Annotated in this window: 46 protein-coding genes (2 of these 46 cut by a window edge); 36 read left to right on the plus strand and 10 right to left on the minus strand. The window is 60.9% G+C overall.

Annotated elements, in window-relative coordinates; translation table 11 throughout:
• On the minus strand, nt 1-551 hold the start of the coding sequence (locus tag AOA60_RS31615; RefSeq protein WP_099587622.1) for a hypothetical protein. The gene continues 2503 nt to the left of window position 1, outside the view; 551 of the gene's 3054 nt are visible here — the first part of the coding sequence; its start codon is at nt 549-551; its stop codon lies beyond the left edge, outside the window.
• Nucleotides 548-1432 (minus strand): ABC transporter ATP-binding protein, encoded by an 885-nt coding sequence (locus AOA60_RS31620; protein WP_099587623.1) that lies wholly within the window; start codon nt 1430-1432, stop codon nt 548-550. Before AOA60_RS31620 ends, AOA60_RS31615 begins: the two co-directional genes overlap by 4 nt.
• A gap of 295 nt (nt 1433-1727) precedes the next feature.
• Between AOA60_RS31620 and AOA60_RS31625 the strand changes: the two genes are divergently transcribed.
• The 23 genes from AOA60_RS31625 (at nt 1728) to AOA60_RS31735 (ending at nt 35601) form a co-directional block, all read left to right on the plus strand.
• The gene (locus AOA60_RS31625) at nt 1728-8147 is read left to right on the plus strand and encodes a non-ribosomal peptide synthetase (protein ID WP_099587624.1); all 6420 of its coding nucleotides are present in this window, start codon (nt 1728-1730) and stop codon (nt 8145-8147) included.
• 38 nt (nt 8148-8185) lie between these two features.
• Nucleotides 8186-13642, plus strand: a complete 5457-nt coding sequence (locus tag AOA60_RS31630; protein ID WP_099587625.1) for a non-ribosomal peptide synthetase — start codon at nt 8186-8188, stop codon at nt 13640-13642.
• Entirely contained in the window at nt 13639-15372 is a 1734-nt protein-coding gene (locus tag AOA60_RS31635) for an ABC transporter ATP-binding protein (RefSeq protein ID WP_099587626.1), read from the plus strand. The genes AOA60_RS31630 and AOA60_RS31635 overlap by 4 nt, the downstream gene beginning before the upstream one ends.
• Complete coding sequence (locus AOA60_RS31640) at nt 15369-17114, plus strand: ABC transporter ATP-binding protein (RefSeq protein ID WP_099587627.1); 1746 nt, start codon at nt 15369-15371, stop codon at nt 17112-17114. Before AOA60_RS31635 ends, AOA60_RS31640 begins: the two co-directional genes overlap by 4 nt.
• The gene (locus tag AOA60_RS31645) at nt 17108-18211 is read left to right on the plus strand and encodes a saccharopine dehydrogenase NADP-binding domain-containing protein (RefSeq protein WP_099587628.1); all 1104 of its coding nucleotides are present in this window, start codon (nt 17108-17110) and stop codon (nt 18209-18211) included. Before AOA60_RS31640 ends, AOA60_RS31645 begins: the two co-directional genes overlap by 7 nt.
• Nucleotides 18208-19242 (plus strand): class I SAM-dependent methyltransferase, encoded by a 1035-nt coding sequence (locus AOA60_RS31650; RefSeq protein WP_099587629.1) that lies wholly within the window; start codon nt 18208-18210, stop codon nt 19240-19242. The genes AOA60_RS31645 and AOA60_RS31650 overlap by 4 nt, the downstream gene beginning before the upstream one ends.
• Complete coding sequence (locus AOA60_RS31655; protein WP_099587630.1) at nt 19239-20909, plus strand: class I SAM-dependent methyltransferase; 1671 nt, start codon at nt 19239-19241, stop codon at nt 20907-20909. The genes AOA60_RS31650 and AOA60_RS31655 overlap by 4 nt, the downstream gene beginning before the upstream one ends.
• Nucleotides 20906-22075, plus strand: a complete 1170-nt coding sequence (locus AOA60_RS31660; RefSeq protein ID WP_099587631.1) for a cytochrome P450 — start codon at nt 20906-20908, stop codon at nt 22073-22075. Before AOA60_RS31655 ends, AOA60_RS31660 begins: the two co-directional genes overlap by 4 nt.
• The gene (locus AOA60_RS31665; RefSeq protein ID WP_256592915.1) at nt 22018-23217 is read left to right on the plus strand and encodes a Gfo/Idh/MocA family oxidoreductase; all 1200 of its coding nucleotides are present in this window, start codon (nt 22018-22020) and stop codon (nt 23215-23217) included. The genes AOA60_RS31660 and AOA60_RS31665 overlap by 58 nt, the downstream gene beginning before the upstream one ends.
• On the plus strand, nt 23214-23933 hold the full coding sequence (locus AOA60_RS31670) for a VOC family protein (protein WP_099587633.1): 720 nt from the start codon (nt 23214-23216) through the stop codon (nt 23931-23933). The genes AOA60_RS31665 and AOA60_RS31670 overlap by 4 nt, the downstream gene beginning before the upstream one ends.
• Nucleotides 23926-25524: a (2,3-dihydroxybenzoyl)adenylate synthase gene (locus AOA60_RS31675; RefSeq protein WP_099587634.1), complete on the plus strand. Its 1599-nt coding sequence runs from the start codon at nt 23926-23928 to the stop codon at nt 25522-25524. The genes AOA60_RS31670 and AOA60_RS31675 overlap by 8 nt, the downstream gene beginning before the upstream one ends.
• Nucleotides 25521-26279, plus strand: coding sequence for a thioesterase II family protein (locus AOA60_RS31680; protein ID WP_099587635.1), 759 nt, complete (start codon nt 25521-25523; stop codon nt 26277-26279). Before AOA60_RS31675 ends, AOA60_RS31680 begins: the two co-directional genes overlap by 4 nt.
• A complete protein-coding gene (locus AOA60_RS31685; protein ID WP_076953687.1) occupies nt 26276-26584 on the plus strand; it encodes an isochorismate lyase in 309 nt (102 codons plus the stop codon). Before AOA60_RS31680 ends, AOA60_RS31685 begins: the two co-directional genes overlap by 4 nt.
• Nucleotides 26581-27966, plus strand: a complete 1386-nt coding sequence (locus tag AOA60_RS31690; RefSeq protein ID WP_099587636.1) for an isochorismate synthase — start codon at nt 26581-26583, stop codon at nt 27964-27966. Before AOA60_RS31685 ends, AOA60_RS31690 begins: the two co-directional genes overlap by 4 nt.
• 173 nt (nt 27967-28139) lie before the next feature.
• The gene (locus AOA60_RS31695; protein WP_099587637.1) at nt 28140-28475 is read left to right on the plus strand and encodes an RAQPRD family integrative conjugative element protein; all 336 of its coding nucleotides are present in this window, start codon (nt 28140-28142) and stop codon (nt 28473-28475) included.
• Nucleotides 28472-28711 (plus strand): TIGR03758 family integrating conjugative element protein, encoded by a 240-nt coding sequence (locus tag AOA60_RS31700; RefSeq protein WP_099587638.1) that lies wholly within the window; start codon nt 28472-28474, stop codon nt 28709-28711. The genes AOA60_RS31695 and AOA60_RS31700 overlap by 4 nt, the downstream gene beginning before the upstream one ends.
• 17 nt (nt 28712-28728) lie before the next feature.
• Nucleotides 28729-29100: a TIGR03745 family integrating conjugative element membrane protein gene (locus AOA60_RS31705; RefSeq protein WP_046509162.1), complete on the plus strand. Its 372-nt coding sequence runs from the start codon at nt 28729-28731 to the stop codon at nt 29098-29100.
• Nucleotides 29101-29107: 7 nt separating this feature from the next.
• Entirely contained in the window at nt 29108-29521 is a 414-nt protein-coding gene (locus AOA60_RS31710) for a TIGR03750 family conjugal transfer protein (RefSeq protein ID WP_099587639.1), read from the plus strand.
• Nucleotides 29518-30159: a PFL_4703 family integrating conjugative element protein gene (locus AOA60_RS31715; RefSeq protein WP_099587640.1), complete on the plus strand. Its 642-nt coding sequence runs from the start codon at nt 29518-29520 to the stop codon at nt 30157-30159. Before AOA60_RS31710 ends, AOA60_RS31715 begins: the two co-directional genes overlap by 4 nt.
• On the plus strand, nt 30156-30968 hold the full coding sequence (locus tag AOA60_RS31720; RefSeq protein WP_099587641.1) for a TIGR03749 family integrating conjugative element protein: 813 nt from the start codon (nt 30156-30158) through the stop codon (nt 30966-30968). Before AOA60_RS31715 ends, AOA60_RS31720 begins: the two co-directional genes overlap by 4 nt.
• Nucleotides 30958-32475 (plus strand): TIGR03752 family integrating conjugative element protein, encoded by a 1518-nt coding sequence (locus AOA60_RS31725; RefSeq protein WP_099587642.1) that lies wholly within the window; start codon nt 30958-30960, stop codon nt 32473-32475. Before AOA60_RS31720 ends, AOA60_RS31725 begins: the two co-directional genes overlap by 11 nt.
• A complete protein-coding gene (locus tag AOA60_RS31730; RefSeq protein ID WP_099587643.1) occupies nt 32438-32854 on the plus strand; it encodes a TIGR03751 family conjugal transfer lipoprotein in 417 nt (138 codons plus the stop codon). Before AOA60_RS31725 ends, AOA60_RS31730 begins: the two co-directional genes overlap by 38 nt.
• On the plus strand, nt 32854-35601 hold the full coding sequence (locus tag AOA60_RS31735; protein WP_099587644.1) for a conjugative transfer ATPase: 2748 nt from the start codon (nt 32854-32856) through the stop codon (nt 35599-35601). Before AOA60_RS31730 ends, AOA60_RS31735 begins: the two co-directional genes overlap by 1 nt.
• Before the next feature lie 24 nt (nt 35602-35625).
• On the opposite strand, the gene AOA60_RS31740 is transcribed toward AOA60_RS31735, so the two are convergent.
• The 3 genes from AOA60_RS31740 to AOA60_RS31750 form a co-directional block, all read right to left on the minus strand.
• The gene (locus AOA60_RS31740; RefSeq protein WP_099587645.1) at nt 35626-36372 is read right to left on the minus strand and encodes a zeta toxin family protein; all 747 of its coding nucleotides are present in this window, start codon (nt 36370-36372) and stop codon (nt 35626-35628) included.
• Nucleotides 36369-36617: a hypothetical protein gene (locus AOA60_RS31745; protein WP_027603218.1), complete on the minus strand. Its 249-nt coding sequence runs from the start codon at nt 36615-36617 to the stop codon at nt 36369-36371. Before AOA60_RS31745 ends, AOA60_RS31740 begins: the two co-directional genes overlap by 4 nt.
• Nucleotides 36618-36802: 185 nt before the next feature.
• Nucleotides 36803-37147, minus strand: a complete 345-nt coding sequence (locus AOA60_RS31750; protein ID WP_256592916.1) for a LasR-specific antiactivator QslA — start codon at nt 37145-37147, stop codon at nt 36803-36805.
• Nucleotides 37148-37220: 73 nt separating this feature from the next.
• Here AOA60_RS31750 and AOA60_RS31755 point away from each other — a divergent pair, with 73 nt between their 5' ends.
• The 5 genes from AOA60_RS31755 to AOA60_RS31775 all read left to right on the plus strand — a co-directional run bounded on the left by AOA60_RS31755 (nt 37221) and on the right by AOA60_RS31775 (nt 41790).
• Nucleotides 37221-37475 carry a helix-turn-helix domain-containing protein gene (locus AOA60_RS31755; protein WP_099587646.1) on the plus strand — a complete coding sequence of 85 codons (255 nt, stop codon included), beginning with the start codon at nt 37221-37223 and terminating at the stop codon, nt 37473-37475.
• Nucleotides 37476-37590: 115 nt separating this feature from the next.
• Nucleotides 37591-38547, plus strand: coding sequence for a TIGR03756 family integrating conjugative element protein (locus tag AOA60_RS31760; protein WP_099587647.1), 957 nt, complete (start codon nt 37591-37593; stop codon nt 38545-38547).
• Complete coding sequence (locus tag AOA60_RS31765; protein ID WP_099587648.1) at nt 38544-39926, plus strand: integrating conjugative element protein; 1383 nt, start codon at nt 38544-38546, stop codon at nt 39924-39926. Before AOA60_RS31760 ends, AOA60_RS31765 begins: the two co-directional genes overlap by 4 nt.
• Nucleotides 39927-39929: 3 nt before the next feature.
• A complete protein-coding gene (locus AOA60_RS31770) occupies nt 39930-40238 on the plus strand; it encodes a hypothetical protein (protein ID WP_099587649.1) in 309 nt (102 codons plus the stop codon).
• A 10-nt stretch (nt 40239-40248) separates the two neighbouring features.
• Nucleotides 40249-41790, plus strand: coding sequence for a conjugal transfer protein TraG N-terminal domain-containing protein (locus tag AOA60_RS31775; RefSeq protein WP_099587650.1), 1542 nt, complete (start codon nt 40249-40251; stop codon nt 41788-41790).
• On the opposite strand, the gene AOA60_RS31780 is transcribed toward AOA60_RS31775, so the two are convergent.
• Entirely contained in the window at nt 41779-42177 is a 399-nt protein-coding gene (locus AOA60_RS31780; protein ID WP_099587651.1) for a DUF3742 family protein, read from the minus strand. The genes AOA60_RS31775 and AOA60_RS31780 overlap by 12 nt on opposite strands.
• Nucleotides 42178-42627: 450 nt before the next feature.
• On the opposite strand from AOA60_RS31780, the gene AOA60_RS31785 reads away from it, so the two are divergent.
• Both AOA60_RS31785 and AOA60_RS31790 read left to right on the plus strand, forming a co-directional pair.
• A complete protein-coding gene (locus AOA60_RS31785; RefSeq protein WP_099587652.1) occupies nt 42628-42957 on the plus strand; it encodes a hypothetical protein in 330 nt (109 codons plus the stop codon).
• A gap of 133 nt (nt 42958-43090) precedes the next feature.
• Nucleotides 43091-44053 (plus strand): ArdC family protein, encoded by a 963-nt coding sequence (locus AOA60_RS31790; RefSeq protein ID WP_099587653.1) that lies wholly within the window; start codon nt 43091-43093, stop codon nt 44051-44053.
• Between the two features lie 134 nt (nt 44054-44187).
• Here the strand turns inward: AOA60_RS31790 and AOA60_RS31795 are convergent, their stop codons facing one another.
• On the minus strand, nt 44188-44382 hold the full coding sequence (locus AOA60_RS31795; protein WP_099587667.1) for a hypothetical protein: 195 nt from the start codon (nt 44380-44382) through the stop codon (nt 44188-44190).
• A 231-nt stretch (nt 44383-44613) separates the two neighbouring features.
• Between AOA60_RS31795 and mobH the strand changes: the two genes are divergently transcribed.
• Together mobH and AOA60_RS31805 are read left to right on the plus strand one after the other, a co-directional pair.
• Nucleotides 44614-46338, plus strand: coding sequence for a MobH family relaxase (gene mobH / locus AOA60_RS31800; protein WP_099587654.1), 1725 nt, complete (start codon nt 44614-44616; stop codon nt 46336-46338).
• A gap of 400 nt (nt 46339-46738) precedes the next feature.
• Entirely contained in the window at nt 46739-47815 is a 1077-nt protein-coding gene (locus AOA60_RS31805; protein WP_099587655.1) for an RES family NAD+ phosphorylase, read from the plus strand.
• Nucleotides 47816-47994: 179 nt separating this feature from the next.
• Here the strand turns inward: AOA60_RS31805 and AOA60_RS31810 are convergent, their stop codons facing one another.
• The 3 genes from AOA60_RS31810 to AOA60_RS31820 form a co-directional block, all read right to left on the minus strand.
• Nucleotides 47995-49944 carry a UvrD-helicase domain-containing protein gene (locus tag AOA60_RS31810; RefSeq protein ID WP_099587656.1) on the minus strand — a complete coding sequence of 650 codons (1950 nt, stop codon included), beginning with the start codon at nt 49942-49944 and terminating at the stop codon, nt 47995-47997.
• Nucleotides 49941-52250, minus strand: a complete 2310-nt coding sequence (locus tag AOA60_RS31815) for an AAA family ATPase (RefSeq protein ID WP_099587657.1) — start codon at nt 52248-52250, stop codon at nt 49941-49943. Before AOA60_RS31815 ends, AOA60_RS31810 begins: the two co-directional genes overlap by 4 nt.
• A 165-nt stretch (nt 52251-52415) precedes the next feature.
• Nucleotides 52416-53159, minus strand: coding sequence for an abortive infection family protein (locus AOA60_RS31820; RefSeq protein WP_099587658.1), 744 nt, complete (start codon nt 53157-53159; stop codon nt 52416-52418).
• Between the two features lie 384 nt (nt 53160-53543).
• Here AOA60_RS31820 and AOA60_RS31825 point away from each other — a divergent pair, with 384 nt between their 5' ends.
• The 4 genes from AOA60_RS31825 to AOA60_RS31840 all read left to right on the plus strand — a co-directional run.
• A complete protein-coding gene (locus tag AOA60_RS31825; RefSeq protein ID WP_099587659.1) occupies nt 53544-53981 on the plus strand; it encodes a pyrophosphatase in 438 nt (145 codons plus the stop codon).
• 22 nt (nt 53982-54003) lie between these two features.
• Nucleotides 54004-55140 carry a hypothetical protein gene (locus tag AOA60_RS31830; protein ID WP_099587668.1) on the plus strand — a complete coding sequence of 379 codons (1137 nt, stop codon included), beginning with the start codon at nt 54004-54006 and terminating at the stop codon, nt 55138-55140.
• On the plus strand, nt 55140-57365 hold the full coding sequence (locus tag AOA60_RS31835) for a hypothetical protein (RefSeq protein WP_099587660.1): 2226 nt from the start codon (nt 55140-55142) through the stop codon (nt 57363-57365). Before AOA60_RS31830 ends, AOA60_RS31835 begins: the two co-directional genes overlap by 1 nt.
• A 237-nt stretch (nt 57366-57602) precedes the next feature.
• Nucleotides 57603-57671 carry the 5' portion of a DUF5677 domain-containing protein gene (locus AOA60_RS31840; protein WP_256592917.1) on the plus strand. The gene runs 621 nt beyond the window's last position, so only the first 69 of its 690 coding nucleotides appear in the window; the start codon lies at nt 57603-57605; the stop codon falls past the right edge of the window.

The following is a 57671-nucleotide window of genomic DNA, read 5'->3' on the forward strand; positions in this document are numbered from 1 at the left end:
GCCAGGCCACGGCTGCGCAACGCCAGCAGGTAATACAACGCACCGATCCCCGTACTCACCGGCAACAACAAGGCGACCCAGGCAAAGGCCAACGCCGACCACACCGGCGCACCGATACTCGCCGCTGGTACCCAACCGAGCCAGCCCAATACCGGGCTGACCAGAAAGCCAACAATCAACGCACTGGCGAGCAACCCACCCACCAGCGCCGCGCCGATAAAACGCCCCCACAGTAGCGCCGGCAGCGACAGCGGCAAGGCCAGTAGCACCTCTTCCAACTGCGCCTTGCGGTCGCGCAGGGCCGGCTGCGCAAACACCCAGGCCCAGGCAAAAAACAGGAAGAACATGCAACCGCACGACATCAAGTAAATCAGGCTGGGTGCATTGCGGGCAATGTCGCTGGCGCCCATTTTCTGCACATAGTCGGCATTCGTCAGGGACATCAGCAGGTAGCCGGTGAGGCCAAGAAACACCAACAAGGGAATGCCACTGCGCAGCCCGGCGCGGACTTCCACCCAGGCTTCACGCACCAGCAAGGCGAAGGTATTCATGCGTCCACCGCCTCGCCGGCCTGGGCCAGCGCCAGGTAATAGATATCCTCCAGGCGCGGCGCGTGGGGGCTGAAACGCGGGTCTGCCGGACGCTCGCCGTGCACGATCACGCGACTGCCTTGCGGGCTGGCGGCCACATGCAATGCTTCGGGCAACGATTCACCACGGCTGAACGGCGCTTCCCACAAGCAGCCCTGTTCGGCAGCGAGCAAGTCGGCCGGGCGACCTTCGACAATAATCTGCCCGCCGGCCAACACCGCCAGGCGGCTGCACAGGTTCTCGACGTCTTCGACGATATGGGTCGAGAGCAGCACGATGGATTCGGCGGCGACATCCGCCAGCACTCGATGAAAACGGTTGCGTTCGGCCGGGTCGAGGCCCGCCGTGGGCTCATCGACGATCACTAAGCGCGGCGAGCCCACCAGTGCCATGGCGATACCGAACCGACGCAACATGCCGCCCGAATAGGTCGCCAACGCACGGTGGGCCGCCTGCTGCAAGTTGACCTTATCCAGCAGGGCCTCGATCTCCTCGCGGCGCTGGCGGTTGTCGGTACGGCCCTTGAGCCAGGCAAACCGGTCGAGCAAATCCCGCGCACTCACGCCGGGGTACGCGCCCAGTTGCTGCGGCAGGTAACCCAGGCGGCGACGCAGGTGATCGGGGCCGCGCAGAACGTCCACGCCGTCCAGGTGAATGCTGCCGGCGTCCGGCAGCTGAAGGGTCGCCAGGGTGCGCATCAGGCTGCTCTTGCCGGCGCCGTTGGGACCGAGCAAGCCATACATCCCGGGGCCAACACTCAGGTCCACGCCGCGCAGTGCTTCGACGCCATTGTTGTAGCGCTTGCGCAGGCCGCGCACTTGTAAACCCGAATCTACAGACATCCGCAACTCCATGAAGAGGCCCTGCAAGAGGGCGGCGAGCGACGGTAGTCAAGGCCGTGGGCCGGGCTCTACCCGATTCAAGTCATTTTCCAACCGCATCGCGCGGCGTATCGGCGCCATGTCCCGCAACTGCGCCCGTGCAATCGGCACTGGGCAAACGGATACGGGGCAAAAACGATTCGATCCGGGTAGTCGCCAAAATGAGAATGACTAGCATCTCCCCCCATGCATTTGCCTGCCCCCAGCGCCTGGGCCAACCCCGGCCCGGGCCCTAGCGATGAGAAGACGTTGAGCCATGGCCACTCCCAGCACCTCAACCGCAACACTGCTGCGCCAATCCCTGTCCGACGCCCTTGGACTGCCCGCCGACCAGGTGCCCCTGGAGGCCAACCTGATCGAATGGGGCCTGGACTCCGTCACCCTGATCCGTCTTGCCGGCCAATGGCGGCGCCAGGGCCTGGCCGCGCGTTTCGCCGACTTGGTGGCGGACCCGCGCCTATGTAGCTGGCTGGCCCTGCTTGACACCGCCCCCACGGCCCCCGCGCCGGTCAGCACCGCTACCGATGACGGGCTGCCGTTCGAACTGGCGCCGATGCAGCACGCTTACTGGATCGGTCGCGCCCCTGGCCAAGCGCTGGGTGGCGTGGCCGCGCACTTCTATAACGAGTTCGATGGCCACGACGTTGACCCGATACGGTTGGAAGCCGCGGTGCGTGCCCTGCTCGCGCGGCACCCGATGTTGCGGGCGCAGTTTCTCGATGACGGCCGCCAGTTGGTCCTCGCGCACAGCCCGTGGCCGGGGCTCACGGTGCATGACCTGCGCCAGGCCGGCGCCGAACAGGTGCAACAACGGCTGGCAGCCTTGCGCGCCGAGCTATCCCATCGCAAGTTGGCCGTGGAGCAAGGCCAGGTGCTGGATATCCAGCTGTCGTTGTTGCCCGACGGTACCCGCCTGCACCTGAACCTCGACATGCTCGCCGCCGATGCCTTGAGCCTGCGCACCCTGCTCGGCGACCTGGTGCTGTTGTACCGCCAACATCCCCTACCCGCGCTGGACTACACCTTTGCCCGCTACCTGGCTGACCTGCGCCAGGAACAGGCCAGCACCGAGCAGCGGGATCGTCACCAACAGGCGCGCGACTACTGGTTGCAGCGCCTCGATCAATTGCCCGGTGCGCCGAGCCTGCCGATCAAGCCCCAGGGCGATGACCGCCAGGTCTGCCGCCGTCACCATTGGCTGCCGCCGTCAGAACGCCAGGCATTCGAACGCCAGGCGCGGGAGCATGGGCTCACGCCGGCCATGGCGTTGGCAGCGGTGTTCAGTGAAGCTCTTGGTGCTTGGTGCGATACCCCCGAGTTGCTGCTCAACCTACCGCTATTCAACCGCACGCCGCTGCATGCCGACGTTGATCGCCTGGTCGGGGATTTCACTTCGTCGATCCTGCTGGCCTGGGACGGCCGGGTCGCCGGCACGTTTGCCGCACGCGCCACCACCCTGCAACGCCGCTTCCACAGCGATGTCGCACACAGCGCGTTTTCCGGCCTGGAGGTGTTGCGTGAACTGTCCCGCCAACGCGGTAAACAAGTGCTGGCTCCCGTTGTATACACCAGCGCACTGGGCCTGGGTGAGCTGTTCGCCGAGGGCGTACAGGCCAGCTTCGGCCAGCCGGCCTGGATCATTTCCCAAGGCCCGCAGGTGTGGCTCGATGCGCAAGTCACCGAGCTGGACGGCGGCATCCTGGTCAACCTCGATGCGCGTGAAGGGCTGTTCGCCGACGGTGTGCTGGATGGCGTGTTCAAGGCCTATACCGACCTGCTGCAACGCCTGTGTTTTGACCCGGACGCCTGGCATCAGGCGCCGCCTGCGCTGATCCCCGCCGAGCAACTGGCCCTGCGCCCAACCATGCAAGGCCAGCCTGCTGCCCTGCCCGTCAAGCGCCTGCATGAGGCTTTTTTTGCCCAGGCACGCCTGACGCCCACCTTGCCCGCGCTGCTGCAGGGCCACTCTACCGTCATCGGCTATGGCGAGCTGGCCGAGCGGGCCCTGCAAGTTGCAGCGTACCTGGGAGACCAAGGCATCCAGCGCGGCGATGTCGTGGCGCTGCAACTGCCCAAGGGCCCCGAGCAAGTCATCGCGGTACTGGGCATCCTCGCCTGCAGCGCCACGTACCTGCCGATCGGCATCGACCAGCCCGACACACGCTGCCAGAAAATCTGCGAAAGCTCAGATGCGCGGTTGCTGCTCAAGGCCCTGCCACCTGCGGGCCCCGCGCTGGACGCGCCCCGGCCCGGTGCGGTCAGCGACCTGGCCTACATCCTCTATACCTCCGGTTCCACTGGCGAACCCAAGGGCGTGGAAATCAGCCACCTGGCCGCCGCCAACACGGTGGAAGACCTGCAACGACGCCTCCAACTGACCGCCGATGACCGCATCCTCGCGCTCTCTGCGCTGGAGTTCGACCTGTCGGTGTTCGACCTGTTTGCTGCGCTGTCCACCGGCGCGGCGGTGATTGGCATCGAGCCCGAAGCGCAGCGCGATGCCCCGCGCTGGCGTGAACTGGCCTTGCAGCATCGCGCCAGCGTGCTCAACTGCGTGCCGGCGTTGCTGGACATGTTGCTCGGTTGCGCCCCGGCCGACGCGCGCCTGCCGCTGCGTGCGGTGTTGCTCGGCGGTGACAAAGTCGCCCCGGACCTGGCACCACGGTTGTGGGCCCAGGCGCCGGGCTGTCGCTTCATGGCCTTGGGCGGCGCCACCGAAGCGGCGATCCACTCGACGCTGTTCGAAGCCCTACCCGGCCAGCCATTGCCTTGGCACTGCCTGCCTTACGGCAAACCGCTGGACAACGTCAGCCTGCGCATCGTCGACCACCAGGGCCATGACTGCCCGGACTGGGTGGCCGGGGAGCTGTGGATCGGCGGCGCCGGGGTGGCCCAGGGTTATCGCGGCGACCGCGTGCGCAGCGCCGACCGTTTTGTCGACTATCAAGGCCTGCGCTGGTACCGCACAGGCGACCGGGCGCGCTACCACCCCGACGGCACTGTGGAGTTCCTCGGGCGTAGCGACTTTCAGCTCAAACTGCATGGCTACCGCATCGAGGCCGGCGAAGTCGAGCAGGCGCTGCTGGCCTGCCCAGGCGTGGAGCACGCTGTCGTGTTGCTGACCGGCCAGCAATTGGCGGCGGTGGTCCGTCTGGCGCACGGCGCCGCGCAGCCTGTGCAGATCGACCTGCCGGGCCTGACCGAGCGCCTGCCGGCGTATATGATTCCCTCGCTGATCCTCGGCTGCGCGCAGTTGCCCTTGACCGGCAATGGCAAGGTCGACCGCAAGGCCTTGCACGCGTGGCTCGTCCAGCATAGCCCGGTGTCGCAGGCCAACCTGACGGCGCCCTGCGGCGTTATCGAACAACAGGTGGCCCGCGCCTGGCAGCAGTTGCTTGGCTGTGGTGAGGTGTGCCGCGAACACAGCTTCTTTGCCCTGGGCGGCGACTCCCTGAGCGCCACCCGCCTGGTGCGCCTGCTCGCCGAACAAGGGCTGGGCGGTGCACGCATCGCCCAGGTGTTTGCTAAGCCGGTGCTGGCGCAGTTTTGTGTCGACCTGCATCAACAGGCACAGGCCGAACCCGCACACACCGTTGTTGCAGACTTGGCGCAACGCCACGCGCCCTTCCCTATGACTGAGGTGCAGCAGGCCTATTGGCTGGGCCGCGACCCCAGCCTAGTGCTGGGGGGCGTGAGTTGCCACTTCTACCGTGAGTACGACGTCGAGGACCTTGACCTGCCGCGCCTGCAACACGCCTTGCAGCGCTTGATCGAACGCAACGAAATGCTGCGCGCTGTGTTCGATCACAGTGGCCAGGCGCGCATCCTGCAACAAGTGCCGGCCTTCGTGATCGGCCAGGGCCACGCCAGCCTGGAAGAGCTGCGTGAACATTGTGCCCACCGCGTGTTCTCCCCTCACCAATGGCCGCTGTTCGATGTGCAAACGGTGACCCACGGCCGGCACACACGCCTGGCGATCAGCCTGGACAATTTGATCCTCGACGCCCTGAGCATCCTGCGTTTCTACGCCGAACTCGATGCGTTGTACCGCGAGCCCGACATGGCGCTGGCCTCGTTGGATCTGTCGTTTCGCGATTACCAATTGCAGTGCGCCCCGGCACCTGAAGAGCTGCACGCCGCGCAGCGCTTCTGGCAGGAACGCCTGCCCGAATTGCCGCCCCATCCGCAGTTGCCGCTGGCCGCCGATCCCGCCAGCCTGGGCCGACCACGCTTTGAACGCCTGCAAGGGCAGATCGATGCCAGCGCCTGGCAGGCGATCCTGTCCAAGGCCCAGCAACAGGGGCTCACCGCCTCGGCGGTACTGCTCTGCGCTTTTGCCGAAACCCTCGGCCGCTGGAGTGCACGCCCGGACCTGAGCCTCAACCTCACACTGTTCGATCGCCGCCCCGTGCACCCTCAGATCGACCAGGTAATGGGCGACTTCACATCGCTGACCCTGCTGGGGTATGTGCCCGTGGCGGGTGAGCGTTGGGTTGACCGTGCACGGCGTACGCAACAATCCCTGGGCGAGGCGTTGGAGCATCGCTGCCTGGGTTCCGTCAGCCTGCTGCGCCAGTTGGCCCGGGGCAATGGCGAGCAACAGGTGAGCATGCCGGTGGTGTTCACCAGCGCCCTGGGCGTCCCGGATGGCACGGCGGCGCCGGTGGACGGCCCGTTTGCCCACCAAGTGTTCGGCCTGACACAAACCCCGCAAGTGTGGCTCGACCACCAGGTCGTCGAAGCCAACGGTGGTATTGCCCTTAACTGGGACCGTGTGGTCGGCCTGTTCCCCGAAGGCCTGGTTGAAGCGATGTTCGACGCTTACCTGCAGAGCCTCAACTGGTTGGCCGAGCACGCCTGGGACAGCGCGCCACCCGACCTGCTGCCCCAGGCCCAAGCGCAACGGCGTGCCCAACTCAACGCCCCGGGCGACTGCGTGCCGGGCGACCCGACGCTGCACCAAGGTTTCTTTGAACAGGCGCGCCATGCTCCGCAGCGCCCCGCCTTGTTATGGGGTGAACACGGCACGCTGAAATACGGCGAACTGGCCGACCGCGCGCTGCGAATCGCCCACAGTCTGATGGACGCAGGTGTCGCACCCGGCGACCTGGTGGCCGTGTCCCTGGCCAAAGGGCCGCAGCAGGTCGCCTGTGTGCTGGGCATTCTGGCGGCCGGCGCCGCCTATCTGCCGGTGGGTGTCGATCAGCCATTGCAGCGCTGCCAGCGCATCCTGCAACAGGCCGGCGTGACCCTGATACTCGCCGAGCACGACCCGCAACTGCCCGGCGTCAAGCACCTCAAGCCCTCCACCGCGTTGAAGGCCGAACCGCTGGCGGCGCCACAGCCTCTCGCAGCGGGTGAACTGGCCTATGTAATCTACACCTCCGGCTCCACTGGCCAGCCCAAGGGCGTGGAAATCACCCACCGCGCGGCAATGAATACCGTGGCCGAGATCAACCGCTGTTATGGCGTCCAAGCCACCGACCGGGGCCTGGCCCTGTCGGCGCTGGACTTCGACTTGTCGGTGTATGACCTGTTCGGCCTGCTCTCGGTGGGTGCCGCAGTGGTGCTGATCGACGAGGACCAGCGCCGCGATGCCCGCGCCTGGCTCAAGGCATTGCAACAGCACCGCGTGACCCTGTGGAACAGCGTGCCGGCGCTGCTCGACATGCTGCTGGAAGCCAACGCTCAAGACCGCCAGCCCCTGGACCTGAGGGTCGCTCTGCTGTCCGGCGACTGGATAGGCCTTGATCTGCCGCAACGTCTGCAAGAGCAGGCCCACGGTTGCCGCTTTATCGCCCTAGGCGGCGCGACCGAAGCGGCGATCTGGTCAAATCACTTTGAAGTACGCCAGGCAATGTCGGGCTGGCGTTCGATCCCTTACGGCGTGCCGCTGACCAACCAAGCCTACCGGGTAGTCGATGCCCTGGGCCGTGACTGCCCGGACTGGGTCACGGGGGAACTGTGGATCGGCGGTGCCGGCGTCGCGCGTGGTTATCGCCACGCGCCGCAGCTGAATGCCGAGCGCTTTGTCGAGGGCTGGTACCGCACCGGTGACCTCGGCCGCTACCACCCCGATGGCCTGCTGGAGTTCCTCGGGCGCGCCGACAGCCAGGTGAAGGTCCGTGGACATCGCATCGAACTGGGCGAAATCGAAGCCGCCCTGGCGCTTCACCCCTGTGTGAACAACGCCGTGGCGCTGGTTGCCGACCACCGACTGATGGCCGCCGTTACGGCCAGCACCTGCGCCGAGGTGCTCGCACAGCATCTGGAGCAGTGCCTGCCGGCCTACATGCGCCCGGAACAGATCCTGGTGCTGGAACGCCTGCCGTTGAGTAGCAATGGCAAGGTCGACCGCCGTGCGCTGCTCGCCCCTTTGAGCGCCGCTGCCCAGCCAAGGGACGCGATGGATGAGCAACCACTGAGCACCCGTGAACAGGTGATCGCCGAGCTCTGGCAGCACTTGCTCAAGGTGCCGAGCGTCTCGCGCCACGACAACTTTTTCCGCCTGGGCGGGGACAGCCTACTGGCCACGCGTTTTCTCGAAATGCTGCGCAGCCGTCTGGGCGTGGAATTGCCCATGGGCCAGTTGTTCGGCGCCGCCAGCCTGTTGGAAGTGGCGCAGACCCTCGAACGCCTGCCCACCCCGCACACCGTTGAAGAAGGCGTTATCTGATGCCCGCGCAACCACCCTATTATCCAGGAGCTGTCCCCATGCCCGCCGCCAAACTGCTAAGCGAACTCAAGTCCCTGGGCGTCGAACTCTGGCCCCAGGATGGCCAACTGAAATTCCGCGCGCCCCAGGGCCTGCTCGACACCGAACGCCTGGCGCAACTGCGCGAACACAAACAACAGATCCTGCACCTGCTGGAGATACAGGAACGCCCGCTCGTGCAGGCCGATCCGGCGCAGCACCACACGCCCTTCCCCCTCACCGATGTGCAGAATGCCTACCTGCTGGGCCGCCAATCGTCGTTCGGCTACGGCAATGTCGCCTGCCATGGCTACCTGGAACTGAGCTGGCCAACCCTGGACCCGCAGCAGGTGGAACAGGCCTGGAACCGCCTGATCGCCCGCCACGACATGCTGCGAGCGGTGATCGCCAGCGAAGGTTCGCAGCGTGTGCTGCCCGACGTCGACCACTATCCGCTGGCCATCGCCGATCTGCGTGGCGCCACCCGCGAGCAGCACCAGCACGCGGTGCAACAGATTCGCCAGGCCATGGAGCAGAAGCTCTACCCCACCGAGGTCTGGCCGCTGTTCGAACTGCGTATGAGCCGCAGCGACAACGGCGACACGCTGCACTTCTCCATGGACTCCCTGATCGCCGACTGGGCCAGCGCGCAGCTGCTGTTCAATGAGCTGGAGCTGTTGCTGCAGGATCCCCAGGCAACGTTGCCTGCCCTGGACATCACCTTCCGCGACTATCTACTGGCCGAGCGCAGTTTGCTCGAAGGCAGCCGCCACCAACGTGACCGTGACTACTGGCTGGCCCGCATCGACGCATTGCCCGCCGCTCCACAACTGCCGACGCCCCTGAGCGGCGGAGACACCCGCGTGCCCCGTTTCCAACGGCACTCGGCGCAGCTTGAGTCGCAGCCATGGGCCGCCCTGAAAAGCGCTGCCAGCGAACGCGGCCTTACTCCATCCATCGTGGTGCTGGCGGCCTACGTCGCCACGTTACAACGCTGGAGCCAGCAGCCTGCCTTCAGCCTCAACCTGACATTGCTCAACCGCCTGCCACTGCACCCGCAGGTGGATCGCCTGGTGGGCGACTTCACCTCGGTCAGCCTGTTGCAGGTCAACGATCCCGAAGGGCTGGACTTCACCGCCCAGGCACGCCAGTTGGGCAGCCAATTGTTTGCCGACCTGGAGCACCGGTTGTACTCCGGCATCCAGGTCATGCGCGAAATCGGTCGGCACCGCGGCCGTGAAGCGGCGGCCATGCCGGTGGTCTTCACCAGCGCCATCGGCCTGGGGATCGAGGCACCGCCGGCCAGTCAACGCCGTGTTGGCCACGGCATCACCCAGACGCCGCAGGTCCCCCTCGATTGCCAAGTGATGGATGACGCCAACGGCCTGCACATCCATTGGGACGTGCGCCAAGGCGTCTTCCCCAACGGCCTGGTGGACGACATGCAACAGGCCTTTGTCGCCGAACTGCAGTTGCTCGCCCTCGATCCGGCCGCCTGGGAACATCCGGTGCAAGTGCCGCTGCCGGCCTGGCAGCAGCGTGAACGCCTGGCGGCGAATGCCACCGCCGCCCCGCTGCCCACCGGTCGCCTGCACGACGGCCTGCTGGCCATGGCTTGGGAACATCCTCACGCCCTGGCGGTGATCGATGCCAGTGGCAGCCTGACCTACGCCGCCCTTGCCGAACGCGCACTGGCCGTGGCCGCCACCCTGCGTGAGGTCGGGTGCGACGCGCAGGAACCGGTGGCGATCCTGATGCCCAAGGGTCTCGACCAAGTGGTGGCGGCCTACGGCGTGTTGCTCGCCGGCGGGGCCTATCTGCCCCTGGACAGCAACGCTCCGGCCGCACGCCGCGACCGCGTACTGCTAAGCGCCAAGGTGCGGCATGTGCTGGGGCATTCCCTGGCGCAGCCGAACACGCCGTTGCCCGAGACATTGCAATGGCACGCCGTAGACCGGTTGCCCTCGGCGGGCGCGGATTTCGAGCTGATCGAGGGCGGCCCCGATAACCTCGCCTACGTGATCTACACCTCCGGTTCCACCGGCGAACCCAAGGGCGTGATGATCAGCCATCGCGCCGCGCTCAATACCGTGCAAGACATCAACCGACGCTTCGACGTTAACGCCGATGACCGCGTACTGGGCCTGGCGCAGTTGAGCTTCGACCTGTCGGTGTATGACCTGTTCGGGCCCCTCGCCGTGGGCGCGACCCTGGTGCTGCCCGACCCGGCACGTGGCGCCGACCCGTCGCACTGGGCCGAACTGGTGCAGCGTCATCAGGTCACGCTGTGGAACTCAGTGCCGGCACAACTGCACATGCTCGCCGACTACCTGCACGCCGAACCCCGCCCACTGGACAGCCTGCGCCTGGCCTTGCTGTCCGGTGACTGGATCCCGCTGAACCTGCCACCGCAACTCCAGACGTTGTTGCCCGACCTGAAACTAGTAGGCCTGGGCGGCGCCACCGAAGCCTCGATCTGGTCGAACCTGCACCCCATCGGCGCCATCGATCCGGCGTGGCGCAGCATTCCCTACGGCCTGCCGCTGGCCAACCAGGGCTTTAGGGTACTCGACAGCCACTGGCGTGATGCGCCGACCTGGGTGCCGGGCGACCTGTATATCACCGGTGTCGGCCTGGCCCAGGGCTACCTGGGCGATCCGGCATTGAGCGACGCACGTTTCTTTGCTCACCCGCTCGACGGCCAGCGCCTGTACCGCACCGGTGACCGTGGCCGCTATTTGCCGGGGGGTGAACTGGAATTCCTGGGTCGTGAAGACGGCCAAGTGAAAATTCGCGGCCATCGGGTGGAACTCGGTGAGATCGAGGCCGCACTGCTCGCCACCCCTGGCGTGGACACTGCGGTGAGCCTGGTCAGTGGCGACCTGTTGGCGTTCGTCACCGCTGCACGCGCCGAACCCGAGCCGCTGCCAGGCGCGCCGTTGCTCACGGCGGTCAAACGTTATGCCGACAGCCAGGTGGGCAGTTTCGATGCGCAACAGGTGCGCGAGTACCAGGCTGACCTGAGTGCCGCCGCCTTGAGTTCGATGCTGGAGGTGTTGCTCAAGGCCGGACTTTTCAGCGGCGAACGGGCCGAACCGGACGCTGCCACAATCCTGCACACCTTGCAGGCCGAGCCGCGCCACCATTGGCTGGTTCGCCGCTGGTTGGGGGCGCTGTGCGAGGCTGGTCTGTTGCACTACACCCACTCGCACTACCGCCTCGCGCAACCCGCGCCCAACCCGGCGCTGGCGTGGGGCCGGGTGGAACAGGCGGTCGCCTCGGGGCTGTGCAGCCAGGCGCTGCTCGACTACCAGCTCAACCATGTGTGGCAACTGCCGCAACTGCTCAAGGGCGAGGTCAACCCGTTCGACTTGCTGTTCCCCCAAGGCCAACTGGACCTGGCCTTGCAGCTATACGGCGGGGATGCCGTGTCGCGTTACAACATCCACAGCATCGCTGCGCTGATCAACCGCCTGGCCACCCACCATCAAGGCGACGGCCCGCTGCGCATCATCGAAATTGGCGCCGGTACCGGCGCCACCAGCGCGCCGGTCATCGGCTTGCTCGATGGGCTGGAAGTCGACTACCTGTTTACCGACATGACCGCGTTTTTCCTGCCGGCGGCCAAGCAACGCTTTGCTGAACAGGCCTGGGTACGCTATGGCGTGTTGGACATCGACCAGGACATCCGCCCTCAGGGTTTGGCCAGCAACAGCGTGGATATCGTGCTGTGTGCGGGCATGCTCAACAGCGTCAAGGACATCGACAATGCCCTCGGCCAGATCACCGAGTTGCTCAGCCCTGGCGGCTGGCTGGTGTTCAGCGAACCGACCGGCGAATGGCCGCCGATCCTGCTGACACAGGGCTTCATGATGACACCGGCCAATGGCGACCACGACCAGGGCCACAGTGGCCTGCGCGACGCCGATATCTGGCAGGCGCGGATCAAGGCCTTCGGTGGCGAATGCCTGCCTGCCCTGCCCCAGGCCGATCATCCGCTGGCCGCCCTCGGCATGCAGATATTCGCCGCGCGCTTCAAGGCCGGCGTGCAGCGCCTGAGCGTCGATAGCCTGCGCCGCGCCCTGGCCGAGCGCCTGCCGGACTACATGTTGCCAGCGCACCTGCAGGTACTCGACCGCTTGCCGCTGACCGCCAACGGCAAGGTCGACCGCAAGACCTTGGCCGGCTGGCGCGCTGCCGCCGATGCCCAGGCCTCCAGCAGCCAGGAAGCGCCGAGCGATCCACTCACCGCCGAGTTGTGCCGCCTGTGGGCCGACGCCCTGGGGCTGGCGCAGATCGGCGTCGAGGACAGCTTCTATGAAAAAGGCGCCGACTCGCTGATCCTCGCCCGCGTCGCTGGCCAACTGCGTGAGCAACTGCCCCAGGCCCAAAGCCTGAGCTACGACACCTTGCTGCGCCAGATGCTCAACGAGCCGAATGTCGCCGCCCTCGCGCGCCTGCTCAATCAGGGCGAAGCAACGCCGGGCGCGATTGCCGCCAGCGGTGAAGCGCAACGCTCGTCCAGTAGCAACGCGCTGGTGGTGCCATTTGGCGGGGGTGACGTCGGCCCGGTCCGGGTGATGTTCCACGCCGCCCTCGGCACCCTGGATTATTTCCAGCACCTGGGCCACGCCCTCGCCGACCAGCAGGCCGGTCCGGTGATTGGCTTTGCCGTGGCTGACACCGAACAGTACCTGGCGCTGGAGCCCAAAAGCCTGATCGAGCGCGTGGCCGAGGACTACGCCGAGCGCTTGATTGCCGACGGCCATCAACGTTTTCAGCTGATCGGCTACTGCCTCGGCGGGCTGCTGGCCACTGAGGTTGCCCGGCGCTTGCTCGAACGCGGTATGGAAGTGGTCGACCTGAGCCTGATCGACAGCATCCCGATGTTCATCGACACCGACGAGGAGCTGGCCTACGAGGCGATCTTCGTGCCCAACCTGAACCTGGACCCCGTGAAAACCGTGTTCGGCGCGCACATCGAAGACTACGACGTATACCGCGCCATCGACTTGTTGATGGCTCGCGACAACCGCCGGGTGCCGGCCGGGGCCATGGCGGCATTGAGCGGCGATCCGGCGCTGGACGCGCTGGCGCTGGCGGTCCAACAGCAATCGGCGCGCAGCCAGGAGGAGCGCCTGACCGAATACGCACGCCTGGCCTCGGGCCAGGCCGGGGTGCCGATCGGCCCCGAACTGGTACCGACGCTGTTTCGTGTGTGCCGCCACAGCATGCGGGCGGCGCGGTTCGACCCGCCGCCGTTCCTCGGCAACATGACCTACCTGCGCTGCCTGGAGCAGCAATCGTTCGGCATCACCGGCGGCGTCGGGCATTTGGCCGCACCGTTCTGGGAAGACGCCTGCCTGGGCCGTTTCGAGCTGATCGACGTGCCTGGCAACCACTTCAGCGTGATCGAACCGCCCCACGTCCACACCGTTACTGCGCACCTGCTTGAGGCCCTTCGGAAAAACTCATGACCACTGCCTTGGATACCCTGAAACGCCCGGTCAATCGCCTCATCCGTCTTGGTGTGGCGTTCGCCGCCCTCGGCGCATTGGTCAACCTGGTGCCCTTTATCGGCCTCACCGAACTGGGCCGCTTGCTGTTGGCCGGCAGCGCCGACAGCAAGACCCTGTGGCTGTGGGCCGCGCTGGTGGTGATCGCCCTGAGTTTGGGGTGGATGGCCAGTGGCGTGGCGCTGTGGTTGACCCATGTGGCTGACCACCGGCTGCAATCAAGTTTGCGCGAAGCCATGGTACGCAAGCTCGGGCGCGTGCCGTTGGGCTGGTACACCGACACCACCTCCGGCACCGTGCGCAAGGTGGTGCAGGACGACCTCGAAGACCTGCACCACCTGGTCGCCCACCACGCGGTGGAACTCACCGCGGCCATCGTCACGCCGCTGGCGGGCCTGCTGTGGCTGGCGATGCTGAACTGGCGGCTGGCGCTGCTGGCGGTGCTGACACTGCCCATCTACGCGGTGGCATACACCCTGATGATGCGCGGTTTTGGCGCCAAGATGCAGTTGCTGGACAAGAGCATGACCCGGGTCAGCGCGGCAATTGTCGAGTTCGTGCACGGCATTGCCGTGGTCAAGGCGTTCGGCCAGGTCGGCCAGGCGCACCGTAGCTATCAGCAGGCGGTCAACCAGTTCAGCGAGCAGTATGCCGGCTGGGTCAAGCCTCTGCTGCGCCTGGAAGCCTTTTCCTCGATGGCCTTGAGTGTGCCAGTGATCCTGCTAGTAAGCCTGGGGGTGGGTAGCCTGTTGCTGGCGCACGGTTGGATCACACCGCTGGAGCTGTTCGCCGAAACCCTGGTGGCGGTGGTCATTCCGCAGTCGCTGCTGGTGATCAACCAGAGCCTCACGGCCCAGCGTACGGCCCTGGCGGCAGCGGATCGCATCGAAGCGCTGCTGGACGTTGAGGAATTGCCTTCGCCCAAGGCCTGCGTCCAACCCCAGGGCAGCGACATCCGCTTTGAACAGGTGCAGTTCGGCTACGACGCCGAGCACCTGATCCTCAAGGGCGTTGACCTGCACTGCCCGGCCGGCAGCGTGACCGCATTGGTCGGCGCGTCCGGTGCCGGCAAGTCGACCCTGGCCAAGCTGGTGCCGCGCTTTCATGACGTCAACGCCGGCCGCATCTGCGTGGGCGGCGCCGATGTGCGCGAGATCGACCCGCGCCAGTTGTATCAACACGTGGGCTTCGTGTTGCAGGACGCCCAACTGGTGCACGGCACGGTCGCCGACAACCTGCGCCTGGGCCGCCCGGATGCCAGCGATGCAGAGGTCGAGGCGGCAGCGCGCTCCGCGCAGATCCATGCGCGTATCCAGGCCTTGCCCCGGGGTTATCAATCGGTGATCGGCGAAGATGCGATCTTCTCCGGTGGCGAGGCGCAGCGCGTGTCGATCGCCCGCACGCTGCTGGCCGACACGCCAGTGCTGATCCTCGATGAAGCCACCTCCCACGCCGATCCAGAGTCCGAAGCACTGATCCAGGATGCACTGTCTGCCTTGGCGCGTGGCCGCACGGTGCTGGTGATTGCCCATCGCCTCGCGAGCATTAGCGGGGTCGACCAGATCGTCGTCCTCGACCAGGGCCGCGTGCTGGAAAGCGGCCGCCATGAACACCTGCTGAACGCCAATGGCGCCTATGCCCGACTGTGGCGAGCCGGCACCGAAACCCCTGCCGTGGAGATGTCCCTGTGATTCGCAGCCTTGTGACCTTACTGGGCCCGGCCCATGCCCCGCGCCTCTACCGTTACCTGGCGTGGCTGGTGACCAGCGCCGTGTTGCAAGGCCTGGCCGTGGCGCTGCTGGTGCCGATCCTGCACGCGTTGTTCGCCGGCGACCTTCCCACGGCCACCGCCTGGCTGGCGGGCCTGGCGGCCATGGTGGTGCTGACCTGCATCGCCCACTACCAGCAGGCCATGAAGGGCTTCGCCCTGGCCTTGTTGGTGCTGACGACCTTGCATGATCGTCTCGGCCAGCATCTGGTCAGCCTGCCGTTGGGCTGGTTCAACTCGGAAAAGGTCGGGCGCCTGTCACGCAGCGCTACCAGCGGTACGTTGATGGTCACCGGTTTGTTTGCCCATTACCTGGGGCCGGTGGTGTCCGGGGTGGTGGTGCCGGCCACCGTGGCGCTGACGCTGTTCGTGTTCGACTGGCGCTTGGGCCTGACGGCTGTGTTGTGTGCGCCGCTGATCTACTTCACCCATCACTGGTCGGCCGCCGCCATCGGCAGCAACGATGCGCGAGTGGAAGCCGCCGCGACACTGGCCGGCAACCGGGTGGTGGAGTTCGCCCGCTATCAGCAAGTGCTGCGCGCGTTTGGCCGCACCCAGGACGGCTACGCGCCGTTACAGGCGGCCAATCAGGCGCAAAAGCTGGCGGGTGGTTCGATGCTGTCGCAGACCTTTCCCAAGCTGCTCGCGGGTGGTTTGACCGTGCAGTTGGCCTTTGCGCTACTAGTCGGAGTGGGCATTGCACTGGCGGCTCATGGTGAAATCGATGCGATCCAGTTGGTGGCCCTGCTCGCCCTGGCAGCACGATTCGTGGGGCCATTGGCCGAAGCCGCAGCACGCAGCGGCCTGTTGCGCATGGCCGGCAACGACCTGGATCAATTGGTGAGTATCCTGCGTGAGCCGCCGTTGCCCGAACCCGCCGTCAGCCTGCCCCTGTCAGCACCCGGCAGCCTGGCCTTGGAACACGTGAGCTTCGCCTACCCGAGTGGCCCGACGGTGTTGCGCGACCTGACCTTCAGCGCCCCGGCGCATTCGATGACAGCGATTGTCGGCGCGTCGGGCTCGGGTAAGACCACCGTCACCCGCCTGTTGATGCGTTTTTTCGATACCACAGCGGGTAGCGTCAAGGTCGGCGGCGTGGACGTGCGCGAGCTGTCCAACGCGGCGCTGATGGCACAACTGTCGCTGGTGATGCAGGACGTGTACCTGTTCGACGACAGCCTGGAAGCAAATATCCGCGTGGGCAGCCCGGACGCCAGTGCCCGCGAAGTCGCCGAAGCGGCACGGCTGGCCGGCGTCGATGAAATCGTCGCCCGCCTGCCGCAAGGCTGGAACACGCCGGTGGGCGAAGGTGGCGCATCATTGTCCGGCGGTGAGCGCCAGCGCGTGTCCCTGGCGCGCGCCTTGCTCAAGCGTGCGCCCATCGTGCTGCTGGACGAAGCCACCGCCGCGCTCGACCCGCACAACGAAGCCTTCGTACAGGCCGCGATTCAACGCCTGATGCAACACTCGACCGTGCTGGTGATCGCCCATCGTTTGCCGACCATCATGGCCGCCGACCAGATCCTGGTGCTGGATGAGGGGCGTCTGGTGGAGTCGGGCACCCACGCGCAACTGCTCAGCCTCAACGGTCGTTACGCCGGGTTCTGGCATGACCGTCAGCGCGCCGGTGGCTGGCGCCTGAATGCGCAGGCACAGCCATGCTGATCGGGGTGCTGGGCGCCAGTGGCGACGTCGGCCTGGCCAGCGCACAGGCCTTGTTAAGCCTGGGCCTGCAGGACATGCGCCTGGGCGGGCGTGACGCGCACAACGGCGCGCGCTGCCTGGCGCTGCTCCAGCAACAATGGCCCGACGCACGCCTGCAATGGGCGGCCGTGGACTTCAACGACACGCCGGCCCTGGCCAGGTTCGCCCGTGGCTGCGACCTGCTGCTCAACTGCGCCGGCCCCTCCTGGCGCGTGGCGGACCGTGTCGCGCAGGCCGCCTTGAACGCCGATGCGCATTACGTCGACGCCGCGGGCGATATCCACCTCGACCCGGCTTTATGGCGCGGGCGCAGCGCGGTGCTTGGTGCGGGCCTGCAGCCGGGCCTCACCGGCCTGCTGCCACGCTGGCTGGCGCTGCAGGGGTTTACACGGGTGCTGGGGCTGAACAGCTATTTCGGTCTGCGTGATCGCTTCACGGCGATCGCCGCCGACGACTTCCTGCAAGGGGCGGTAGACGGCTCTAGCGAGCCCTTGGCGGCCTGGCACAACGGCCGTTGCAGCCGCGCACTGCGACGCAGGCGCGATGTGCTGCTGCCGTGTTTCCCCGGGCCGGTGCATGTGCTGCCCTATCTGAACCGGGAAGGCGAACGCTTGGCCAGGGACCTGCGCCTGGAAACAGGCCAGTGGTTCAACGTGATGACCGACGGCCATGTACTCAAGGCCCTCGACCAGACGCACAGTCTGCCGCGTGCCGAAGCGGTGCAACGCTTATGTAGGGCCAGCCAGCTGGACCTCAGTGGCCAGCCATCCTTTGTCACGTTGTTGCTGCAACTCGATGGCCTCTGCGACGACCAGGCGTACACCCGCAGCCTGGTCGTCAGCGGCGCGGGCAATGCGCCTCTGACCGGCGCCATGGCGGCAGTCACGGTGGTGAGTGTGCTCGAAGGCGAAATTCGCCCAGGCTGCCATGACGCCGCGTACGCGTTGCCGCCCGCCGCCAGCCTTGAGCGCCTGCAACGCACTCAGGCGATCCGCGCACTGACCGTGCAGGACCACCCACTCGCACACCTGCAACACGCCGAAGAAGGTTGCCTATGAACACCGCCCTTAACGCACTGGAACAACTGAGCCTGGGTGTCATGGCCGACGTGCTCCTGCGTACCCAGGCCTTGCCGATGCAGGTCTGGCGAACCGCCGCACAGCTTAACCAAGCGATCGGCACCGCACCGCGTCACGCCTGGATCGTGCGGCGCTGGCTCGCGGCGTTGTCGCGAGCCGAAGCCGTGCATGTAGACGGCGAGCGGTTGGCCTGGAATGGCACGCCGCCTCAAGCCGCCATCGGCGATTTGCCAGGGTTGTATGCCGAGCTGGGTTTCCCGTCGAACATGGCGCAACTCCATGCCCAGGTCATCGAGTGCCTGCCCGAGTTGCTGCGCGACCGCGTCGCCGTGGCGCCGCTGCTGGTGCTCGCCGGGGATCCGGTAGCGGTACTCGGTGCGTACCAGCACAACCACTTCACCGCCGCGATCAACCAGGCACTCGCGGCCCGTGCGCGGGAAGCCAGCGCCGCCGACGACGTGTTGCAGGTGCTGGAGCTCGGCGGCGGTGCCGGCTGTACCACGCGTGCCGTGCTGGCAGCCCTGGAGAACCGTGAAAAAGCTTATCGCTTCACTGATATCAGCTCACTGTTCACCGGCGCGGCTCAGCGCGCATTCCGCCTGGAGCCCGGTATGCAATTAGGCCTGCTCGACCTGGACCGCGACTTTAGCGAGCAAGGCATCGCGCCCCGTAGCCAGGACCTGGTGATCGCCGGCAACGTGCTGCACAACGCCTGCGACCTGCCGCGCAGCCTGGCGCGAATCCGCGCTTGCCTGCGCGACGGCGGCACCTTGCTGTTCAGCGAATCCATCGCCGACAACCCGGCGATGCTGACCTTCATGCACCTGTTGCTGTCTCCGCCGGCCGGCGCGCCGCTTAGGGCCACCGACGAGGTGTTCATGCCACCCGAAGTCTGGCGCCAGGCCTTGCACGTCGCGGGCTTTGAGTTGCTCGACCTGTGGCCCGCGGCGACCGACCCGCTGGCCGCCGCCGGACAACGTCTGTTCCATGCCACCGGAGTTTCCCGATGAACGTCGACACCCTGCTGATCGACCTGCCCACTGCGCCCTGGCAACTGCCTGGGTTTACCGACCTGGGCGTTCATCAGTTGGCGCCCGCCCGGCTGCTGGCCTTGCTTGAGCGCCAACGCCCGGCTGTGGTGATGATGAGCGCCGAACAGCTAGAGCGCCTGCTGGATTTCCCCGCACTGGCGTTGAGTGATTTGAGCCACCTGCAACAGGTGCTGTTCGTCAGCCACCGCACGGGTGACTGGCAGCTTGCGGAGCGTGCGGCGGCGCAACTCGATTGCCGCGTGCAAGGTTTCACGGAGCAATGGCACGACTTGGCCAGCGTAAAGCTGGCGCATCAACGCTGGCTTGAGCGCGCTTTGGGCCATCCTCAAGTCCATGCCGTTGCCCTGCACGGCCAGACGCTGTTCGTGGTGCCGCATCCTTGCGCGAGCAGGCCGGTGGACGATCACCTGGCCGCGACCGAGGCCGCCCTCGACCAAGCCTTTGAACCTGCACAACTGGTGGAGTCGGTGCGACTCAATGATCGACTGGGTCACGCCGCGCTCCTCTCCATGCTCAATGGGCTTGAGCAGTGTGGGTTGCTGCCGGCACCGCTTAATGACGTGGCCCACAGCCTGGCACTGGCGGGCATTGCCCCTGGTCACCGGCCGTTGATTGCGCGCTGGCTGGATGTGCTGCAGTCCCAAGGCCTGTTGCAACGCGTCGCCGATCGGTTGCAGCCCACCCTCGACGCGAATGCCTGGAGCGATATCGCCCTGGAAGGTATCTGGGCCCAGTTGAGCGTGGAGTGGGCACGCAACACAGGCGGCAGCGGCACCCTCGACTATGCGCGGGAAAATGCGCGGCAGTTGCCGTTGTTGATGCGCGGTGAGTGTGCGGCGGTGCACCTGTTGTTTCCCGAAGGCCGCACCGAGCGCGCGGCGGCGCTGTACCGCGAGAGCCTCGCAGCGCAATACCAGCACCGCGCCGTCGCGCACTGGATCGGCGCCTGGGCCGCACGCCAGCCGGCCGGTGTGTCGCTGCGCGTGCTGGAAGTCGGCGCCGGCACCGGGTCCACCACCCAAGCGGTGTTGCCCGCCTTGGCGAATGCCAGCGTGGATTATCTGTGCACCGACGTGTCGCGCTACTTCAGCGAGCAAGCCGCCGAGCGGCTCAAGGACTGGCCATGGGTACGTCACGGCGTGTTCGATATCGACCGCCCGGCCCTGGCCCAGGGTTATCCCAGCCAGAGCTGGGACCTGATCGTTGCCGGGGGCGTGCTGAATGCCGCCCGCGACACCGAGCGGTCCCTGGCCACCCTGCTTGCCTTGCTCAAGCCGGGCGGCTGGCTGGTGTTCAGCGAACCGACCCAGGAGGAATTCTGGGTGATGGCCTCCCAGGCTTTCATGCTCAACCAGGCCAGCGACGAACGCCAGCTCAGCAGCGCCACCTTCCTCGACCTGTCGCAGTGGCAAAGCGCATTGGCGCGGGCCGGATTCCACGGCAACCGCAGCCTGCCCGCCGCCACACACCCGCTGGCGCGCCTGGGCCATCGCGTATTCGTGGCCCAGGTCCCGGCCCAACGCCTGAGCCGCGCCGCACTGGCGGCCCATCTGGAAGACTCCGAACTGCAGCTTGAGCTGCTCGACCATTTGCCCGACCTCAGCACCGCCAAGGACTTGCCATGACCCCGCTGGCCTACCCATTCAACCGCTTCACCGACCTCAAGCTGGCGCAACCCTATCGCCATGCCCAACAGGCACCGGGGCTGTTGCGCATCCAGATGCCCATCGGCGCCCCCGCCTGGCTTGCCACTCGCTATGACGACGTACGCCTGGTGCTCGGCGACCGGCGCTTCAGCCGCAGCGAAGCGTTTCGCCGCGACGATAGCCCTCGTGCCTTCCCACGCATCGCCGGTGGCATCGTGATGATGGATCCGCCGCAACTCACACGAATCCGCTCGCGCGCCGCCCAGGCTTTCACTCGCCGCCGCGTCGAAGCCCTGCGTCCCCACGCCCGCGACTACGCCCATCAGTTGATCGACCGCATGCTCGCCGCCGGCCCGCCGGCCGATCTGGTCAACGACTACGCCTTGCCGTTGCCCCTGGCGATGATCTGCGAGCTGCTGGGTGTGCCGGTGCAGGACCGTGACCGTTTCAAGGTGTGGAACGACTCCCTGCTGTCGACCCGCCATGAAGACGCGGATCAGACCCAACTTCACCTGGCCGCGTACATCAAAGGCCTGGTGGCCGAACGTCGACGCGCGCCACGCGATGACTTCATGACCGCCCTGACCCAGGCCGACGAAAAAGGCGAGTCCCTCAACGAGGAGCAATTGCTGCTGCTGTGCATTGCGATCCTGGTCGCCGGTTACGAAGGCAGTGCCTCGCAGATACCCAACTTTATCCAGGTGCTGCTGGACAATCCCGCGCAGTGGCAACAGCTCAAGGCCGATCCCGAGCAGATACCGCAGGCGGTCGAAGAGCTGCTGCGCTACATCCCGCTGGCCTCGGCGGCGATGTTTGTGCACTACGCGCTGGAAGACATTCAGGTCGGTGAAACCCTGGTGCGCCAGGGCGACGCGGTGTTCGCCTCGATCGGCGCCGCCAACCATGACCCGGCCCGCTTTGAAAACCCAGAGGCGCTGGACCTGCAACGGGATGCCAGAGGCCATTTCGGCTTCGGCCACGGCCTGCATCACTGCATCGGCTCAGCCCTGGCGCGGGTCGAATTGCAGGAGGCGCTGCACGTCCTGATGGTGCGCCTGCCCAGCCTGCAGCGCTGTGGCGACGTGCAATGGAAAACCGCGACGTTCTTTCGCGGCGCCCACTGCCTGCCGGTGACCTGGTCATGAGCCGCCCGACTGCACGCAAACGCGTGATCGTCGCCGGCACTGCGTTTGGCCGGATCTACCTGCAAGCGCTGGCACGCGCCCAGGCCGACTATGAACTGATGGGCATCCTGTCACGCGGCAATGCCTACTCGCGCGCCTGCGCCGCGCACTATGGCGTACCGTTGTACGAGGCGGTGGAGCACGTGCCGGATGACGTCGACATCGCCTGCGTTGTGGTGCGCTCCGGCGCCACAGGCGGCGCCGGCAGCGAGCTGGCCCAACAGCTGCTGCGACGCGGTATCCACGTGCTGCAGGAACACCCGGTGCACCACCGCGAAATCACGGCGTGCATGCAGGCCGCTCGTCAAGGCCAGGCAGCCTACGCGGTAAACACGCTATACCCGAACATCCTCGCGATCCGGCGCTTTCTCGCCGTGGCCGAGTACCTGCGCGAACAGCAAGGGCTGGCGTACATAGACGCGGTTTGCAACAGCCAGGTGGCCTACCCGCTGCTGGACATTCTCGGGCGCCTGGCCGGTGGCCTACGGCCCTGGGTGTTCGCGGCACCAGCCGCCGGGGTCGGGGCGCAACCCTTCATGCGGCTCAACGCGAGTTTCAACGGTGTGCCGATCAGCCTGCGCATTCAGAACCAGGTGCACCCCCAGGACCCGGACAACCATTCCTTCCTGTTGCATCGCCTCGAAGTGGGCTGCGAAGCCGGCGTGCTGAGCCTGGGCGACACCCATGGCCCGGTACTGTGGAACCCGCGCCTGCATGCCCCACGGGACAACACCGACCGCCTGATCATGGCCGGCCCCGGCAGCGAACGCCTGGCCGGGCCGACGATGGTGGTGCTCGACCCGCAGATTCCAGCGAGCTATCACCAGGTGTTCAACCAGCTCTGGCCCGACGCGGTCAGCCTTGCGCTGGGTGAACTGTGTCGCGACATCGCCGACCCCACACGCCGCCTACGCAGCGGCGTGTGGGCCACCGAGGTGTCCATGGCCTGGCGCGAAATGAACGGCCTGATCGGCATGCCCGAACTGATCGAGCCCAGGGTGCCGCGTGCGCTGTCACTGGCCGAACTCCATGCCCGTGCCGACGCCGTACAACCCCCTTGCGGTGACGACACCGCCCAACTGCTGGGAGCCCTGCCGTTTTGAACACTGCCCAATCCTCTTCCGCCTGCAGCCATGTGCTGCTGTGGGTGCGCGACTTGCATCAGGCCGTGGCGAATTTTCGCGCCGCCGGCTTCGAGGTCACTTACGCCACTGCCGAAGCCAGCGCACAACACGCGCACATCTGGTTCAGCCAGGGGCCGATCATCGAACTGTTGACCACGCCGCGCCATGCCTGGCTGTTCAAGTGGCCCATTGACTGCCTGGCCGGCCGGGGTGCCGGACGGCGCATGTTGCGCTGGGCCGCCCAGGGCGAAGGCTTCTGCGATCTGGCCCTGCTCTGCGAAGATCCGGCCCTGGCGCCTCGCCTCAAGGGTCTGGCGGCTTGCGGGGTCAGCATGGGACGTACGGTGAATTGGCGGCGCACCTGCGCCGATGGCAGTCAGACGCGCTTTCGTTTCGTGTACCCGCGCCATGATCGCTTGCCCTTCCTGGTCACGCCCTACTCACCGTCCCAGCACCCGGCGCACAGGGTCCACCCCAATGGCGCTACCGGGTTGGCCGCGGTTCATTTGGGCGTACACCCCGACGACAGAACCGCCCTCGACCTGCTGGCTGGCGATGATCCGCTGCTGCGCCTGCAACCGGCCACGCACACCGGCGTACAGGCGGTGCAAGTCACCGGCCTTACGCACCCGCTGAATCTGCACGGTGCCCAGTTGCTGGGCTGCCCGACTGCCCAAGGAGATTGCCATGCTTGATGGATGCACAGACTGGCCCGACGACTTTATTCGCCGCTACCGTGAGCAAGGCTACTGGCGCGGCGTGCCCTTGGGCGAACTGCTGCGCGGGCAGGCCCGGCGCACGCCAAACAAGGAGGCGCTGGTAGACGGCTCGCGGCGCTGGAGCTACGCCGAGCTCGACCATCAGGCCGACCGCCTGGCCGCCGGCCTTGCCGAGCGCGGGCTGGTGGCTGGCCAGCGGGTGCTCGTGCAGTTGCCGAATATCGCCGAGTTCTTCAGCCTGACCTTCGCCCTGCTGCGTGTGGGCGTGATCCCGGTGTTTGCGCTGCCGGCCCATCGCGAACATGAACTGGCGCACCTGGCGCACCTCAGCCAGGCAGTCGCCTATGTGATTGTCGATCAGCATCTGGGCTTCGACTATCGCCCGTTGGCGCGCACACTGCGCGAGCAAGTGCCGAGCCTGCAACAGGTGTGGGTGGTCGGTGCCGCCGAGGAATTCGTGCCGCTGGCGCAGTGCGTAGCCAGCCCGCGCGAACTGCCTCCGCCGGATTCACGGGAGGTGGCGGTGCTGCTGTTGTCAGGCGGCACCACCGGCCTGCCCAAAATGATCCCGCGCACCCATGACGACTACGCGTGCAATGCGCGCCTGGCCGCCCAGGCGTGTGGGTTCGATGCCAATACCCGATACCTCGCCGCACTGCCGGTGGCGCACAACTTCCCCCTCGCCTCTCCTGGTGCTTTGGGCGTGTTCAGTGTCGGCGCTACCCTGGTGCTGGCGCCGGAACCGAGCCCGGACACCGCCTTTGAGCTGATCGAACGCGAACGCATCACCCACACCGCCCTGATCCCACCGCTGGTGCTGCTGTGGCTGGAAGTCGCGCAGTGGTCCGATAACGACCTGGGCAGCCTGCAATGGCTGCAGGTCGGCGGCGCCCGGCTCAAGGCCGAGATCGCCGCACGCATCCACCCGGTCCTGGGCTGCGGCCTGCAACAGGTGTACGGCATGGCCGAGGGCTTGCTGTGCTTCACGCCACTGGATGATCCGCAGGCGCGGGTGTTCGACACCCAGGGGCTGCCGCTGACCGCCGACGACGAGATCCGCATTGTCGACGCCGACGACCAGTCGGTGGCCCCTGGTGCCGTCGGTGAATTGCTGGTGCGTGGGCCCTACACCATTCGCGGCTATTACAACGCCGCCGAGCAGAACCAGCGCGCGTTTACCGCCGACGGTTTTTACCGCAGCGGCGACTCGGTGCGACGCCTGCCCGAGGGGCATCTGATCGTCGAGGGACGCAGCAAGGATGTGATCAATCGCGGTGGCGAGAAAATCCCCGTGGAAGAGATCGAAAACCTGCTGCTCGGGCATCCGCTGATTCGCGATGTGGCGCTGGTGGCCCTGGCCGACGAGTTGCTCGGGGAGCGCAGTTGCGCCTGCGTGCTGGCCCACGGCGAGCGGGTCGACCTGGCCTCGATCAACGCCTGGTTGCGGGAACGCGGGCTGGCCGCCTACAAATTGCCGGATCGCTTGCAGGTGCTGCGCGAGTTCCCGCTGACACGCCTCGGCAAGGTTAACCGCAAGGCCCTGGCGGAGCAGGTGCTGGCGCTATGAGCGGCGTTGCATCGCCCTGGCTGCGCGTGCTGCGAGAAAGCGAACAGGCGCGGGCGCGTCTGGTGTGCCTGGCCCATGCCGGGGGCAGCGCGAGTTTCTTTCGCCCGTGGCTGGCACACCTGCCGGGAGATATCGACCTGTTGGCCGTGCAGTATCCGGGGCGTGAAGAGCGTTTCAACGAAGCCCATATCCCGTGCCTGGACAGCCTCGCCGGGCACATTACCGAAGCGCTGCAAACGCTTCCCGCCCGGCCCTTGCTGCTGTTCGGCCACAGCATGGGCGCGGCGCTCGCTTACGCCGTGGGGGTGCGCCTGCAAGCAGCAGGTTCTGGAGCCGCCCATGTGTTTGTCTCGGGCCACGCGCCTCCACATCGACAACCGCCCAGTGACCTGCACCGCCAGGACGACGATGCGCTGGTCGCCGACATCCTGCGCCAGGACGCCGACGCCGCCGGCCTGTGGGCCAACCCGCAACTGCGTGCGTTGTTCTTGCCGACCCTGCGCAGCGACTACCAGGCCATCGAAACCTGGCGGCCTGCGCGCCTCGCACCACTGGCGGCACCACTCGACGTACTGCTGGCCCGAGATGACACGCAAGTCAGCCTCGAACAGGCCCGCGCCTGGGCCGACCTTAGCGACCACACCCCGGATATCCGCCTGTTCGACGGCGACCACTTTTACCTCAGGCATCAGCCGCGACCGGTGATCCGTCACCTGTTGCGTCGCACCGCCGACCATCAGGGAGACTCGGTATGAAAACCCCAGAACACTGCACTGGCCTTTCGGACATTCGTCATGCCATCGACAGCCTCGACCAGCAAATCATCGACGCCCTCGGCCTGCGCATGCAGTACGTCAAGGCCGCCTCCGCGTTCAAGCCTGACCAGGCCAGCATCGCCGCTCCGGAGCGCGTCGCGACGATGTTGCCGCAGCGCCGGCAATGGGCGCAGGCCGCCGGGTTGGACGGTGAATTTATCGAAGGGCTGTTCAACCAGATTATCCACTGGTACATCGCCGAGCAGACCGCCTTCTGGCTACAGAAAAAGAGCAAGGTCGTATGAACGCGGCCGCATTGCTCAAGGTGTTCCAGACCGCGCACCAGCGTGCGGTGGCGTATCAACGGCCAGTCATCGCGGTTTCTTCGCACGCCGCACCGACGCTGGAGGCCGTGGCCCTTTACGAAGCCCACCGGCAGGGTTTTTTCTGGTGCGCGCACTCGCCGGACCTGACGCTGTTCGGTCTTGGCTGCGCCTGGCAGATCGAGGCCAGCGGCGCCCAGCGCATGCTAGAAGTAAACCGCCAATGGTTCGCACTGTGCGCCGACGCGGTGATCGATGGGCCCAAGGCGCCTTTGCTGCTGGGCGGCATGCGCTTCGATGAACAGCGGCCATGCGCGCCACATTGGGCCGCCTTCGCTGACGCCAGTTTTCATCTGGCCCATTGGCTGCTCAGCGAAGACGCCGACGGCCGCTGGCTGCGCTGCCAGCGGGTAGTCGAACCTGGCAGCGACCCGGCGGCATTGATCCGCGACAGCCTCGCGGCCTACGCACAACTGCTCAACCCTCCCGCCTTGGCCGCCACCTCATCCAAAGTACTCGAATGCACCGCGCTGCCTTCACCGCAGTGGCAAGCCAAGGTGGACCAGGCGTTGCAAGCCATCGCCGCTGGCGAGCTGAGCAAGGTGGTGCTGGCGCGGCATGTCGACTATCAACTGGACGCGCCCCTCGACAGCGGTGCGGTGATGCGTCGGCTACACGCCCGTCGCAACGCTGCCCACTTGTTCGCCCTGCATCGTGGCGGGCACTGCTTCATGGGCGCCACGCCCGAGCGGCTGCTCAGTTGCCATGACGCCCGCCTGACCACCCACGCCCTGGCGGGCAGTGCGCGACGCGGCATCAATGCCGACCAGGATCACGCCATAGGCGAACGCTTGCTCGCCGACCCCAAGGAGCAGCACGAACACCAGTTAGTGGTGCAGACCATCACCCAGGCCCTGACCGGCAAGGTCAGCGAACTGCAGGCCGCGCCGCGCCCCGGCTTGCTGAAACTGGCCACGGTGCAGCACTTGAGCACGCCCATCGCTGCGCGGCTCAACACCGGCAAACACCTGCTGGACGGCGTGCAGGCGCTGCATCCCACGCCGGCGGTCGGTGGTTTGCCAAGAACCACAGCCATGAGCTTCATCCGTCGCCACGAAGGCTTTGACCGAGGTTGGTATGCGGGGCCCGTGGGCTGGCTGGACTCAAAAGGTAATGGAGATTTCGTGGTAGCCCTGCGTTCTGCGCTAATCACGCATCAACACTGTCATTTGTTCGCAGGGTGCGGGATCGTTCATGGTTCATGGCCTGCCGATGAGTATGAAGAGACTCAGATCAAACTTGCCAGCATGGAAGAAGCATTACTGCTGTTTCCATGCCGATCAATATCTAGCAGAGAAGTATAGCTACAACTGGATAACGTTCCACTTGAAGACTATGAAAATCTTCTTGGAGCACGTGTCGAACTTAAGTGAATTTTCTACCACCACCTAAACGCGACTGAACGTACTTCAGATTTTCTACTGAATGAATTATCTGCTCACTTGATGCTGCCTCCAAACTCATTCGGAACAGCATCATGTTGACTAAAAACATCCGCAGTTTTTTGCTACTTCCAATAGCATTGACCTATAACAGTAGCTATGCCGTTTCCGCCCCAGAGCAGGTCCAGCTCTGTCTTATCCAGCAGCAACTCGACACCATCGAACGCCTTGTGACACGAGCTAAGACAGCCAACACGGCTGAACCCGATGTCCGTTACCGTTTCGACTATCCCCGCCTGTCTCAGGACATCCAACGTATTCGCCAGGGTGTGCAGGGCTATCTCTCCCCCGCCCGTGCTCAACCTCGCGATCCTGGTGAACTGATCGGCGACTACCGCCTCGACACTCCGCCCGTGGAGTTATCGCCATGAGCTTGACTGACGCTCAGACCGCAGCCTTTCAAAACGCCTCCGGTTTTTCGACACAAAGCAGTTCGGCGCTTTGGATCTCCATGGTTCTGGTTCTGGCTTTGCTTTGGTGCGCCTGGGTGATGTGGACGGCTTACCGGGGTTGGGCCACCGGCAGTGTGCGCTTCGGCGCGCTTGGCGGAAGTACCGCACGCGTGCTGCTCACCTTGTTGGTCCTGATGTTCTTCACCCTGTCCTAACCCAGGAGATCGCCACCATGCTCAAGTGCTTTGCCCCTCTGAAAAACAATCTGCGAGATCGTGCCAGCCAACGCTTGATCGGTCTGCTGCTGGTACTCGGCCCAAGCCTAGCTTTCGCCGAGCTCCCCACCATGGAAGCCCCTTCGCGCGGTGAAGGATCCGGGTTGATCGAAACGATCAAAAACTACGCCTACGACGGCGGTATCCTGCTTGGTCTGCTGATCGCCCTGCTCGCGTTTCTCGGTGTGGCCTGGCATTCACTGACGGTTTATGCCGACGTGCAGAATCAGCGCAAGACCTGGAAGGACCTCGGTGCCGTAGTCGGCATCGGAGCACTGTTGGTGGTGATCATCATCTGGTTTCTGACCAAGGCTGCAGCAATTCTGTGAGGTTGGCATGAACGACACTATCGAACGTCTTGCCGACGGCACCTTGGTCTTTCTGCCGGAGCGACTCAATCGTGATCCCGCCGTATTGCGGGGTTTGACCAATGATGAGATGTGGGTGGCGCTCGGTATCGGCGTTCTCGTCGGCCTGGTGTTGGGTGTTCCTCTGGCGATCGCCACCGCCTCCATTGCCGTGGCGCCTACCAGTATGATCGCAAGCATGGCGGTGGTGTTATTTGCCGGTGGCACACTGCTGCGTCGGGCCAAACGGGCTCGCCCCGAAACCTGGTTGTACCGCAAGCTCGAATGGGTATTGGCTAGCCGTTGGCGGCTGGGTCGCGGACGTTTGATTCTGCACTCCGGTGCCTGGACGGTTCGCCGTTCGCGTCAATTGCGCCCTGCCCTATCTCGGTGGCAACCATGAGCCGATTTCGAAACAAGGTCGATGCCCAGCAGGCTCATATCCTCAGCCTGCGTCTGGCGGTAACGATCCTCGCCATGCTCTGCGCCGGACTCTGGTATGGCTGGCGCTCGGCACCGACCGATTTGACCGTGCATGTTCCCCCGGATCTGCGCTCGGGCAGCACGCGCAAGTGGTGGGATATCCCCTCAGAGAATGTGTATGCCTTTGCCCTGTACATCTTTGGTCAGCTCAACCGCTGGCCCTCGGATGGCGAGCAGGATTATCGTCGCGCCATCTATGGCTTGCAGTCTTATCTGACACCCTCCTGCAAGACCTTCCTCGATGGCGATTACGAATACCGCAAGGCCGCCGGCGAACTGCGCCAGCGGGTGCGTGGCGTCTACGAAATTCTGGGCCGCGGTTACAGCGAAGATCCGGAACTCAGGGTCAAGCAACTCGATCGCGACAGCTGGCTGGTCACCCTCGACCTCAACGCCGACGAATATTATGCCGCCGAACCGGTGAAACGGGTGTTGGTGCGTTATCCATTGCGCGTGGTGCGTTTTGATCTGGATCCCGAGCGCAATAAGTGGGGGCTGGCACTGGACTGTTATCAGGGCACGCCGCAAAAAATTGCTCCGCCTGGAGGTGAGCCATGACGCGGATTTCTACCCTGGGGCTCACCATCGCACTGATGCTATGGGGAGTTGCAGCGCAGGCCGTCGAGCTGATGCACTGGGAACGCCTTCCCCTTGCGGTCCCGCTGGTTATCAATCAGGAGCGAGTGGTCTTTGTCGATGAGGCTGTTCGCGTCGGTGTGCCCTCAACCCTGACGGGCAAGTTGCGCGTGCAATCAACCGGCGGCACGCTGTACCTGCGAGCGTCGGAAGCCATTGCTCCGACCCGCCTGCAACTGCAATCGGTCTCGACGGGCGAGATTATCCTGCTAGATATCGCAGCCACCCCCGGCGATCAGCCTCTGGAGCCCGTGCGTATTCTCAAGAATGCCCAGGTGCAAGCTACCGAGGCTAAATCCAGCACCGCCCCTGTTCCAGAACGTACGCCGATCCCGGTCGCTTTGACGCGCTACGCCGCGCAAAGCCTGTACGCGCCGCTGCGCACCGTAGAATCCCTGCCCGGCGTACGCCGCGTCCCGCTCAAGCTGCTCACCGCACTGCCGACCCTGCTGCCGACTGAAAACGTGTCCAGCACACCCATCGCCGCCTGGCGACTTGGTGACTACTGGGTGACGGCGGTGAGGTTGCGTAATCGTGGTTCAGACACGGTGCAACTCGATTCTCGTCGACTGCAGGCGAAGCTGTTCGCCGCGACCTTCCAGCATGCTTTCCTCGGGCCTGTCGGCAGTGCTGAAGACACCACGATTGCCTACCTCGTCACTCACGGTGCCGGCCTCGAGCAAGCCGTGCTGCTCCCGTCCGTTGCGCGAGGTACTGACGATGAAAGCTAACGCCTTGCTCAGATGGCTAGTACCGGCTGTGCTGCTAGGCGTGGTGTTTATCATTCTGAAAACCTGGGTCGCGGGTGGCAGCACACCTTCTCCAGAGCACCCAATTGATCAGGGCAATATTCAATTATCCGCCGAGCAAGCAAAGTCGCTCGGTATTGCGGGGGATACCCCACGCGACACGGTTGCCACCCTGGTCGGCCAGGTGAAGGCCATGCGCAGCGACATGCTCGGCCTGAAAAAACATAACGATTCACTGCAGGCGGAGAACAACCGTCTGCGCGAGCGGGAAAACAGCGTTGATTCGCGCATCCAGACCGCGCTTGGCAGCGTGACCCAGCAGGTCGACGAAGGCCGCCGACAAGCTAACGAGGCCCGGCTCAAAGCGGAACAAGACAGTCGCCAGGCCCGTGGTCTGCTGACGCAATTGCAGGAACAGCTGTCGGGGCTGACCGGCAAGGGCAAGGACATTCCGATCGGATTGGGGCTTGAGCCGGGCGACGGGGCGCAGTTCGAAGGACAGCATTCTGCCAACGATGCGCTGCAGTGGATTGAGCCCTCGGATGCTCCGTCCACCGACGCCCGGGGCATAACCAAAACCGCGTCCGCCCTGAGTCTGCCGACTGCCTTCAACTCACTGGAGGGTTTGAAGGAAAATGCCATCGACCGCAGCCAGAAGCAGCTAGGCGCGGTCACCAACAATAAGCGCGACCTGGCGCGATCCGTCGATCGTGCCGAAGGCGCGAAACCGGTTTACACCATTCCTGAAAACGCAACATTGATGGGTTCGGTCGCCATGACTGCGCTGATCGGTCGAGTCCCGGTGGACGGCACCGTGAATGATCCTTACCCCTTCAAGGTGTTGGTCGGTCCCGAGAATCTGACGGCCAACGGCATCGACCTGCCAGACGTCGCGGGCGCCGTGATGAGTGGCACGGCATCCGGTGACTGGACCCTGTCTTGCGTACGCGGACAGATCGAGTCGATCACCTTTGTGTTTACCGATGGCACCATCCGCACGGTGCCTCAGCCGAAGACGGTAGCCAGCCGCAATGCCTCCACCCCCCAGAGCTCGAACACAGACAAGATTCGTGGCGGACTCGGTTATCTGTCCGATCCGTATGGCATTCCTTGCATTGCCGGTGAGCGCCGCTCAAACGCTCAGCAGTACCTCGGCAGCCAAAGTCTGATCACGGCAGCTGGCGCCGGTGTCGCCTCCTTGCTCGGGGATGGGCAGAACAACAGCAGCGTGATCAGTTCGGGCGGCAGTACGCTCGGAATCACCAGCAGCAGTGGTAATAGCGCGCTGAATTCAATTCTCAGTGGCGGGGTCAGCGACATCCGTGAGTGGATCAACAAACTCTACGGCGAAGCCTTTGCTGCCGTATACGTGCCGCCGGCCGCCCAAGTCGCGCTGCACCTCGACCATGAGATCACCATCGACTACGAGCCCAAGGGCCGGAGCGTTCGCCATGAAAAAGACCACGTCTCTCTGCCTGACCTGGATTAGCGTGTTTTCCTTGGTCCTGACGGGGTGTTCCACCGATAAGGAGACGCTGCTGCCCCATGGCGAGCAAACCATGCTGGACATCTGGACCAACGCCGGTTCGCAAGGCACTCAGCAGCAACTGCTGGATGCTCGGCAGCAGTTACGCCGCCCGTTAGCCCCAGCAGATTTCTCGGTCTCCCTCCAAGAGCCGTATACGCGTACAGCGGCGAACGAGATTCACAATCTGTTCCCTCGCCTGCCCAATCCCGATCTGGTGCTGTACGTGTACCCGCACCTGAGTGGTACCGAGCAGGCACCGATCCCAGGTTACTCGACAGTCTTTCCGTTCTACCAACGGGTGCAGTACGCATTGCCCGGTGAACGTCAGGAAGACTTGTAGTGCATACCGGCGATTCGGGCAGCCGCACTTCTGCGTGGAAAGCCTGGCGGCACCCATTGCGCCCTCGTGCCACCTTGGCCGATGAAGCTGCACTGTATGCACACAACCCCAGCTTCACCGATCATCTGCCTTGGGTCGAATACTTCGACACCGAGCAGTGTTTTCTACTGGATGACAATCGCTCGGTGGGGGCGGTGTTCGAGTTGCTGCCTATCGGCACTGAAGGGCGCGAACCCGATTGGCTTGTGACAGCCCGCGATGCCCTCGAAGACGCCCTGCAGGATAGCTTTGACGAACTGGACCAAGCGCCTTGGGTGGCGCAGTTTTTCTGCCAGGACGATAACGACTTCACCCCCTACCTGACGCGTCTCACCGATTATATTCAAGACAGCGCGCGAGGCACGGTCTTCACCGAAACGTTTTTGGAACTCAGTCGTCGTCATCTGAAGGCCATCGCCAAGCCGGGAGGTCTGTTCGAGGACAAGGCCGTCACGCGCCTACCCTGGCGCAGCAATAATCGACGGGTGCGCCTGGTGATCTATCGCTGGCTTGAGGATGGCATTGAGGAGATGGGACTTACCCCGGTGCAATCCCTACAACAGGCTTGCGAACGTATCGTGGCTTCGTTGCAGGCATGCGGGGTGCAATCGGTGCGAGTCGATGGCCACGGTCTGTATGCTTGGTTGTTGCCCTGGTTCAATCCGGCGCCCAGACTCACGGATGAAGCGCCCGAGGATTTCTACCAATGCGTGGCCTATCCGGAGTCAAGTGATGGCGTGTCACTGGAGTTACCCTTCGATCACGACTTCGCCGAGCGGCTGTTTTTCAACGAACCGCGTTCGGATGTGCAACAGGGACTTTGGTACTTCGATGGACAACCCCATCGGGTCATGGTGGTGGACAAACTGCGGCGGCCTCCCTTGATTGGTCAACTCACTGGTGAAACTCGCAAGGGCGACGCAGTGAATGCGCTGTTCGACCAGTTACCCGAAGGCACGGTGATGAGTCTGACCCTGGTGGTCAAACCCCAAGATGTGCTCGAGGAGCAGCTGAACCGTCTGGCGCGCAAAGCCATCGGTGAAAACCTGGCCTCGACCCAGACCCGCCAGGATGTTGAAGAGGCTCGCGCGATCATCGGCCGTCAGCACAAGCTATACCGGGGCACCCTGGCATTTTACGTGCGCGGTCACGATGAACAGCAATTGCACCAGCGATCGGTCAGCCTGGCCAACGCGCTGTTGGGCGCGGGGCTGCAACCGGTACGTGAGGGTGATGAAGTCGCCGCGTGCAACAGTTACCTGCGTTGGCTGCCGATGACTTACAACCCGGCCCGTGACACGCGCAGCTGGTACACGCGTCTGATGTTCGCCCAACACTTGGCAAACCTCGTCCCCATCTGGGGTCGCAGCACCGGCACCGGCCACCCGGGCATTACGCTGTTCAATCGTGGTGGCTCGCCGTTAAGCTTTGATCCGTTGTCACGCCTAGACCGGGCCATGAACGGTCATCTGCTGTTGTTCGGCCCCACCGGCGCCGGTAAGTCGGCCACCCTTGTCACCTTGCTGATGCAGGTCATGGCGGTGTACCGCCCTCGCCTGTTTATCGTTGAGGCCGGTAACTCATTCGGTTTGCAGGGCGACTACTTCGCAACGCAAGGCCTATCAGTCAATAAGGTCCAATTGAAACCTGGCGCCTCGGTCAGCCTCGCGCCTTTCGCCGATGCCTGGCGCCTGGTCGAGCAGCCGGATCAGGTGGCGAGTCTATCGATCGATGAGTGGGACGATGAGATGGTAACCAGTCGCGAAGACCAGCGCGATGTTCTCGGCGAATTGGAAATCACCGCCCGCCTGATGATCACCGGTGGCGAAGCCAAGGAAGAAGCGCGCCTGAGTCGAGCCGATCGCAGCTTGATCCGCGAGTGCATCCTAGATGCGGCACAGACCTGTGTCGCAGCGGAGCGCCAGGTACTGACTCGCGACGTGCGCGACGCGTTGCTGCGCGTCGCCACCGACCCGCACTTGCCAGAGAAACGTCGCGAGCGTGCCCAGGAAATGGGCGAATCCATGGACCTGTTTTGCCAGGGTTTCGAGGGTGAACTGTTCGATCGTGAAGGCACGCCTTGGCCCGAAAGCGATGTGACCATCGTCGACCTGGCCACCTATGCTCGTGAAGGCTACGAAGCACAAATGTCCATCAGCTACATCAGCCTGATGAACACCGTGAACAACCTTGCTGAGCGCGACCAGTATCTGGGCCGACCGATCATCATGGTCTCCGACGAGGGCCATATCATCACCAAAAATCCACTGCTGGCGCCATTCGTGGTCAAGGGGACCAAGATGTGGCGCAAGCTCGGAGCCTGGTTCTGGCTGGCGACGCAAAACCTTGCCGACTTTCCCACTGCCGCGCAGACCATGCTCAACATGATCGAATGGTGGATTTGCTTGAACATGCCGCCTGCGGAAATCGAAGAAATCGCACGGTTCAAGAAACTCACGCCGGCACAGAAGGCCTTGCTGCTCTCCGCCAGTAAGGAGCCGGGGAAATACACTGAGGGGGTTGTGCTATCGAAGAAGCTCGAGACGCTGTTTCGGGCCGTGCCGCCCAGTCTTTATCTCGCCCTGGCCATGACGGAGCCCGAGGAAAAAGCCGAGCGCTGGACACTGATGCAGAGCACCGGCTGCTCGGAACTGGAGGCGGCTTACCGGGTAGCTGAACGGATCGATAGGATGCGAGGAATTAAGTGAAACGGAGCTGATCCTTGGTTTCGATCAACCCGGCAGCAAATCCTTGAAAACCTTCTCCACGTAGGCTTGCATGAACCAGTCAGAGATCTCATCAGCACTGAATTCAAGGTCAGTCCCGTCTGTTACTTCAGCGAGCAGCACCAGATCAGCGCCGGAGTTATCAAAGATATAAGCCCGGTTCGAAGCTGCGATGGCTGCCGGCAATAGGTTCAGGCAACGACCGTAGCGCTGCACAATTTTTTCCGTGGGGACTGGGTGCCCACCTGCCGCGACACGGTTCTTGACCCTGTTGATATTAATGTCAGGATCTTCAGTGGCGACAAAGTAGAGGTAGGTTCGATATCCCGACGCTTTTGCCTTAAGCATAAAAGCGACTTTGTCCTCGCTAGACATCACCGTTTCGAAGGTGAAAGACAACTGGGCTTCAAGGAGCTTGTGCCGCATGAAATCAGAGAGCACGGAAGCAAAATAGGAGTTCATTGCCACGGTCTGAAAATTCAGGCCGTTGCTGCTGAAGTCTATTTTGGCCGCCTCTTCATCAAGCTGGGCCGACCGGATCAGGCGATGCGCCTTGATAAAACCGAGAACCTCATCACCTTTGGTTTCCAGCTGAAAATCGCTGAATTCCAGACGCCCGCCCTCTTTGGCAGCCTTTTCGATTTCATCCGGGTTGATATAGATACCGATCAGGTGGGAATGGACGGCACTCTTCATCGTGCTTTTGCCGGAACCGTTAGGACCGGCAAACATCCTCAGCCGAGGGACAGTCATGAGCAGCGGTGCACCTTGATAATCCCGCCCAAGGTCACTTTATGCTTGGGCTTGGCCACTCGAATAACCTTGTGCTTACCATCAGCAGTCGTCTCAACGAGCATGCCGTCCATGACTTCCATCACGCTGCGTCCGGCCGCCAGCGCGTTGATATAGGCCGTATTGATCGCACCTTCAGCCATGGCTGGGATTTTACCCTCCAGTCGGCTCACCAGATCGTCACTCAACACTTGGTCGGCTTTCATATCGCGCTCCACGTTCTCAGAGCGTGCAGAATCTGCACTTATCAGAATCCTAGCTAGGTAAATCTGTTTATCACAGACCAACGCCACTTCTGTCAGATCTCCATTCTAGAGGAATGGAGCCTGGAACCATACCTTCCAGTAAATTTTCCCGTGTAGGCCATATCGTCAGGGTTGGAGCCGCACGGCTACGGTGAAAAGCCTTGAAGCCGTTGCTGAATTCTCAATAAAAATCCTGCTTCGAAAGCATCCTGAGATTCTCCTGCCGGACAAGTCTTCCGTGCCTGCGTCAGTTCCCACCACAGCGGTACGTTACCGGGTGTATTAAGCCAGGCCTGGGCGCATTGCACGCCACGTTCGATCATAGGCGCAAACTCGATGCCCCACGGCGTCAAAAGACTCGGGCAGCCGTCCGCCGCCGGAATTGAAACGTAATTTTCGTCCATAGACACCTTAGCTTTCGATTTAATTATTAATGCTGGGTCTGTCCCAAGCAGCATAGAAACAAAATTGGCACTTCGCTTAAGCTTCAAAAAAGCGCCCGAATCAGAGCCATGTAGACTATATCCCGTGGATTGAGAGTCCCTCAAGGCGCAGTTTGCGCGCATGACTCAAGACTTCGAACAGCTCCGTCTGCAACTCGCGGATAATATCCGCTCGATGCGACGCGTGAAGAACCTTACCCAGGAGCAATTGGCGCTCATGGCCGAGGTGGATCGTACCTACGTGAGCCAAATCGAGCGAGGGGTAGGCAACCCGTCGTTATTGGTCCTCTGCAAACTCGCCAACATTTTCGAGATCAAAACGGATCAGCTGCTCATCGAGTCTGACGCGCTTGCTCGTACGCTGAGCGCTGAATGACTCTCTGCTGATTCAGAAGATCGCTGTAAACCGACTATCCTGCGTTCGACTTTCTCACTGACACCGCTCTCTCGATCATTGAACCTGTCCAGGCCATACACCCAGAGCCTGGATCATGTCTGCTGCCTGCCTGCATATTTCGCCCCAGAAGTTACATCCTTTGGTGCTGAGCATTCTGCTGGCATCCGGGTCAAGCGTGGCGCTGGATACTAGCAGCATTACCGCCTCCATGCTTTCTCTAGATTGCATCGAGTACAGGATCGTCGGCGTCTGCTTCTGGTTGCTCTGCACCCCCTTCGGCTGCACGGTTAAAACCTCAACCAAGGTTCGTCATTTCATTCCTGAACTGGTGGTCTCCAGCTATGCCACCACCGGTAGCAATCCGTGGACCGAGATGGCCGCGCTCTCCTCTCCCACCAGCGGTGCGGAAGGCGGTGGTAACCTGATCACGCCGAACACCCAGCGCGATAACCTGCCTCGTTTCAAAAATGTTGATGCCATCGGTCACCCCGGCGGCTGGGCCGCCACGCAACTGGCCTCGCAATCCGGCTACGCCTGCGCCAGCGGCGCCACTGCGTTCATGCCCTATTACCTGAGCACTTTGGACTCACTGGCCTGGCGTCATGGCATCCCGGAAAGCCTTTACCCCGAGTCGCTTGTGCCCGGGATCCGTGAAATCGGTCGTCAGCTCGCGGGCAACATGTGGGGCAACGTCTATCCCAGGCAAGGATTTTTGGTGCAACCCGACGACTTCAAAGCCGCTGCGGTGATGGCGCAGCGAGCGGGTGACGTCATTACCCGCAACTGGCAACCGCACGTGTATGTCCCACTCACACCCGTACCACGCGATGGTTATTGGCCGCCTGGCCCAATCGTTGAAAACGACGCTTCGACCCACAAATGGCAATTGCTCTCTCCCGTGGTTCAACCCACATGTGCCATCTTCCCCAGCGATCCGGTGCAGAGTGCGGATGGAGGCTACGCCTGGTCGCTGTGGCGTCCTTATAGCTGCTGCAAGCGTGAGGGACAGACCTTCCTGTTCAGCATCGACTTCGAAGGTGGTGCTTCATGAGGCGGCTTCTTGCAGGACCATGGTTGGGCCCGATGAGTTTGTTGCTCTGCGGACTGCTCGCCGTGGCCACGCATGCCCACGCCGCCGAGGACGATTACCGTCTAGGCACTCAAGGCGAAGTGCTCGACGACCGGGTGATGTACACCATCGGTGGCGGCTCGGCAGCGGGCTCGCCGAGCTCGCTCTATCGCCCCAACGGGCTCGGTGTCGGCGGATCCTGGCAAGCGAACATGATGTGCGGAAACATGAGCCTCACCAACACCCTGCAAAACCAGTTGAACGGCGTCACCGAAGGGTTCCAGCAGATCATGGGCAGCATTGTGCAGAACGCGACCCAAGCAGTGATGTCGCTGCCGGCGTTGATCATCCAGCGTGCCAACCCGGGTCTCTATGAGTTGTTGAGCAACGGAGTGATGCAGGGGCGTATCGACTTCGACCGTTCTAAGCTGACCTGCCAGGCCATGGCTGAGAAGATGGCGGACAAGGTCGGTCAAGCCGGCTGGGGCGCATTGGCCAAGAACCAGGAGATGCAGGGCAACCTCGAACAAACCGGCGGTGATGCGGTGGCCGCGGTGAAAAACACCGAGGCCCGTAACGGCAATAATGGGGTGTCATGGGTCGGCGGGCAGAAGGCTGGAGGTAGCGGACAAACACCCATTCGGGCAACCTCCGATGTGGTGCGCGCGGGCTACAACCTGCTGCATAACCGGTCCGTGGATGACAGCGCCTCGATCAGTAGCAGTGATTGCCTGGGCGGCGCTATTTGCCAAGCATGGACCTCACCCCAAGAGGAATCCGAATGGGCTGTTCGAGTGTTGGGCGAGACCGAAGTCGCGACCTGCGACACTTGCGAGACTCTGCGGGCTACCGCTGGCAGCGGACTGACGCCGCTGATCCAGGAGGCCTACAGTGAACACCTCAAGACCCTGCAAGGTCTGTTGTCCGGCTCATTGTCGCCTACCCCTGACAATCTGAACAACGCCTCCAGCCCGATGCTGCCAGTGACCCGAGGCGTGATCGAAGCCTTGCGCGACGATCCCGATCAGGATCTGTTGGCGCGAAGCTTGGCCAGCGAGACGGCCCTGTCCAGCGTGCTCAATAAGGCGCTCCTGCTACTGCGCACCCTGCTGGCAGGCAGCCACGAACCGAACATCGCTTCAGCCGAGCCGGCCCAGACAGCCTTGACGAAAAACATCGACACCCTGGAGCGCGAAATACGTCTGCTACAAATCGAGCTGCAGGTCCGGCAGATGCTCGCAACCAATACCGCCAGCCTTGTACTGGATCGACATGCCGGAGGTGCCGATGCGTCGCGCACCGTCGAGCAAGGCGACCCTGAACCTGGCCGACTCAACGACGCTGACGCCAGGCGCAAGTGAGCCATGAAACGCTCACTGCTATTCACTTTGCTTTCAAGTCTCTGGGTTGCAGCAGTGATGATCCTGACCGCCGCACTGGTCGCCTGGATCGGCCGCACTGCGCTGGGCAGTTTCGAGGTCTGGCAGCAAACCTTGGAATCGATACGGCCTTATCTGCGGTGGTGGCGCGCCCTGCTCTACGGCGTCCTCTTTGCGCTCTGGTGGGACCTGCAAAGGCGCTACCGACATCGACCGCAGGACCGACTGCGCGTGAAACGCGCCGGGACATTAGGGCTCTTACTCTTTACCTGCGTCGAGCTCACTCGATTGTGAGGTCACCACCATGCTCATGAGCACCAACAGCTACCTGGAGTTTTACCTCTCCCTGCTGGCATGGATCATCAACAACGGTATCTGGAACGTCCTATCCGATACTGGGCTGTTCGCCGCGCCCTTTGGTGCAATCATCTTGCAAGAATGGTTGTCGGCCCGTCAGCAAGGCGCGGATGAAGGCAACAAAGGATTGCTCTCTGTACCGCGGATAGAGAACCGGCTGTGGCTGGCCTACATCGTCGTCTTGTTCGGCTGCGCGCCGGTCTTTCCATTGAGCCTCACGTCAATGACGTTCGATGATGCAGCGAGCCAGCGCTGCGGTATCAGTGTGGCTAAGCCAGCAGAAACCGCCTGGGGGATCACCTTCAATACCATCGGCGAACGCTCCGCCAACGTGCCAATTTGGTGGTTTCTGGTGCACGCCTTGAGCAAAGGGGTGACGGCGGCGGCAACCGCCTCCATTCCTTGCGCACCGGATATCCGGCAGATGCGCATGGAGATCGACAGTTCGCGCATCGACAGTCAGGTTCTGCTGCAGGAAGTCGCCGATTTTACTCGCGACTGCTACGGCTATTCCCGTTCACGGCTGTTCACCAATCGCCCGCAGTTGGACAAGGCACAAAGTCATGAGGCGTCCTGGATCGGCTCAAGCTATTTTCTCGATACGCCTGGTTATTACGACACGGATCGCTCACGGACACCGCGAGTCAGCTGGCCCTATGATGAAACCCGCGATATTTCCTTGCCACGGTTGGAGAATGGCGCGGGCTACCCCACTTGCAAACAGTGGTGGAGCGACAGTGGTGTCGGGTTGCGAGCGCGCTTGATCGAGCAAGTCGATCCTTCGCTACTGACTCAGTTGAAAGGCTGGTTGACTGATCGCTCAAGCAACGAGATTGAGAATGCCACGCTTCGCGAACTGGTCAGCCCGCGCCAGCAATCAATGTCCATGTCGCCCGGACAGGTGTACCAGGACTATGGCTCCAGTGCTCGCGGCGGGTCGATCAATCAGGGGCTTAATAACCTGGCCACCAACACTGGGCTGGCCCTCGGCTCCTTCAGCAACTTCCCGGCGATGAATGCGCTACGCGCCGCCCTGCCCATGGTGCAGGCTTTCCTGATCATGGGTGTCATCATCAGCTTGCCGCTGATCCTACTGGTCAGTACTTACCAGCTAAAGACCGTCATGACGGTGACGTTCGCGCTGTTCACGTTGCACATGCTGACCTTCTGGTGGGAGCTGGCCCGCTGGGTCGACTCCAGCATGCTCGATACCTTGTACAACCAAGTATCGGCATCCAATCAGGCGCTGCTGTCGCTGCCGACATCCGGATTTATGGATGGGACCGTGACGGCGCAGGTGATTGAGTATGTGATGGGGGCAATGTTCATCGTACTGCCTATGCTGTTCCTTGGAGCTATGAGCTGGACAGCATATGCAGTAGGAAACGGGATTCAAGGCATGTTGGCGAACGGCAGCAAAGCCGCAAGTGACTCAGCAAGCAAAGGCACGGATCAAATAGTGGGGGCGGCTAGCCGCTCAATTAGATGATTTGCTGTCGCCGATGTAATGCCCGTTGTCGTCAAAATCACCGATGTAGAGGTCGGCACCAAGGTAGTCTGGACCGGGTGCCGCCTCTTTAATATCCGCATCAATGGCAGTCTTGGATACCAGAAGTCCAATGACAGCAATCATCGTCACCACAGAAGCGACCAACCAGAAACCGATAAAAAGCAACCCAAGGATGAATGCCAGCTTCGTAATTAGAATGGTCCCGCGAACCAATAGCCCACCAGCAGGCATACCTGTCGCGACTGCACGTTTAGCCACACGAGATTCAAATCCTTTCAACCTGCGATAAACACGTTTTACCGACATACCGCATGCATATGCCCAGCGGTGTGCGCGGGAGAGTTGAACTGGCTGCTGAGCCGGCATGATTGCGCCCTCTTCTGAGCGTATTCCTTTGGAAATCGAGATTACAGCCTACTACTGAAAATCGCCCATGCTTAACCGTTTATCAGCTTGCTCGGTCGAAAAACTCTTCACTGGAAGACAGAAGACGCAGCTCGTGAACCAGCGCCTCTATGGCCGTTGACCCATGCATATCATTCAGCTACATAGAGGATACGGATCGCTGTTATCGACAGCACCTTCCCAGGTAGCCAGCGCCTTCAAAGCTACGTCACTCCGGTGATGGTTCCCCCAAGTGCGATTAGCGTTCGGTAGCTCGCACGATCATCGTTTTTACGGTGATGAACGCCTACTGCTCTTCCGAGCGCCTTTCGAGCTCGGCTCGTCCCAAACCCTTTTCTTTTTTTCAACCCACCGCGGGGAAATTCCTTCCCTATGGGACAGGTTTCTTCGCGCTATCAACGGAGGCACACCATGTCCGACTCACTCACAAGCGAAGCACTGACCACTCCGCGCTTGCCCGTTGTGTTCACTCCAGACGCGTGGCAACACGCAGTATTGCTCGATGGTTCAAATCATTCTGAAAAACTGCAGCTCGATAGGCTGAGCAACATCGTACGCGCAGCCTTCAAAGCACACCTGGCCGATCCAAACGCACCCTACGTGGTGTTTGAGGTAGCCAAGTTCGTCTCAGCGAGTGATGCAGATCATGAACCATTGCTGCGACTAAGCCTCAGCCAGCTTCAGGCAGCAGACCAAACTAACGCCCTACTGATAGCGCTTGCGGAAGAGCAGCAACGCTGACCGCAAATGGCCAGACTCTGCCACTGATCCACACTTAGACTGCGCGCAGTCCTGCATCCAATCCAACCAACACCCACCGGGGAACCCTCCCCGACGGGAAAGGCGTTCCTCCGTTTTCTCCGAGGAAAATGCCATGCGCAATATCTACCAAGACGTGACTGACAAGATCGTTAACGCGTTAGACCAAGGCGTAGCGCCCTGGATCAAACCCTGGTCTTCAAGTGGCTCAGCTGACGTCGGTCATCACCAACCCTACCCCATCAACGCCATCACCCAGCGTCCCTATTCGGGCATCAATTTACCGTTGCTCTGGGCCGAGGCCAGATTGCAGGGGTTCACTCAAGATCGCTGGCTGACCTTCAATCAAACCAAAAAAGCTGGCGGGCACATTCGTAAGGGTGAGCACAGCACCCTGGCAGTGCTCTACAAGCCGATGGAGCGCGAGGAACAGAACGAATCAGGCCTACCCGTACTTGATGAAAACGGTCAGCCCAAGGTCGCTCACTTTGGCATTCTCAGGACGCATTTTCTGTTCAACATCGAGCAAACGGAGGGACTCGAAACACTCAACGAAACCTCGCTCGAGACGGAACCGAGCGATCCCTTCTTCCCCAACGCCGCTGCAGAAAGTTTGTTGCTAAGTTCAGGCGCTAATATCATTCATCGATTTGCCGACGAAGCCTTTTACCACCCGATCAGGGATCTCATCCAACTGCCGGCAAAATCGCAATTCCACGATCAAGGTGGATACTACGCCACCGCACTTCACGAGCTGACGCACTGGACCGGACACCACTCTCGATTGCAGCGCGAAGGCGTGTCCTCTCCGTCTCCCTTTGGCTCGCAAGCCTATGCATTTGAAGAGTTGATCGCCGAAATGGGCGCCGCTTTTTTATGTGCCTACGCCGGTATACGGGGAGAGCTTCGGCACGAGGGCTATATCGACTCCTGGCTCGGCCTGCTCAAGGCTGACAACCGCGCGATTTTCCGCGCCAGTGGCCAGGCCCGATGCGCTTCGGAGTATGTGCTCAACCTGGAGCAGCAACGGAAGCAGACGGTAATGGATGACTCGCGATGCATGAACGATGGAGCTTGATCGTCACCTCGCCGCTGCAAACGCTTCATAGGGTCCTACACGAGTTGGACCCTTTTTCTATGCCCAGAAAAATCCCTACACCGCGGAACTCTGACGCAAAGAATATGAGGTAATCCCGTAACAGCAGCACGCCGTTACGTATCCAGATTCTCCGCCAGGTAATCCACCAGCTCGAGTGGACTTCGGCTGTCGATCACCTTGTAGATCAGACCACGTTTGCTACGCGGTAGCTTCTTGACCACGCTCTTCGCCGAAGCCCTGACGGCTTCGTCTGTTCCATGGATACGTGCCGCGAGCAGCAGTATGAGCGTGGCGTCAGTGAGGTTCATGGCAAGACCCGATAAAATTCGCACCGCAGTGTACCGACACTTTCCTTTTTCGTACCAGCATGCGCATCCAATAAAACGGCACCATGACAAATCGATATTCCGATTGCCGCATAAAGGGAAACGCGTCAAAAGGACCGGTAAGGGTGGGAAGGGAATGGGGAGCCAAGGGTAAGAGCCCTATCCGAAAAGGCTAAAAGGCCACTGATTCTGCCAGTTCCCGGGAGGACCATGATGCTCAGTCTGTTTCGGCACAAAAGGCAAAAGCCTCCTCCGTCACCCACCGTAAACGTCGCCGATGGGTACCTGCCCATCGAATCGTCCCAGAGTTTGTTAGCAGCCGAGCATCGCCGCCAGTTGCTTGATCGCATTTGGCAGTACACCGCCCTCTCCCATCCGCAATTCAGCCAGCTCTATTTAAATCCAATCCATCGCTACGCCGAACTGGTCCAACAACTCCCGGCCAGCGAGACGCACCATCATGCTAATCTCGGCGGCATGCTCGACCATGGGTTGGAGCTGGTTGCTTGCAGTTTGAAATTGCGTCAGTCGTATCTGCTTCCCACCGGCGCCGCACCCGAAGACCAAGCCGCCCAGACCGACGCTTGGTCTGCTGGCATCGCTTACGGCGCCCTGCTGCATGACATCGGCAAGATCGCCGTGGACCTGCTGGTCGAACGCCAGGATGGCCGTGTCTGGCATCCTTGGCAGGGATCCCTGGATCAGCCCTACCGTTTCCGCTACCTCAAGGGTCGCGACTACCACCTGCATGGCGCGGCCGCAGGCTTGCTCTACAACCAGATTCTCGACCGCTCAATCCTCGATTGGCTCAGTGGATTTCCATCGCTCTGGGCCAACCTGCTGTATGTTCTAGCAGGTCAGTATGAGCGTGCCGGCGTGCTCGGTGAGTTGGTGATGCAGGCAGACCGTGTTTCCACCGCACAGAACATCGGCGGAAACCCGAGCAAGGCGCTGCAAGCGCCGATTCATTCGCTGCAACATCACTTGATCAGCGGACTGCGTCATTTGGTTCAGCACGAGCTGAAACTCAACCAGCCGGGTGCCTCGGGATGGCTGACGCAGGACTCACTGTGGCTGGTCAGCAAGACAGTCACGGACAAGCTACGAGCCTATCTGTTGTCGCAGTCGATTGAGGGCATTCCCTCGTCCAACCTTGCGGTGTTCGACGAGCTGCAGTCACATGGATTGGTTGAGTCCACGCCGGAAGGCAAAGCCATCTGGACCGCGCTTGTGGCACAAGGAAACTGGCAGCAGAGTTTCACCTTTCTGCGCCTTCAACCGGCACTGATTTGGGGGAACGAAGACCGGCCTGAGGCTTTCAGCGGAACGGTGAGCATTGCGGCCCATGACCACTCAACTGACACCCCGGTACCAACACCAACGCCCGAGACGGTCAATACCAGATCAGGTCAAAGCCAACCGCAGCCGGATCCCATCGGGCTAGAGGATGCCGATTACCTCGGCACGCTGCTGGACATGTTCGAGTTAGAGAAGCCTGAGGCCAGCGATGCACCCTCCGCAAGTACTCTCGAAACCTCAAATCCCCTTCCGGATAACCCTGGTCAGGCATTCCTGAATTGGGTCAAGGAAGGCATTCTGAGCCACAAGCTGATCATCAATGACAGCAAGGCCAAAATCCACACGGTGGATGGCAGCGTATTTCTGGTCACGCCTGGTCTCTTCCAACGCTACGCGCAGGAGTTTCCTGGTATCTCACAGGGTGCCGATCAAGGGATTGAAGAATGGCGTTGGGTGCAGAAGCAGTTCGAGAAACTGAAGGTCCACAGGAAGCGAGGCAACGGCCTAAACATCTGGGCGTGCCAAGTGCAAGGCCCTAGGAAGAGAACCACCTTGAAGGGCTACTTGATTGAGGATCCAAAGATTTTTTTTGAATTGATGCCACTCGATAATCCTTTCCTCAAAATCGAAAAAGATTAAATTTCAATGGCACCCCATTGGTGGGAACCGAAACACAGAGTTGATTCTGGAATTCACATTCGAGATTTTGCCGCTCTATTCTCCATCCCAAGGCGCTCCCCTTCTTTTCGCCAACGGCAACTTTGGGTCGAACGCAACCCTTAGCGTCATGGGGCAAGCGTCAGGCTGTGTAAAAACGCATCCGTCACTTTTAAGTCTGCGTTGCTACGGGAAATCTGACGTCGCCCGTCTGGTTAGTAAAGCAAAAATTTGCGTGGAGACACGATTTTTGGGCTGTTTCGTCCGCTTATGTGGATCGAAAAAATTTTTACACAGCTTCGGCCAAAAGCCATCATTTGAGCGTTTAGGAAATTCAGTCCTATTCAATTGTTGAACCCGGCAACAAACAAAGGGAGCCCATATGTCCGACCAAACTGAGCCAACCAGTCAAATTCTGCTCTGCTCTAACTGCTTTACAGATGAAGGGCTTCGGATCGATGCTGCAAAGTATGGTCTTGAGCAACAGAGCGATTGTCCGAATTGTCAAAGCCCGGATGGGCAAAAGCTGACCCTAGATCACATTAATAGTCTAGCGTGGCGCTTCTTCGTGAGTGGAACCACTATCCGGTGCGAGTACGGCGCAGCTCCAGTGATTCAGTTCAACGAGCACCGTTACGGCCAGAGCGACATCGCCCCGTCAGCGTGGCTTGAGAACGACATCAGGCTTATTGAGGAGGCCGCTAAAATTGGATTTTTCCATTATGGTCCACGATTGTGGATGGTCGGCGAAGTAGAACCACTAAAAGCGCTGCAGGATCCAAAGACTCGCCCTCAGATCATTGAACGTATTCTGAGGGAATACCCTGAAGGAACGCTCAGCGAGGGCAGCAAATTCTACCGCCTGCGCGTCAGCCCGGAACGTCCAGCTGAGCCGTCAGAGTACGACAGCCCACCGGTAGCTTTCGCAGGTAGAGGGCGTTTGGATTCTCCAGGTTTATCTGTGATGTACGGATCACAAGATCTTGATGTCTGTATTCATGAATGCAGGGCATCGACGGAGGATGAACTTTATGTGGCAACCTTGAAGGGGCAGCGGGATCTGCGGCTACTGGATCTAACTCACCCCCTGGAGGAAACAGAGACCGAGTTCGAAAGCCTCGATATGGCTATCCACATGTTGTTTCTTGCCCGGTCTCACTCATATGACATTGCCCGCGACATTGCTCTTGCCGCGAAGGAGGCTGGTTTTGACGGAGTTATCTATCCGTCCTTTTTCAGCCTGATTCGCACCGGCGCCCATCCTTTCGAGACGGCCTATGGCCTGTCGCTTCGTCGATTCCATCCAGAGCGGAACCAATATGTGGAAGCAAATACCATTCGAAATCTCGCCCTTTTTGGTAGGCCGATGGAGAGCGGCTTGGTCAGCATCGAGTGCATTAATCGCCTGATCCTCACCCAGGTTGGCTATCGTGGGCATTTCGGGCCGGTTGAGTATTGAAACCGTTGGGGTTGCCGAGAAAAATCCTCATGGCAACTACCGTCCATTTGCAGACGTCTGTAGGGAACACGGATGTTCCGGATTCAGCCCGGTTGCCCACCGATACGGAGGGCGTTCAACCTTTACCGGCTCTCTGGAGCAGCGTTGCCCATCGAACCATTTTTTCACCGTGCGCAAAGCTATGGGATTGCCTGAAACTCACCATTGGCAAACCAGTTGCTGACCTTGATTTTAGCCAATGCCGCTGCAGGGTCGGACGACCAAAGCACAAGGGCCAGCGATTCCTGGGCGCGGCTACAGGTTACGTAAAGCAACCGCAAGGTGCGGTCGATAGTCGTCTCTTTGCCCAGCCCTACGTTCTCTTTGTCCCGCTTGCTAAGCTCCACACCACCAAAAATCTTGTCGTATGAGATAAGAAACCCACCGGCAAGCGCGTCATCCATCACAACCATTACGTGTGCAAACTCGGAACCTTTGACCACCTGATGCGTTGCGAGAACGGTCCCCCCTGCGAGATAAGTTCGGTACAGCCTGAGTTGATTCCAGGGTGCGGCGAACAGCGCACACCACCCGCGACGCATTCTTGCCTGCTTGGATTCCTCCTCTCCTCGACCCGGCGACGGGAGACGTGGCGACTTATCGGCATGAGCTTCCACAAGGCGATGATCGATTTCAAATAATTTTGCGCTCAAGATTGGTGCGAGCACTTCCTCAACAGTTGACTTCGGATCAACACAGGCAGTGGCAAATGCTGTTATAGCCTTCTGCATCTCTTCCACGCGACTCGCTCGCGCGGCACATTCCTCGGGCATGTTGTCGAGGCTTCCATACCGACGAAATACTTCTGTAGCCTTGAACTCGTCCACCGCGCCGTTGATACCTACGCATACCTCTAGTTGAGCAAGCTCGTTGAGGAGAACCTGTACAGCAGAAGGCCCCTTGTTATCACCACTACCAGACGGCGCTGCGGCGTCAGGATCTAGCAGGACCATAGCCTCATATACATGGAGAAACGAACCGCGGGTGGCGACGAGCTTGTGCTCCAGCGCGAGCAATTGGTATTGACTTTGACTCCAGGCGGCTGCCCCGGTAGCTTCGTGCATCCTATCTGCGCACCAACGTTCGCCGAGCACTTTGTCCTCCGGAGAACGTGAGGTGTCACCCACAAAGAGCCGGACCACGCCTCCGGCTTTTTCAGTTCTAGGATGCTGCTCCACACCGTTTGCAGGCAGCGTCCGACCTTCAAGCTCAGCTTCCCAGACTTTGTTAATGAGCGTGACGATTCGGCGCTGACTGCGATGGTTCATCTGCAGCTCTGGCGTTGCCCAGTTCTTCGGGACAAGACTTGGTAGATCGGCGTGCCCGTGCGCATAAATGCGTTGGCGGTGGTCACCGAGCAGCCCAAGAGTCAAGTAGCTCCCCTCTTGTTCTGCAAGCCCCATCAAGGCATCCAGCATGCCTTTCATTGTGTCCTGCGACTCGTCAATGAGAACTATGGGGTGACGATCTTTGAGAATGGTTTGGAGCGTAGGTTTATTTCGGAGTAGCCATGCTGTCGCGTCGAGGACGTAGTTGTGCGCAAGCGCGCCGGAGCCGTACGTGTTGCGATCGGGATGATAGATGAACACATCGGTCGCTCTGAAAGCCTCGATATCATCGTTGATTTCGTCAAGGTCTCTCTGTTTAGCTGGCGTGATGCCTTTCGGCTTCGCTTGTGCCTCGGCGGTCTCTTTCGCAAGTTGAGCTTCTTTTACGGCAATAAGGGCCTCTCGAATATCATCGTTGAACCCGTTGATGAGTTCCCAGCAAAACGAATGGATCGTCGATACACAAACTAAGTCGTTGTCGCCGAGGCGTCCGCTGATGACCGAGACAGCATTCTTGGTGTATGTCACCACCCTAATCGAACGCCCGTACATTCGCAGACGTCGTGCTAGATGTTCGCCTTTATCGTGTTCGATGACACCGGTAAGCCGCCGGAGAACTTCAACCAGAGTACGCGTTTTACCGGAACCCGCACCCGCAAAAAGGAAATAGCTACGCGGCGGTTCTTCGGTGAGATAGCCGCAGATTTCCTCAACTACGTTGGCATCGCGGTCGTTGTCGCCACCGATCGGCACCGCGGTCATGACATCAATTCCGGGTTAGGATCCAGCTGTGTTTGAAGCCATTCCAAGGCATCCGAAATGTACTTAGGGCAGGCAATCGGTTCGTCCGTCGCGACCATCGCAAAGATGCTTGCAGCGAAGTCTCCTTTATTGAAGGAGCCGTGCATGAGTTTGTGCAGAGCTGCGAGCAAGTCCGAAATATTTTCATGGTCGACAACCCGTCTAGCTACGGAGCCAAGCGCGCCTTTTGGCGGTTTAATTTTGTTGCCATCACCGTCGACCTTCTCATCCAAAAGGCCTTTGAACCAAGGAATGTTCTTGAGAATAAGAGAGTCCTCAAAGGTGCTAGGCCAATGTTCACCCGCTTCAGCCACGGGCAGTTGCCAAGCGAAACGCACTAGGCATTCAGCGACTTCTTTCCAAACAAGTTGTACCTCTGCCGGGCTCTTGAAGTCTTCGAGCTGTTGCAGTTTCGGGTGCCATCCGCGCAGAGTCGGATTCCCGCATTGGAGCCCGGCTTGGCCAGTATTAGCCACTGCAACTAGAGTGGTGGTCGGCTCACCATCCTTAGTTGGCTTGCCAGCTCTCTCTTCAACGGGGTCGATGTCGGTGATGATGACCGTGGGAATACGAAGTTTTTCCACCAGCGGCTTAAGCCGATGGGCGTGACTACCGCCAATATCCAGGAAGGAAAGATAGCGGCTGTTGAGCATTTTGAAATCTCGTTCGATGAAAAGCGGTACCAGCATGCGCTCAGCAACGCCTTCAACGAAAATTGCAGCGTTGGCAAACAAAAGGTCAGTATGCTGAACGCGGAAATACCGTTCTGCGAATTGACGGGTCTTTTTGTCATCACCGAAAACTTGCCCAAGATTGACCACCTCGGTGGTCGGCATGAGATTTTCTGCACTCTTCGCTATACGGCGGACGTACCGTAATCGGTCAAAACTTTCCGCATGCGCGAGATGGCTGGAATGAGTACTGATAATTAACTGGCTTTTAAGCCCCGATGCGTCTTTGTCGTTCGGGCTGATCAGCTTGTGGGCCTTATCAGGGAAGACGCGCTGCACTTGGACATGGAGATGCGCCTCAGGCTCCTCAATTAATACCAGGTGAACGGGTACCGGGGAGCCCTTTTCAGGCTTGAGTCGGGCGGCTTTAAAAGAAACCAATTGATAGCTGAGCGATTGGAGATTTTGGTATCCGAGCCCAATGGAGTATTCGGGAAGAAGCTCGTCCAGTGAGTCCTTCTGCATGCTGTATTGAACAGCGGTCCCATGGTCGAGCAAATCAGCTGTCTGTATGCGCGTGCGGAAGCGAATCTCTTGGGGATCGTGCAACCCTGGATACCCGAGCTCTTTAACCTCTTCCACCGACGGAGCGATCGCCTCGTGAATTTTCTTGTCCAGCTCCTGCTGCGCCTCAGCGACCGCTTTAATAAGATCCGCGCGATGTCCATGACCTGTTGTAGCAACATTTAGGTGCTGTCGAGCAAACTTGAGAAGTTGATTGGAGAACATGCCGACACGGTGGGGACCAGAAGCAGACCGTGAATCAGCTTCCTCACTGCCAAGCCCCCGCTGCGCTGCAACGAAATCAACGCATATCAGCTTCTGTAGATGTTTGCGCTCAATTGGACTGGAGTCTGCTGTGAGAGTCTGAGTCGCATAGGTCTGTAGCCCTTCCAGAGGGTTGTTATCGGCGTCCAGTTTGTATGCACGGACTTGACCCAACTTGTGCGGCTCGCGCAACCAAAAGTCAAGCAGGTCAATGGGCCAGGCAAGCGAATCCGCCCCCATATCCTTCACCGGCAGTCGCGCCGTGTGATATGCCCAAGCCAACTCCTTCAACTCGTCAACGCTTGCAGCGGGCTCGAGACGCAACCGTACCCCAACGGCTCCGCCTTTCCAGCTGAATTTGGAGAGAAACGGGGCGACATAGTGGAACATGCCAGCCTCCGCATCGAACCAGAGGTCCATCGTCGGCATAGCCGAGTGGATGATTCCGAGCTGCTCCATCCATTGTTTTTCGGACCCGGTCACTGTCGACGGGTCTTCCTTTAGCACCTCCCAAGCTTTGCCCAGCGCACGTAACGTTGGCCACTGCGAAAGACTTATATCGAAAGCGCCAAAGGGAGAGCCATCCGAAAGGAAGTGACGTAGCGCTGCAAGAACCGATGTTTTGCCGCTGTTGTTGGCTCCGACAAGAATAGTAGTCTTCTTGTCGACATCGAGTTGGACCTTAGCAAGTCGACGGAACTGACAAAGCTCTAGGAATCGAAGTGCGATATTTCCGGCTACCGGCGTGCTGACGATCGCTTCTGACATTGTGATTCCTCTCCAGTCCATGGGTGGTGCGCCAATTCAAAACAATATATCTAATCGTCCACTTTTGGCTGAAAGCCGCCGCTCGTGAACGGCAGTAATCGGTCAGAAGAAGGCATTATCTTAAAACGTTACCCTCACCGCGTCATAAATAGGGCGATGCCCCTCTCAATTCGCGTTCTTCGCATCCCATGTTGCAAGCAGAAAAAGCGCAGTTGACCCCGCTAGATTCACAGCCAGCTCTGCATGACGTGGGGCAGCCTTCGCTCCGCCCTTTCCCTTTCCATGGGCATCGCTTAGACGATTACGAAGCGCACCTAAACCCTCTATAACTGCTGTGCAACCTCCAAGGATTTGCTTAAACACAACCTCTTCATGCTGCGCTTTCGTGAGATTTAGAAGCGCAGCTGTTTGCTTGTAGAGCTTGTTCAGGTCGGGAGTCGCCTCATGGTCGCGTGCCCCAGCTTCGTCGAGTATGTGTTTACATACCGACTCCAGGAGGGTTCGAGCCATTGTGATGGCTCCCTCAGGATCAATAGAACGCCTTTCTAGCGCTTTGGTCCATGCGATCCGAACGTGCTCAGCGTCAACGCGATCCAGCGCCTCTGAAACAACGATATCAGAAGGATGCCCTCCCTCTGACTCAGCGAAGTCAACAAGCGTCCGGAACTCATCCCAGATGAACTTCCTACGCTCGGCGTAGCTTGGGAATTTTGGCTGGATGAACCCCCAGAACTGGTCCAAGTTCCGGTGACGACGCACCCACCCTGGAACCAGTGACACTACGCGAGGATCATCAAGCACGCTCTGTCGGTAAAGAGGGTAGTCCCGCTCATCATCGTTGTTCCCGTTCCCGGTGGCACGATTGATATAGATCGATTGCAAGCTGTCAACGTCATCAATGAGAGACATAGCCTTCCACACCCTCTCCGTATGTAACTTCCAAACCTTTATAGCAGTCCCATGGTCGTCTGTGACCCAAGCGTTTATCTTTGAGTGTCTTTAAAAGGTCGGAGCAATCAAGCCCTACCGTTTAGAGATGGCGACCACTGTAGGTTATGCTCACGGCTTGCCCGCGAATAAGGAAAAGCTGGTACGTGACGGAAATCCAATGCCTTGTACCCTGCCATATCCTTTTCATTCTCTAGGTCCTGCTAAACCTCATTCCGCAGTGGCTGCGGGCTGTTTCAGTTTTACGTGGTCGATGCCCTCTCCTGCGGCCCCCAGATCGCTAGCTATGTGGGACACTGCAAGCCCCGATCCAGCTTTCACCTGAATAGGAAAAGGATGATACCCATGAGCAAGCCGTTCAAAGACCGAATTCATGCGATGAACGAGATGTATAAGCTACCCATCAACAGCGCGCCTACCTTGCTCGAAGACCCTGCCAGCAGGCTCAAAAAGTTCAAGGCCACCCTCATGGACGAGGTTCATGAGATTGATGAGATCATTCAAAAAATCGAGGGCGGTGAGCCAGATATCGATGTCAAGGTAGCTATCGCTGACCTCCTCGGCGACGTCATTGTCTATTGCCGGTCCGAGGCGCTGAAATACGGCCTTCCGCTGGAAGAGGTGCTCGACATCATCATGGATAGCAACGAAAGCAAGCTGGGCATCGACGGCAGGCCTATCTACGATCAAAACGGCAAATTCCTGAAAGGCCCCAACTATTGGAAACCTGAACCAAAGATCAAGGCCTTGCTCAGCGCTTCAGACACAGAGCCCACAGTTTGAGAAGGTGACTGCGTTGAAGACCATGAAACTTGGCCGTACTCGCACGCTTCGCGAGATTGAAGTGGCGCTCAAGAAGATCCATGACAACCCAGGGCATCGATTCATCATTCCTGCGGGCATGCTCAGCGCTCGTCATGGCGCTATGCATGACTCCGCTAGGCTGCAACTGATTGTCACATTGGCTCGGCAGCAACTCCAAGATGACTACCTGGAGTTCAGCCCACAATCAGATGAAGGTGAGTTGCTTAGCAAAATTGCCAACAGTTCACCCGGCATAGCGGCCGTGCGGTTGACCAAAGGAGTCCGGGTCGGTGATCAAGAGTTCACACGCCGAGAGGTTCTGCAAGAAGCGGTCGAGAGGATGCATGACAGCGACGCAGGAGCATACGAAAAGGTCGTGAAAGGTCGCGTGGTTGATTTGATCTGCGTCGCTGCATCCAAAGTGCAATACCTGCGCCCCCTCTTTAGCGCTGAGAACGTGGTAAAGAAACCCAAGGAAATGACGAGCGAGATGCATAAGCTGATCGAATTCGTCAACAAGCAAAGCGGGCGCACAAGCATCCCAGATTCGCTGGTAGAGAGCCTCGGGCTATTCTGCAGCGAACTGATTTCTAACACGCAAGAGCATGCCATCTCAGACCATCTAGGTAATGACTACCCTGCCCACGTAGAGGGTTTGATGGTGGGGTGGAAACGCCTGGATGACGCGATTTTTGCCGAGGACTTTACGGGTACAGATGATCTGAAGCGCTACTGGGAGCGCGAAAAGTCTACGACCGAAAATGACAAGACAAGCCTGCGCGCCCTGCATATCAGCTTTTTTGACTCGGGGCCGGGTCTCGCCTCTCGTATCAGTGGCAAGAGCTTGTCAGAGATGACCTTGGAAGAAGAGCGTTCATACCTGATGAAGTGCCTTAACCGTCGCGTGAGCAGTAAGCCTGAGGGAGCAGCAGGTGTCGGCTTGCCGTCCGTGCTGACCGAGTTGCGCAAAGTCGGCGGCATGATACGCATCCGCACAGGCCGCATGTCCGTTTACAACCAATTCGAGGAGAACGACACCACGCGTAACCCTCTTGGTTTCAGTGATTGGGATGGCACCGCCTTTGCGCCCGTCGCTGGCGCCGTCGTCACCATTTTGATCCCATTGAGGAGCGCGTGATGGAGAGGCTCTATCAATGGATGTCCAAGGCAAGCGGTGCCAGCACTTCAGTCGATGACGCCCTGGTCATCTGCTACAACGACTGCGACCTGTCTGTGCCTGAGATCTTCTCCGACATCGAAAAAGCTTTGAAGGCTCATCTGACCCTTCCTGATTGTGTCTACATTATTGGGTCTACGGCGCAGCTCCAAGTTTTTAATGAGGGATGGAAGGAGGACCAGACTCGTCTCGCCGACTTTCTGTCGAGGGGTGTAAAAAATGACCGGGTATGCGTCCATGAGTACGTATTCTTGGAATGGAACGCTGAATCATTCACTTCGCACGTGCTGAGTGATAGCGCCCAGACCTCCCCCTGTAACCCCGAGAAACTGCTGCGCGATGGGCTGAAAACCCTGCTGGCTAAAAACCATGTCATACACACAGCACCTTCTGCTCATTCGTTCAAGCACCCATCTGGCACTCTGAACAATGTCTTCATCCAGACCCGTGAACTGGCAAGCGATGAGGCTGAGGTTTGCGTAGTTGGCTACGCCCTTGCGCTTGAGTATGCCAGCCAGTTGAAAAAGGCGTGTACTGTCTTCATCGACACGATGGGAATCTACCCATTTGTGAAGAATGCCCTGGGACGTTTGGGGGCGAAGGCGCAGGTGATGAGCTTTCACTCATACGAAAAGCTCAAGACCATCTTCCCTCCTGCCGAAGATTACTTCTGCGTGGTTTCTGCGTCCACGTCGGGAGGTATGACCAAGCAAATGGGAGTGCAGAAGTTCCGGGAAGATTGTGTTGCGACCCTCATCGACAGAACTGCGGATGATCGTTATGGCAAGGTGCTGATACCACTGGATTCGATTGACCACCTACTGCCGGTAAAGCCTGATGACGGCTGCACGCTCATAGAAATCATCGGTGAGAATTTTTCGGCGAAATCCAAACCGCCCAAATCGATCCTAATTTCCCTCAAACATGCCCCAAAGCTACTCCCGAAATTCCACAAGTATTTTGGGATGGAGGGCATCCTGGGTTTCAACCAGGCGAGCCAGCCTAAGAAATTGCTGTACTTGAACCCTGCCAAGGTGCTCGAGCACGCGGACTTCCTGGCATGGCTTTCCGATGAAATTGACTGGTCGGTGTCCCTGGCCACTAATCTGATTGTTCATGCCAACGACTCTGGGTCGCATGTGCTCGCCGAAAAGGCAAAGGAACTGCTGCAGAACAAGCTAGGCGCTCACAAAGCCCTTCAATGTGTTCCTTACTCAGACCTTGATGGGGTCGACTTCGAGACGGTCACAGGCGTGCTTGCCGTCACCATCGTCGCCCGGGATGGTGGTATTTTGAGACAGATTAGTCGTGACCTGCGTGCATACATGAAGCAGGAAGTGCCGAGACGTTTCTTTGCACCCTTTGCGATACCTCAGAGCGCCAAGGCATGGACACAGCTCAAAAGCTTCCTGATGAAGAATCCAACAACGCGCGATTACGGTTTCTCGAACTGGCTACATTTGCCTGTTGGTGAGCTTGGAAGGGAAAGCGCCTGGAGTCGAATGACTGCACTGTGCTCGAGGGCGCAGATTGATCATGACGGGTTTGGTGAGATCGTGGACAGGCGTGTCCGCGATAAATCGCTGGATCACGCGACTGAGCTGCTAGAGAAACACAAACATGGTCTTCTACCCAAGCACGATGGTAGTCCTCTGGCCCTGTCGGATGGTTTCCTGTTCTTCTCGGCTGGTAGCGCGGTCGCGAATGACTGTCCCAACGTACCTCAGAGTACGGTTTACCTTACAATCACCGCGGTATTGCAGCATGCGAGGGAGCATGGGGAGCACGAACTGCGCCTGCAACCCACAGGCTACGAGTCCGTTGTGCTATCACCAGAATGCTTCCTGCGCTTCAACGACAATATCCTTCAAGCCTGTTTCCTCAGAGCGTGCCTTCCTTCAGAACTGGACTACTCAGCCAGCCCTGAACTGAGCAAACTCATGAAGGAGTTGATCGCTAAGATCTTCCAGCGCTGGGAGAAGATCTATGGCGATGCCGCTCTTGAATTTGCAGCGGCGCTAGCCACCGGTACTTTGAAGCTGACGCTTGATGACACCAAGGCGCTGCTGGAAGAGGCAATTACGGAGCGTAGGCTGGTTGCTTCACCACTCATGGGGTTGCTATTGCTGGCCAACAAACTTTACTTCCCCATCACCAAAAACGATGGTGAAGATGCTGTTGCATAAACGATGACCAATACCATGAATGCTGCACAGCCCCTTCTCGGACGTGCGGCATTCATGCCAGCTGCTTGAGTGGTCAAGAGATCCTCGCTTACTTTACGGCAAGGGCTTATCCAATCGCCTCGGCGGCGATCATCCAAATGAAGGAATGCCCGACCCTTTGCCCGCCTAAACGATCAGCTTCACTGTGTATCAACTCTCGTCGGCCATTCATGTCAGATCAGAAGGTAATCGAACCGAATGAGCACTTCATCAGCAATACCGGACGGGCTTGTTGAGTCTTTGAAGACGCAAGCTTCATTGCTGATT

The organism is Pseudomonas sp. 2822-17 (assembly GCF_002742485.1).
In the GTDB taxonomy this organism is placed as follows: domain Bacteria; phylum Pseudomonadota; class Gammaproteobacteria; order Pseudomonadales; family Pseudomonadaceae; genus Aquipseudomonas; species Aquipseudomonas cyclaminis.

Coding starts and splice junctions, on each gene's coding strand:
- AOA60_RS31745 (WP_027603218.1), bottom strand. CDS start 36,617: ATGAAAGCCGACCAAGTGTTGAGTGACGATCTGGTGAGCCGACTGGAG.
- AOA60_RS31660 (WP_099587631.1), top strand. CDS start 20,906: ATGACCCCGCTGGCCTACCCATTCAACCGCTTCACCGACCTCAAGCTG.
- AOA60_RS31725 (WP_099587642.1), top strand. CDS start 30,958: ATGAAAGCTAACGCCTTGCTCAGATGGCTAGTACCGGCTGTGCTGCTA.
- AOA60_RS31715 (WP_099587640.1), top strand. CDS start 29,518: ATGAGCCGATTTCGAAACAAGGTCGATGCCCAGCAGGCTCATATCCTC.
- AOA60_RS31780 (WP_099587651.1), bottom strand. CDS start 42,177: ATGCCGGCTCAGCAGCCAGTTCAACTCTCCCGCGCACACCGCTGGGCA.
- AOA60_RS31730 (WP_099587643.1), top strand. CDS start 32,438: ATGAAAAAGACCACGTCTCTCTGCCTGACCTGGATTAGCGTGTTTTCC.
- AOA60_RS31685 (WP_076953687.1), top strand. CDS start 26,276: ATGAAAACCCCAGAACACTGCACTGGCCTTTCGGACATTCGTCATGCC.
- AOA60_RS31795 (WP_099587667.1), bottom strand. CDS start 44,382: ATGAACCTCACTGACGCCACGCTCATACTGCTGCTCGCGGCACGTATC.
- AOA60_RS31650 (WP_099587629.1), top strand. CDS start 18,208: ATGAACACCGCCCTTAACGCACTGGAACAACTGAGCCTGGGTGTCATG.
- AOA60_RS31630 (WP_099587625.1), top strand. CDS start 8,186: ATGCCCGCCGCCAAACTGCTAAGCGAACTCAAGTCCCTGGGCGTCGAA.
- AOA60_RS31760 (WP_099587647.1), top strand. CDS start 37,591: ATGTCTGCTGCCTGCCTGCATATTTCGCCCCAGAAGTTACATCCTTTG.
- AOA60_RS31765 (WP_099587648.1), top strand. CDS start 38,544: ATGAGGCGGCTTCTTGCAGGACCATGGTTGGGCCCGATGAGTTTGTTG.
- AOA60_RS31705 (WP_046509162.1), top strand. CDS start 28,729: ATGCTCAAGTGCTTTGCCCCTCTGAAAAACAATCTGCGAGATCGTGCC.
- AOA60_RS31740 (WP_099587645.1), bottom strand. CDS start 36,372: ATGACTGTCCCTCGGCTGAGGATGTTTGCCGGTCCTAACGGTTCCGGC.
- AOA60_RS31820 (WP_099587658.1), bottom strand. CDS start 53,159: ATGTCTCTCATTGATGACGTTGACAGCTTGCAATCGATCTATATCAAT.
- AOA60_RS31720 (WP_099587641.1), top strand. CDS start 30,156: ATGACGCGGATTTCTACCCTGGGGCTCACCATCGCACTGATGCTATGG.
- AOA60_RS31710 (WP_099587639.1), top strand. CDS start 29,108: ATGAACGACACTATCGAACGTCTTGCCGACGGCACCTTGGTCTTTCTG.
- AOA60_RS31700 (WP_099587638.1), top strand. CDS start 28,472: ATGAGCTTGACTGACGCTCAGACCGCAGCCTTTCAAAACGCCTCCGGT.
- AOA60_RS31775 (WP_099587650.1), top strand. CDS start 40,249: ATGCTCATGAGCACCAACAGCTACCTGGAGTTTTACCTCTCCCTGCTG.
- AOA60_RS31815 (WP_099587657.1), bottom strand. CDS start 52,250: ATGTCAGAAGCGATCGTCAGCACGCCGGTAGCCGGAAATATCGCACTT.
- AOA60_RS31625 (WP_099587624.1), top strand. CDS start 1,728: ATGGCCACTCCCAGCACCTCAACCGCAACACTGCTGCGCCAATCCCTG.
- AOA60_RS31810 (WP_099587656.1), bottom strand. CDS start 49,944: ATGACCGCGGTGCCGATCGGTGGCGACAACGACCGCGATGCCAACGTA.
- AOA60_RS31835 (WP_099587660.1), top strand. CDS start 55,140: ATGGAGAGGCTCTATCAATGGATGTCCAAGGCAAGCGGTGCCAGCACT.
- AOA60_RS31785 (WP_099587652.1), top strand. CDS start 42,628: ATGTCCGACTCACTCACAAGCGAAGCACTGACCACTCCGCGCTTGCCC.
- AOA60_RS31680 (WP_099587635.1), top strand. CDS start 25,521: ATGAGCGGCGTTGCATCGCCCTGGCTGCGCGTGCTGCGAGAAAGCGAA.
- AOA60_RS31695 (WP_099587637.1), top strand. CDS start 28,140: ATGTTGACTAAAAACATCCGCAGTTTTTTGCTACTTCCAATAGCATTG.
- AOA60_RS31770 (WP_099587649.1), top strand. CDS start 39,930: ATGAAACGCTCACTGCTATTCACTTTGCTTTCAAGTCTCTGGGTTGCA.
- AOA60_RS31790 (WP_099587653.1), top strand. CDS start 43,091: ATGCGCAATATCTACCAAGACGTGACTGACAAGATCGTTAACGCGTTA.
- AOA60_RS31755 (WP_099587646.1), top strand. CDS start 37,221: ATGACTCAAGACTTCGAACAGCTCCGTCTGCAACTCGCGGATAATATC.
- AOA60_RS31645 (WP_099587628.1), top strand. CDS start 17,108: ATGCTGATCGGGGTGCTGGGCGCCAGTGGCGACGTCGGCCTGGCCAGC.
- AOA60_RS31665 (WP_256592915.1), top strand. CDS start 22,018: ATGGAAAACCGCGACGTTCTTTCGCGGCGCCCACTGCCTGCCGGTGAC.
- AOA60_RS31805 (WP_099587655.1), top strand. CDS start 46,739: ATGTCCGACCAAACTGAGCCAACCAGTCAAATTCTGCTCTGCTCTAAC.
- AOA60_RS31655 (WP_099587630.1), top strand. CDS start 19,239: ATGAACGTCGACACCCTGCTGATCGACCTGCCCACTGCGCCCTGGCAA.
- AOA60_RS31690 (WP_099587636.1), top strand. CDS start 26,581: ATGAACGCGGCCGCATTGCTCAAGGTGTTCCAGACCGCGCACCAGCGT.
- AOA60_RS31830 (WP_099587668.1), top strand. CDS start 54,004: ATGAAACTTGGCCGTACTCGCACGCTTCGCGAGATTGAAGTGGCGCTC.
- AOA60_RS31825 (WP_099587659.1), top strand. CDS start 53,544: ATGAGCAAGCCGTTCAAAGACCGAATTCATGCGATGAACGAGATGTAT.
- mobH (WP_099587654.1), top strand. CDS start 44,614: ATGCTCAGTCTGTTTCGGCACAAAAGGCAAAAGCCTCCTCCGTCACCC.
- AOA60_RS31635 (WP_099587626.1), top strand. CDS start 13,639: ATGACCACTGCCTTGGATACCCTGAAACGCCCGGTCAATCGCCTCATC.
- AOA60_RS31620 (WP_099587623.1), bottom strand. CDS start 1,432: ATGTCTGTAGATTCGGGTTTACAAGTGCGCGGCCTGCGCAAGCGCTAC.
- AOA60_RS31675 (WP_099587634.1), top strand. CDS start 23,926: ATGCTTGATGGATGCACAGACTGGCCCGACGACTTTATTCGCCGCTAC.